Source organism: Paracoccus laeviglucosivorans, from assembly GCF_900182695.1.
GTDB lineage: Bacteria > Pseudomonadota > Alphaproteobacteria > Rhodobacterales > Rhodobacteraceae > Paracoccus > Paracoccus laeviglucosivorans.
This window is the reverse complement of record NZ_FXTK01000016.1, coordinates 56,143-97,300: the sequence shown is the minus strand read 5'-3', so window position 1 is coordinate 97,300 and position 41,158 is coordinate 56,143. Positions and strand designations below refer to the sequence as shown.

The window sequence follows — 41,158 nt, the reverse complement described above, 5'->3', positions numbered from 1 at the left end:
TCCTGCACGTTGCCGCTGACGGGGCAGGGCGTGGTGAACCGCATCGTGACCAATCTGGGCGTGCTGGACGTGGTCGAGGGCGGCCTGAAGATCGTTGAGACCGCCGAAGGCGTCACCGAGGCCGAACTGCGCGCCGCCACCGAGGCAACCATCGTCGGTTGAGATTTCGGCAATCTGGCATTAGGGGGCTGTCAGTCCCCTGATGCGGTTTTGCCGCAATTCATCAGGCATCTGCCCAAGAAGAAAGCGCCCCTGCCGTGTTCGACGCCGATCAGATCGCACAGATGTTCACGCGCGACGGGCGTTATCTTTGCGCGCGCTGGGGTCGTCCGGTCGCGCCGGTGATCTTTGGTCTGGCCGATGAGACCCTGGACATATTTCGCGGCGTGACCCGTGCAGCCCTTGCCCATGCCCGCCATCCCATCGCCGAAACCGACCCCGAAATGGGCGCCAACATGATGAGCTTTTTCGTCCGCGACTGGGACGAGCTGGCGGGCGTGCCGGATCTTGGCCACCTGACCGGGCAGGACGATCTGCCCGCGCGGCTGGCCGGGCAAGGGGCCGACCAGTATCGCATCTTTCGCTTCGACGCAGATGGCGGTATCCGCGCCTGTCTTAGCTTTGTCAGGATCGGGGGCGCGCTGGCCGATGCCCATCCCGCAGAACTGGCCGAGGGGTTGGTGATGCGCGGCTTGCTGACATTTGCGCAAGACGTCCCGCCCTCGGCCGGGCTGGCGGCGCTGATCCGCGCGGCCTATGATCCGGTGATGCCGATCGCAGCCACCGATCCATCCCATGCGCTGCGCCTGAGCGCGCGGCTGACTGCCGCAGGAGCGCGCTGATGCACCATTTTCCGATCCGCGTTTACTACGAAGACACCGATCTGGCGGGCATCGTCTATTACGCGAATTACCTGAAATTCATCGAACGCGCCCGTAGCGAATGGCTGCGCGACATGGGCATCGACCAATCGGCGCTGAAACGGGATGCGGGGCTGGTCTTTGTCGTGCGCCGCGTCGAGGCGGATTATCTGGCCCCCGCCCGGTTCGACGACCTGCTGACCGTCCAATCGCGCCTGCACGAACTGGGCAATGCCCGCATCACAATGTGTCAGAAAGTCATGCGGCAGGACCGCGTGCTGTTTTCGGCGGTGGTCACGCTGGTCTGCATCAACGATGCCGGGCGGCCCGTGCGCCTGCCTGCGGAACTGGTCCGGCTGATGGGCGATGCGTCCCCTGCGTGCAACTGACGCAGAATTGACACGCGAATGGCTTTGTAGCCGCGCGGCATTCTGGTAAGCGGCAGGCCAGAAGCCGCAGTCCAGCGGCCGTAAGCACAGGCCTTTTTTCGATGGAACAACTCGCGGGTGCCGGGCAGCCGGTCGATTTCTCAGTTCTCGCGCTTTTCGTGCGCGCGTCGCTGACCGTCCAGATCGTCATGGTGATCCTGCTGGCGGCCTCGTTCTGGGGCTGGGCGATCATCATCCAGAAGATCATCAGCTTCCGCGCCGCCAAGCTTGATGCCGCGCGTTTCGACCGCGCATTCTGGTCGGGCCAGCCGCTGGACGACCTTTACGACCGTATCGGCGACACGCCCAAGGGCGCATCCGAGCGGATCTTTTCGGCGGGAATGACCGAATGGCGGCGCAGCCACCGCGACGATGGCGGGCTGATCGCGGGCGCAACCTCGCGCATCGACCGGGCAATGAATGTCGCTATCAACCGCGAAACCGACCGGCTGAACCGTGGGCTGTCCTTCCTTGCGACGGTGGGTTCGACCGCACCCTTCATCGGGCTGTTCGGCACGGTCTGGGGCATCAAGATCGCCTTCGAGGACATTGCGATTTCGCAAAACACCTCGTTGGCCGTCGTGGCACCGGGGATCGCCGAGGCGCTGGTTGCCACCGCGCTGGGTCTGCTGGCCGCAATCCCGGCAGTCATCCTGTATAACAAACTGTCCAACGACAGCGACCGTCTGGTCGGCAGCTACGAAAGCTTTGCCGACGAATTCTCGACCATCCTGTCGCGCCAGCTGGACGACGAATAAATGGGCGCCGGGGTCATGAAAAAGGGCCGCGGGGGCAGGGGGCGCAGAAAGTCCCAGCCCATGGCCGAAATCAACGTCACGCCCTTTGTGGATGTGATGCTGGTGCTGCTGATCATCTTTATGGTTTCGGCGCCGATGCTGACGGTGGGTGTGCCGCTGGAACTGCCCAAGACCGCAGCGCAATCCGTGCCCTCGGAACCCGAGGAGCCGCTGGCCGTGTCCGTGACGCCCGAAGGGCCGATCATGGTGATGAACAGCGAAGTCCCCGAGGATGAGCTGGTCACCCGCCTGCGCGCCGTGGCCGAGGAACGTCAAAGCGACAAGATCTATCTGCGCGCCGATGGCAGCATCCCCTATGCGCGGATCATGGAAGTGATGGGCGCGCTGAATGCGGCGGGCTTCAGCAATATCGTTCTGGTGACCGATGCGGGTGGCCCCCGCATGGACGCCCAGCTTTCGGAAGGCTAAGCCATGGATCGGGCCGACCGCATCGGCTACTGGGTCTCGGGTGCCGCACATGCCGGGCTTCTGGGCTTTGCCGTCGTGGGCGGCGTGTTCCGCCCCGAGCCGGTCGAGGCCGTCCGCATGGCCGAGGTATCGACCATGAGCGAGGCCGAGTTTCAGGCATTGGCCGCTGCCGCCGAAGGCCGCGCGCCGATTTCGGACGTGTCCGAGACGACGCCCGCCCAGCCGCAGGCCCCTGCCGATGAAGATGTCGCGGGTATGCCCGAGGCGCAAAGCCCGCCCGCGCCGCAAGCCAATCCATCGCAATTGCGCCCCGCCTCGCGTCCCGAGGCGCAGCCGGACCTGTCCGATGTGCAGGAACGCCCGCAGCCGGTGGACGTGGCGACCTTGGCCCCGCAGCCGAACCAGCCGTCATCCGACGAACAGGCCGCGCGTCCTGCCGATGCCTCGCGGCCCAATCCGGCGCGTGAACCGGCCCAGCCGGAATCGCCCGCGCCCGTGCCGCAGCGTTCGGCGCAGGCTCCGATCTCATCCGTGCGGCCGACGGGCCGTCCCGAAGGGCTGGCCGAAGCCGCCCGCGCCCGTGCCGCCGCAGCCGAAGCCGCGCGCCAGCGCGAGCTGACCTTGGCCCGCGAGGCAGATGAGGCCGCAGCCGAACAAGCCGCCACCGACAAGCGCGAAGCCGACGCCGCCAGGCGCGCCGCCGAAGAACGCGCCCGCGAAGAACGCCGCGAGACCGAGCGCCGCGAGGAAGCCGCCACCGCCCGCAAGGCCGATGAAGCACGTGAACGCGCGCGCCGTCAGGCAGCTGCCGAAGCCGCCGAACGAGAAGCCGCCGCCGATAAGGCCGCTGAGGAAAAGGCCGCCGCCGATAAGCGCGCGGCCGAGAAAAAGGCTGCTGCCGCAGCCGCTGCCGCTGCCGAAAAGCAAGCCGCCGAGGAGGCGGCCCGCGCCGAAGCCGCCGCCGCAAAGAAGGCAGCCGAAGAAAAGGCCGCAGCCGAGAAGAAAGCCGCTGCCGAAGCTGCTGCCGCCGCCAAGGCCAAGGAAGAAGCCGCCGAACGCAAGGCCGCCGAAGCCGCCAAGGCAAAAGCTGCGCAGCAGGCCGCCGAAAAGGAAAAGGCCGGTGCGGGCGGCACGGGCGGGGGCGGTGCTGCCGCCAGCGGCCCGCCGCTGAGCCAAGGCGAAAAGGACGGCTTCCGCGTCGCGGTCGAAGCGTGCTGGAACCGCGGATCGCTTTCGACCGAGGCATCGCGAACCACGGTCTCGGTCGGCTTTTCGTTGTCGCCGGACGGCCAGCCCAGCGGGCTGCGCATGGTCGGCAGCAACGGCGGGTCGGACGCGGCGGCCAAGCAGGCCTATGAGGCCGCGCGGCGGGCGATCCTGATGTGCGCGGCCCGCAGCGGCGGCTACAAGCTGCCGCCCGAGAAATACAATCGCTGGAAAGATGTCATCATCGACTTCAACCCCAGCGGCAAAGCCACGGTCAAGTGAGCGGCATGGTATCCGCCGCCTTGACCCGATAACCTGCAACCAGACCTTACGAGGGCGATTCATGTTGCGTAAAATTCTTCTGACTTCCGTGATGGCCCTTGCGGGTCTGGGCATGGCTGCGCCTGTGATGGCGCAGGACGGCCCGCTGCGTATCGAAATCACCGATGGCGTGATCGAGCCGATGCCCTTTGCCATCGCGGCCTTCCATGACGAAGGCGGTGCAGGCCAGTATCTGCAACAGGTCCAGCAGCTTATCGCCGCCGACCTGACCGGCACGGGCCTGTTCCGCGAAATCCCGGCCAGCGCCCATATCGCGCGGCCCGCCAGCTTTGACGCGCCCGTGTCCTATGAGGACTGGAAGGCGATCAACGCACAGGCGCTGATCACCGGCGCCGTCAGCGTTCAGGGCGGCAAGGTCGTGGTCAAATTCCGGCTGTTCGACGTGTTTTCCGGCCAGCCCTTGGGCGACGGGATGCAGTTCGACGCCTCGACCGGCAACTGGCGCCGTGCGGCGCATAAGGCCGCCGATCAGGTCTATGCCCGTCTGACCGGCGAAAGCCCGTATTTCGACAGCCGCGTGACCTTTGTGCAGGAAACCGGGCCCAAGGATGCCCGCATGAAGCGCATCGGGATCATGGATTACGACGGCGCAAACGTGAAATACCTGACCGACGATTCCGCGCTGGTGCTGAAGCCGCGCTTTTCGCCCGATGGTTCGCGCATCCTTTTCACCAGCTACGCCTCGGGCTTTCCCAAGGCGATGATGATGGACGTGAATTCGCTGGGAACCCGTTCGCTGGGCGAACAGCCGGGGATGAGCTTTTCGCCCCGCTTTTCGCCGGATGGGCGCTGGATCGTCTATTCGCTGGAACAGAACGGCAATACCGACATCTATCAGATGGACGCGGCTTCGGGTGCGCAGCGCCCGTTGACCAATGCGCCGTCGATCGAAACCTCGCCCAGCTACAGCCCGGACGGACGCCAGATCGTCTTTGAAAGCGACCGCTCGGGTTCGCCGCAGCTTTATATCATGGGCGCGAATGGCGGAGAGCCGAAGCGCATCAGCTTTGGTGACGGGCGTTACGGCACGCCGGTCTGGTCACCGCGCGGGGACATGATCGCCTTTACCCGTCAGGTGGGCGGCAAGTTCCATATCGGCGTCATGCGGACCGACGGTTCCGAAGAAAAAATGCTGACAGAATCGTTCCTTGACGAGGGCCCGTCATGGGCCCCCAATGGGCGCGTCGTGATGTTCACGCGCGTGACGCCGGGCGGCGACGGCCAGCCGCGTCTGCATTCGGTGGACATCACGGGGCGGAACATGCGCCCGGTGCAGTTTAATGGTGCGGCCTCGGACCCCGATTGGGGCCCCTTGCTGCCGTAATTCGCGGGAATTGGACAGGATATGAAAACAATCGTCAAACTTGCCGCGATCGGTGCGCTTCTGACCATCGCCGCCTGTTCGCGGCCCGGCTCGCAAGGTGGCCCTTTGGTCAACGACCCCTATGCCGGGATGAACGGCGCGGGCGCGGGCGCGGTGGGGACCGGCACGCTGCCCGGCACGGCCGAGTATTTCAAGGCAAATGTCGGTGACACCGTGTTGTTCCAGCTGGACCAGTCCACCCTGACGCCCGAAGCCCGCACGACGCTGGCCAATCAGGCCGGCTGGCTGAACCAGAACCAGGGCTTTTCCGCAGTGATCGAAGGTCACGCGGATGAACAGGGCACGCGGGAATACAACCTTGCCCTGGGCGCGCGGCGTGCAAGCTCGGTCCAGGAATACCTGATCTCGCAGGGGGTGCAGGCGGGTCGGCTGCGCACCGTCAGCTATGGCAAGGAACGTCCGCTGGAAATCTGTTCGACCGAAGACTGCTTCATGAAGAACCGCCGCGCCGTGACCGCGCTTAGATCCGGGGCGGGCATGTGATGCGCGGACTGGGCCTGAAAGGGCTGATCCTTGCCGCAGGGGTGGCGCTTGGCGCGCTGCCCGTCGCGGCTCAGGATGGCCAGTCGCTGGCGGATATTCGCAACGAACTGAACCAGCTTTCGTCCGATCTGCAAACCCTGCGCAGCCAGCTTGTGGCCTCGGGTCCGGCGGGCTTCGCGGCAGCGGGTGGCGACAGCGCCATCGACCGCATGAACTCGATGGAGGCGCGGCTGGCGCAGCTGACCGGCCAGACCGAGCAGTTGCAAAACCGCATCGACCGTATCGTCAAGGACGGCACGACCCGCATCGGCGACATCGAATTCCGCCTGTGCGAGATGGAGGAGGGTTGCGATCTTGGCAGCCTGACCACGCCGACGCTGGGCGAACAGAATGGCGCATCGTCGCCCATGCCGTCGTCGGACCAGCGTGGCGATCTGACGAAATCCCCTGCGACCGGGGCCGCGACTGCTGCGGAAAAGGCCGATTTCGACCGGGCTCGGGAGGTGCTCGGTCAAGGTGACTTTCGTCGTGCTGCGGACCTCTTTGCGGCCGTTGCCGAAACCCATGCGGGCGGTCCACTGACCGCCGAGGCGCTGTTTCTTCGCGGGGCGGCGCTTGATTCGGCGGGCGATCTGTCTGCCGCCGGGATTGCGTGGCTGGAAAGCTTTGCCGCCAATCCCAACGGCCCGCAGGCACCCGATGCGCTGCTGGGCCTGTCCCGCGCCATGTCCGCCAAGGGCGGCCCCGCGCAGGGATGCTTCTATCTTCAGGAAATTCTGGCGCGTTTTCCCGACAGTCCCCAGGCTGTCGAGGCGGAAAAGCGTGTCACCGACGCGCAATGTGGCGCGATGGACCCCGAAGTGCCCGAGGGGATGGACCCCGCGCTGACGGATCCCGAAGCGGCTGCGGACATGCTTGATGCGCAGTGATCCGGTTGCGGATCGGCTTTCGCTGAAAATCAACGCTGCATTGGACCGTCTGGCGGGCGACATGCCGCGTGTGGGCATCGCGCTGTCGGGCGGTGGCGATTCGACGGCGCTGCTGCATCTGGCGCATGGCTGGGCTGCCGGGCGCAAGCTGATGGCCGCGACCGTCGATCACGGTCTGCGCGCAGAATCGGCGTCCGAGGCGCGGCTGGCCCATGCTGCCGCCACCGCGCTTGGCATTGCGCATGAAACGCTGGCGTGGCGGCGGCAGGGGCAGGGCGGCAACCTGATGGCGCAGGCCCGCGATGCGCGGCTGCGGCTGCTGGCCGAATGGGCGCATCGGCACGGGCTTTCCGCCGTGCTGCTGGGCCATACGCAGGACGATCAGGCCGAAACGCTGCTGATGCGCTTGGCGCGCGGTGCGGGTGTCGATGGGTTGGCCGGCATGGCCGAGGCGCGGCGCGCGCAGGACATGATCTGGCTGCGGCCCATGCTGACGATTTCGCGCGCCGATCTGCGCGACTGGCTGCGTGTGCGGCGGATCGGCTGGATTGACGATCCCTCGAACGAGAATGAGGATTACGACCGCGTGCGCATCCGCAAGGCGCTGGCGGCTCTGGATCTGCCGCTGGCACAGTTGGCGCAATCGGCGACCAATCTGGCAACGGCGCGCGATGCGCTGCAGGACTTTGCCGATCAGGTTGCGCAGGGCACGTTCGCGCATCTGGGCAGCCTTGGCCTGCCACTGGCCGCCTTTCGCCGCGCCCCGCCAGAGATTCGCCGCCGCCTGCTGGTTGCGGGTCTGCGCTTTGTCACCGGCGCAGATTATCCGCCGCGGCGCGAAACTTTGCTGCGGGCGATCTCTGTGCTGAACACCGGGGGGCGCGTGACGTTGGACGGGGTCATTGCCCAAGCGGCCGACACGCATCTGCGCCTGATCCGCGAACCGGCTGCCGCCGCACGTCATGGGGCGAATGCTGACGGATCGCAGGTGCTGTGGGATAATCGTTGGCAAATTCAGGGGGTTGAGCCGGGACTTGATATCCGCGCCCTTGGATATGACGCGATGCCGGACTGGGATTGGCGCGCATCCGGCCTGTCACGGGACGAAGCTGCGGCGACGCCAGCGGTGCTGCGGGACGGCAAAATTCTGGCCGCGCCGGTGCTGAAACCCCATGCCCGCATCAGCGCAACCCCGCTGCGTGACCTGCATCACTTCCGCGCTTTCATCTATACGCATTGAACCTCGCGCCGGAATCCCTATTTTCAAGCAAAAGTCTGTCTACCCTTGGAGGACCCGCCTTTGGGCAACGCGCGCAATATCGCCTTCTGGGTGGTGCTGTTTCTGATGATTCTGGCGCTGTTCAACCTGTTCAGCGACGGCTCGTCGCAAATGAACAGCCGCCAGATCAGCTATTCCGACTTCATCCAACGGGTGGACAAGGATGAAGTGAACGCCGTCACGATCGACGGCGAGAATGTCGGCATCACCACGAAGGACGGCCAGAAATACTCGACCGTCCGCCCGATGGGCGAAGATATTGCCGGGAAACTGGTCGATAAGGGCGTCGATGTCCGCGTCGAACGCCAGCAGCAATCCGGCTTCATGTCGCTTCTGGGCGTCTGGTTGCCGTTCATCCTGCTGATCGGCGTCTGGATCTTCTTCATGAACCGTATGCAGGGCGGTGGCAAAGGCGGCGCGATGGGCTTTGGCAAATCGCGCGCCAAGCTGCTGACCGAAAAGCATGGCCGTGTTACCTTTGACGACGTGGCAGGCATCGACGAAGCCAAGGAAGAGCTTGAGGAGATTGTGGAATTCCTGCGCAACCCGCAGAAATTCAGCCGTCTGGGCGGCAAGATCCCGAAAGGCGCGCTGCTTGTCGGCCCGCCCGGCACGGGTAAGACCCTGCTGGCCCGCGCCATTGCAGGTGAGGCGGGCGTGCCCTTCTTTACCATCTCGGGCTCGGACTTTGTGGAGATGTTCGTCGGTGTGGGCGCATCCCGCGTCCGCGACATGTTCGAGCAGGCCAAGAAATCCGCCCCCTGCATCGTCTTTATCGACGAAATCGATGCCGTGGGCCGTGCGCGTGGCGTCGGCATCGGCGGCGGCAATGACGAACGCGAACAGACGCTGAACCAGCTGCTGGTCGAAATGGACGGCTTTGACGCCAACGAAGGCGTCATCATCATCGCCGCGACCAACCGCAAGGACGTGCTGGACCCCGCGCTGCTGCGTCCGGGCCGCTTTGACCGCCAGATTTATGTGCCGAACCCCGACATCAAGGGCCGCGAGAAAATCCTGACCGTACATTCGCGCAAGGTTCCGGTCGGTCCTGACGTTGACCTGCGCATCATTGCGCGCGGCACGCCCGGTTTCTCGGGTGCTGATCTGATGAACCTGGTGAACGAAGCCGCGCTGACCGCCGCGCGTCTGGGTCGCCGTTTCGTCACGATGGAAGATTTCGAGAATGCCAAGGACAAGGTCATGCTGGGCGTCGAACGCCGCAGCATGGTCCTGACGCCCGAGCAGAAGGAAAAGACCGCCTATCACGAAGCCGGTCACGCCATCGTCGGCCTGTCGCTGCCGAAATGCGATCCGGTTTACAAGGCCACGATCATCCCGCGCGGCGGCGCGCTGGGGATGGTGGTCAGCCTGCCCGAAATGGACCGCCTGAACTTCCACAAGGATGAGGCCAAGCAGAAGCTGGCCATGACCATGGCAGGCAAGGCAGCCGAGATCATCAAATATGGTGAGGAAGGCGTCTCGAACGGCCCGGCGGGCGACATTCAGCAGGCCAGCCAGTTGGCGCGCGCCATGGTGATGCGCTGGGGCATGTCGGACAAGGTCGGCAATATCGACTATGCCGAAGCGCATGAGGGGTATTCGGGCAATACCGGCGGCTTCTCGGTTTCAGCCGCGACCAAAGAGCTTATCGAGCAGGAAGTGCGCGACCTGATCGAACAGGGCTATCAGGACGCCTATCGCATCCTGACCGAGAAGACCGAGGAATTCGAACGTCTTGCCAAGGGTCTGCTGGAATATGAGACCCTGACCGGCGAGGACATCGGCAAGGTGATCCGCAACGAACCGCTGGGTGGCGACGATTCGACGCCGGGTTCTTCGATCCCCTCGGTGACATCGATCCCGCGCGCGGGCACATCCCCGACCCCGCCGGACGCGGCGCCGCAGCCGCAGGGCTAAGTCGGCACAGAAAAAAGAACCCCCGGTCGCACGACCGGGGGTTCTTTCATGTCACAGGGTCAGGCGGGATTACAGAACGAGCAAAGCCACCGCACCCAGCGCCAGCCCAAGACCGAACCCGACATTGATCACGAAACTTGCTGCATTCATACCTTTCACCCTTTGCTGACGAAGCGGCTTTCGCCTTTGCCTCAGTTGAGGGTAAAACCGCGATTCCCGCCATGAAGTTCCATGTTGGGCGGAATTTTGCCGATACGCTGCGATATAACGGCAACAATCCGCCCGTTGCCTAAGCCATGCATCGGGCTTAAACGGCTTGGTATGAACAAATACCCCGAGCTTTCGCCCGATTCCGCCATGCATGATCTGCGCGCCCGCATTGATGCGATGGATGCGCGGTTGATCGCCCTTTTGGCCGAGCGTTCGGCCCTGATCGACGAGGCGGCCAGCATCAAGCTGCGCGAAGGTTTGCCCGCCCGTATCGATACCCGTGTCGAGGAGGTGGCGATGAACGCCCGTCGGCTGGCCGGAGAAGCGGGCTTCGACCCCGATCTGGCGGAATCGCTGTGGCGCACGATGGTTGAACATTTCATCGCACAGGAAGACCGGATTCTGGCCAGCAAGGGCTAGACCGGGATCATCGTCCCTTGCAGCATGGCGACATGCTTGCGCGTATCGCCCGTCAACGCCCAGACATCGGCGGCGACGACCATGATGCGGCGGCCGGGGCGGATCACCCGACCTTCGGCCAGCAGCCCGTCGCCAAGCGCGGGCGAAAGCAGGTTGATCTTCATTTCCACCGTCATCACCTCGGCCCCCTCGGGCGTCAGCGTCAGTGCGGCATAGCCTGCGGCGCTGTCGCCGATGCTGAAGGCAAGTCCGGCATGGCCCGCGCCGTGCTGTTGCAGGGTGATGGGCAGGATGGGGGCCGCGATGGTGACGCGTCCGGCCTCGATCAGGTCCAGCTTTGCGCCCAGCGTCTGCATCATGGTCTGGCGAGCGAAGCTGTCGCGGATGCGGGTGGCGATGTCAGTCATCGAACAGGCTGTCCTGCTGGGTGCGGGGCGCGTCCAGCCCCAGATGCCGCCAGCCCAGTCGCGCCAGCATCCGACCGCGCGGGGTGCGGGCCACCAGCCCCTGCTGCATCAGGAAGGGCTCGATCACCTCCTCGATCGCATCGCGGCTTTCAGACAGCGCGGCGGACAGGGTTTCGACGCCGACCGGACCACCGCCGTAATGTTCGGCCATCAGCGTCAGGTAACGGCGGTCGGCGCTGTCCAGCCCGATGTGATCGACGCCCAGCCGCGTCAGGGCGTTGTCTGCAATCGCGCGGGTCAGGCGGCCATCACCTTCGACCAGCGCAAAATCGATCACCCGACGCAGCAAGCGGCCTGCGATGCGCGGCGTACCGCGGGCGCGTTTCGCAATCTCGCGCGTGCCTTCGGGGTCTGCGGGAATGCCCATAAGCCGCGCCCCACGGCTGACGATCAGGTCCAGTTCGTCGATGGTATAGAATTGCAGGCGGGTCGGAATGCCGAAACGGTCGCGCAGCGGCGTCGTCAGCAGGCCCAGCCGCGTTGTAGCCCCTACCAACGTAAAGGGCTGTAATTCGATGCGGACGGTGCGCGCGGCGGGGCCTTCGCCGATCACAAGGTCCAGCTCGAAATCCTCCATCGCGGGATACAGCACTTCCTCGACGGCGGGGTTCATGCGGTGGATTTCGTCAATGAACAGCACGTCCCGCGCTTCCAGATTGGTCAGGATCGCGGCCAGATCACCGGCGCGGGCCAGCACGGGGCCGCTGGTCATCTTGAAGTTCACCCCAAGCTCGCGGGCCATGATCTGCGCCAGCGTGGTCTTGCCCAGACCCGGAGGGCCGTGGAACAGCGTGTGGTCCATCGCCTTGCCACGCATCTTGGCGCTTTCGATAAAGACGCGCAGGTTGGCCCGCGCCTCGGCCTGACCGACGAAATCGGCCAGCATTTGCGGGCGTAGCGCGCGGTCTTCGCCGTCGCTCTCCAGTGGTTCGGGGCGCAGCATGGGGTCGGGCTGGATCATCGCGCGGCCCAAGGACCGCCATTGCGGCCACCTTGGGCCATGGCTTGCAGGCGCGCGATCCGCTCCTCGGTCGCGGGGTGGGTGGCGAACAGGCGGTCCATGCGCAGCGCATGCAGCGGGTTGATGATGAACATGCTGGCCGAGGCAGGGTTGCGTTCCGCCGGAATGTTCACGACCTGACCCGCCGCGCGCGAGATTTTGGCCAGCGCACCCGCCAGTGCCATCGGTTTGCCGCAGATTTCGGCGCCGATCCGGTCGGCCTCGTATTCGCGGGCCCGCGAGATCGCCATCTGCACCAGACCTGCCGCGATGGGGGCGAAGATCATCGCCAGAATCGCCGCGAATCCGCCGCCGCGATTGTCGTCCCGCCCGCCGAACATCGACGAAAACATCAGCATATTGCCCAGCATCGCAATGGCCCCGGCCATCGTCGCGGTCACGGTCATGATCAGCGTGTCGCGGTGCTTGATATGGGCCAGTTCATGCGCGATCACGCCCGCGAGTTCGTCGCGGTTCAGGACGCGCATGATGCCCTGCGTCACCGCCACGGCAGCGTTTTCGGGATTGCGGCCCGTCGCGAATGCATTGGGCTGTTCGGTTTCCAGGATATAGACCTTGGGCATGGGCATATTCGCCCGCTGCGCCAGTGCCGCGACCATATCGACCAGTTCGGGGGCTTGCTGGCGCGACACCTCATGCGCGCCCTGCTGGCGCAGCATCGCCTTGTCGCTGTTCCACCACGCCCAGACGTTTCCGGCGCCCGCAACGATCAGCGCAATGATCGCGCCGCCCTTGCCGCCGATCAGCGCGCCCATGGCCATGACCAGCGCGGTCAGCGCGGCCATCAGGACGAAGGTGCGGATATTTCCGGTCATTTGCCGTTCACTCCTTTGGTGCCAGCAGTCGCAGGGCTGCGCGGATCAAAGCCGCAGCGCCCGCGCCGGGTTCCGCGGCCTGGGCCTGTGCGACCGCGCCCGCCGCCTCGGACGGAGCATAGCCCAGATTGGCCAAGGCCGACAGCGCATCAGCCGTCGCTGCCGCTGAGGAAGGTGCGGCGGGTCTGGCCGGCGTGGCGGGCGCTTCGATCACTTCCGCGTCAGGGGCGGGCAGGGGGCCGGGATCGACGGTCAGCGCGCCGCCAAGCGCCATGACGGCGGGGGCCTTGTCCTTAAGCTCCATCGCGATGCGCTGCGCCAGTTTCGGTCCGACGCCCGGCGCTTTGCGCAGTGCCGACCAATCGCCAAGCGCCAGCGCGCGCGACAGCCCTTCGGGGCCAAGCGTGCCAAGGATCGCCTGCGCCACCTTGGCCCCCACCCCCTGAACCGAGGTCAGCAGCCGGTGCCATTCCTTTTCCAGCAGGGTCGGAAAGCCGAACAGCTGCAGCAAATCCTCGCGCACCAGCAGTTCGGTATAAAGCGCAGTCGCCTGACCGACGGGGGGCAGCCCCGCCGCCGTGCGTTCGCTGACATGGACGATATAGCCCACGCCGCGCACGTCGATCAGCACATGGTCCTGCGCCCGGTGCAGGATGATGCCCGCGATACGTCCAATCATGCTTGCGCCTTTATCTTCAGGGTCCGGCCCTGCACATGATGCGCATGACAGATGGCGACCGCCAGCGCATCTGCAGCGTCCGGGCCGGTCAGTTGCACGCCCGGCAGCATGAAGCGGACCATGTGCTGGATCTGTTCCTTGCCCGCATGGCCGACGCCCACCACGGTCTTTTTGATGGCGTTGGGGGCGTATTCGCCGATGCTCAGCCCCGCCTCGGCCACGGATAAAAGCGCGATGCCGCGCGCCTGTCCCAGTTTCAGCGTGCCCACGGCGTCCTTGTTCACGAAGGTCTGTTCCACCGCCGCCATGTCGGGCGCGTGCTCCGCGATGACTGCGCAAAGTCCGCGATACAGCACGGCCAGCCTTGGCCCCAGTTCATCGCCCGAGGAATGCACGATGCCGTTTGCCACATGTCTCAGGCGCGGGCCGTCCGTGATGACGATACCCCAGCCCATGTTTCGCAATCCGGGGTCGATCCCGATGATCTTCATGCCTGTCCCTTTTTGCCAAGGATTAGCACGAAAGGCGAACATCGGCCAGCGGCTTATTGCCTTATCGACTTGACATCAGCGCGACCCATCAAGGACATAGACGCAAACGACGGGGGGGATATGTCACCAGCACTGATCGCCGTTCTGCCCTTTCTAGGGGCACTTCTGCCGGCGCTGCTGATCCGATCTGGTCGTGATGTGGCAGCGGTTGCCAGCGCCACGGCGACAGGAATCGCACTGCTGGGACTGTGCCTGCATATCCCGGCGATCCTGTCGGGAGAGGTGATCCTTGCCCGCTTCGACTGGCTGCCAGCGCTGGGGTTGAACGCGAATTTTCGCATCGACGGGCTGGGGCTGCTGTTCGGCATCCTGATTCTTGGCATCGGTCTGCTGATCCAGCTTTATGCGCGTTTCTACCTGTCGGCGCGCGACGATGCGGGGGCGTTCTATACCTATCTGATGCTGTTCCAGGGCGCGATGATGGGCATCGTGCTGTCGGACAATATCCTGCTGCTGCTGGTGTTCTGGGAGCTGACCTCGCTGTCGTCCTTCCTGCTGATCGGCTTCTGGAGCCATCTGCCCGAAGGGCGGCAAGGCGCACGCATGGCCCTGACCGTGACCGGGATGGGCGGGCTTTCGATGATCGCGGGGATGCTGATCCTTGGCAATATCGCGGGCGGTTATGACCTGACGACGATCCTGGCCGCGCGCGAGGCCGTGCAGGCCAGCCCGCTATATCTGCCCGCGCTGTTGCTGATCCTGCTGGGCGCGTTCACCAAATCGGCACAGTTCCCGTTCCATTTCTGGCTGCCGCACGCCATGGCCGCACCGACGCCGGTTTCAGCCTATCTGCATTCTGCAACGATGGTAAAGGCCGGGATATTCCTGCTGGCGCGGCTGTGGCCGGTGCTGTCGGGCACGCCGGAATGGTTCTGGATCGTGACCCTGACGGGCCTTGCAACCATGGTCATGGGCGCTTGGATCGCAATTTTCCGCGACGATCTGAAATCGCTGCTGGCTTTCTCGACCGTCTCGCATCTGGGGCTGATCACCATGCTGCTGGGCATGGGGACCGAGGGCGCGGCGATTGCCGCGATGTTCCATATCGTGGCCCATGCGACGTTCAAGGCGGCGCTGTTCATGGTTGCGGGGATCGTGGACCATGAAACCGGCACGCGGTCGCTGGCCCGTCTGGGCGGTCTGCGTCGGGCGATGCCGCTGACATTCGCGATTGCGGCGGTGGCGGCGCTTTCGATGGCCGGCATTCCGCCGCTGAACGGGTTTCTGTCCAAGGAAATGATGCTGGAACAGGCCAGCCTGACCCCATGGCTGGCGGCACTGGCCACGCTGGGCGCGCTGTTTTCCGTCTGCTATTCGCTGCGGTTCGTCTGGGGCGTCTTCATGGGGCCGCCGCGCATCGACGGGCACGATCCGGGACCGGGGCTATGGCTTGCGCCTGCGTTTCTGGCAATGCTGGTCGTGCTGATCGGGCTGCTGCCCAATACGCTGGTGGGGTGGCTGGTCACGGCGGCATCGGGCACGGTCACGGCAGGCCATCCGCATCCCCATTTCGCACTGTGGCATGGACTGACCCCGGCGCTGGGGCTGTCGGTCATCGCCGTTCTGGGCGGGGCTGCGTTGCTGGCGCTGGGACCGCGCGGCTTTGCGCTGCCCGATGCCAAGCGCGTGTTCGACGCTTTGACGCGCGGGGCCGAAGCTGCGGCGCGCGTGGTGACCGACCGTTTCACCAACGGCTCGATGGCGCGGGCCTTCGTGGGCTTCACGCTAAGCGTGCTGCTTTGCGCCGCCTGGGCCTTTTCGACCGGAGATTACAGCGGGCCGACCCGCCCGATGCTGCCCATCCAGCCCGTGCCCCTGATCGGCTGGGCGGCGCTGATGATCGCGACGGGCGGCATGGTCGCCTTTCACCGCCACCGGATGCTGGCGCTGGTCATGGTGGGCGTGGTCGGGCTGATCGTGTCGGGAATGTTCCTGTATCTTTCGGCCCCCGATCTGGCGCTGACCCAGATCTCGGTCGAGGTGGTGACGGTGATCCTGCTGCTGCTGGCACTGAATTTCCTGCCCAAGCGGACCGCATTGGAAAGCCGCGACCGCAAGCGGGGCTTCGATGCTTTTGTCGCTGTGCTGGGGGGCGTGGGTTTTGGCGCGCTGGCCTATGTCGTCATGCGGGGAGGCTTCGCGTTTCCGCCGATTTCGGAATACATGCTGGCCAACAGCTACAAGCTGGGCGGCGGGGACAATGTGGTGAACGTGATCCTTGTCGATTTCCGCGGCTATGACACGTTCGGGGAAATCACCGTGTTGGGCATCGCCGCCCTTGCGATCTTTGCCCTGACGGAAACGCTGATGACCGGGGCCAGCGCCGCGCGTCTGGCGGCGTGGCAATACGACATGCCGCGTGCCGGCGCGCGCCACCCCTTGATGCTGGTGGTGGTGACGCGGCTGATCCTGCCGATGATGCTGGTCGTGGGGCTTTATATCTTTCTGCGCGGCCACAACATGCCGGGCGGCGGTTTCGTCGCGGGGCTGATCGTGTCGATCGCGCTGGTGTCGCAATATATGGCATCCGGTCACGCATGGGCCGAACAGCGCAACCGCTTTCCCTATCACGCGCTGATCGGGGCGGGGGTGATTGCCGCGGGCGTCACGGGGATCGGCGCCTGGTTCGCGGGGCTGCCGTTCCTGACCTCGACCTTTGGCTATGTCAAACTGCCTGGGATCGAGAAGTTTGAGCTGGCATCCGCCATGGGGTTCGACCTTGGCGTGTTCCTGTGCGTGGTCGGCGCGGTGATGCTGGCGCTGGATTCGCTGGCCCGCATCGCCCGTGCCGCGGGCGGGCAGGTCAGCCCCAGCCCGATGGACGTTGACCCAAGCAGGGGGAACGCCTGATGGAGGCACTTTTGGCCAGCGCCATCGGCGCCATGACCGCTGCCGCGATCTATCTGATCCTGCGCCGCCGCAGCTTTGCCGTGGTGCTGGGCACGACGATGCTGAGCTATGCGATCAACCTGTTTCTGTTCGCGACCGGCAGGCTGGTCGTGGACCGCCCGCCGATCCTGCGCGCCGGGGCCAGCTATACCGACCCGCTGCCGCAGGCGCTGGTGCTGACGGCCATCGTGATTTCATTCGGAATGACGGCGGTGACGGTGATGATGGCGCTTGGCGCGTTTCTGGAAGGTGGCGACGACCGCGTGGACATGCCCAAGGACGATCGGGAGCCGCCGCGATGAGCCATCTTATCATCACCCCCGTTCTGCTGCCCGCCGTGATCGGTGCGCTGATCATCCTGTGGATGCGGGGCGATCTGCTGCTGCAACGGGTATTTTCGATCGCCGGGACGGTGCTGCTGCTGGCGGTGTCTGTCTGGCTGCTGGGCCTGTCGCTGGACGGGCAGGTGCGGGTCTATCGGCTGGGCAACTGGGCCGCACCGTTCGGGATCGTGCTGATGCTTGACCGGCTGGCGGGGGTGATGCTGGTGCTGACCTCGGCCATGGCGCTGGCGGTGCAGATCTATGCCTTCGGCTCGGGCTGGGACCGCAAGGGCTGGCATTTCCACGCGCTTTGGCAGTTCCAGCTGATGGGCATCTGCGGTGCCTTCCTGACCGGAGACGCCTTTAACCTGTTCGTGTTCTTCGAGATTTTGCTGATCGCCAGCTATGGTCTGATGACGCATGGTGGCGGGGGGATGCGTCTGCGCGCAGGGGTGCAGTATATCGCCTTCAACCTTGCAGGTTCGGCGCTGTTTCTGGCGGCGCTGGGGGTGCTTTACGCGGTGACCGGCACGCTGAACATGGCCGATATGGCTGCGCGGGTCGCCGCGATGCCCGCGCAGGACACCGCGCTATTGCGCACGGGCGCGGTGATGCTGATGCTGGTCTTCGCGATCAAGGCCGCGCTGGTGCCGCTGCATTTCTGGCTGCCCTCGACCTATGCCAATGCGCCGGGCCCGGTGGCCGCGCTGTTTGCGATCATGACCAAGGTCGGGGTCTATGCCATCATCCGCTTTGGGATGCTGGTCTTTCCGCAGGATGCCGTGACCGAAGGGGTGATCAGGGATCTGCTGCTGCCCGCCGCGCTGTTCACGCTGATCGTGGGGCAGGTGGGCGTGCTGGGGTCGCGCAATCTGGGGCGGCTGGCGGCTTTTGCGGCAATCGGGTCCGTGGGCACGCTGGTCATCGCGGTGGCGCAGTTCACGCCGCAGGGCATTGCGGCAGGTATGTTCTATACCGTCCATTCGACGCTGGCGGCGGCGGCGCTGTTTCTGGTCGTAGACATGATCGGCGCAAGGCGCGGCGATCTGTGGCTGCGCGAAGGGCCGAAGCTGGGCGGCTTGGTCGCAGGGCTGTTCATGGCCATAGCCATTGCCGTCGTGGGAATGCCGCCCTTGTCGGGTTTTCTGGGCAAGCTGCTGGTGCTGGACGCCACGCGCGATGCGCCGGTGGTCTGGGCAGTGGTGCTGCTGACTTCGTTGATCGCGGTCTATGGCATGGCGCGGGCAGGCTCGCTGCTGTTCTGGAAATCCGCGGAACCGGCACGGGTTCTGGCGGGGGGCGTCTGGGCGGGGGGGCCGATCCCGACCAAGCTGGAAACCCATGAGCCGGTGCAGGATCTGGGCGATGCCGCATCGCCGGCGCTGGCGGCTGTCGCGGTCGGCGCGTTGTTGGCCGGGCTGGTCGCGCTGACGATATTTGCCGGGCCTGCGATGGATCTGGCGCAGGCGACGGCGGCGCAGCTTGCCGATCCCGACGCCTATATCCGCGCCGTGCTGTCCGGGCAGGAGGGGGCGAAATGATGCGCCGCCTGTTCCCGCACCCGCTGCTGTCGCTGACACTGGCGCTGGTCTGGATGCTGCTGGTCAACCGCTGGGCCGTGGGATCGCTGATCTTTGCGGCCATGGTGGGCACGATCGTGCCGCTGCTGACCGCGCCATACTGGCCCGATGCCGCCCGCATCCGTGCGCCGCATCGCATCCCCGGCTATGTCGCCGTGGTGCTGTGGGACATTCTGCGCGCCAATTTCAGCGTGGCCTGGATCGTGCTGTTCGTGCCGCGCAAAAGCCTGCGTCCGGCATGGATCACCATCCCCCTGGACCTGCGCCAGCCCGAGGCGATCACGACCCTTGCCGCTACCATCACCCTGACGCCCGGCACGCTGACCTGCGATCTGTCCCAAGACGGGCGGGCGCTGCTGGTGCATTGCCTGCACGCCCCCGATCCTCTGGCCGTCGTCGATGAAATCAAGACCCGCTACGAATCCCGGCTGAAAAGGATATTCGCATGATCGGATATGCGCTGGCCTTTGCCTATGGCTGCTTCGGAGTGGCAATGCTGTGCTGCCTTTACCGCGTGCTGCGCGGCCCGGCGATTGGTGACCGGGTGATTGCGCTGGACACGCTGACCGTCAACGCCATCGCGCTGCTGGCGCTGTTCGGCATCGATCGTGGCACGGGGATTTATTTCGAGGCGGCGCTGCTGTTTGCCATGCTGGGATTCGTCTCGACCGTGGCTTACGCGAAATTCGTGCTGCGCGGCGACATTATCGAATAGGGGGCGGGGATGGTTTGGGAAATCGCAGTCTCGGGCCTTTTGGTGATTGGTGGTCTGTTCGGGCTGATTGGGTCTTTCGGGCTGATCAAGCTGCCCGATCCGATGACGCGGCTGCACGCGCCGACAAAATCCGCGACGCTGGGCGTGGGGGCCGTGCTGATCGCATCGCTGGTCTGGTTCCCGTCGCAGGGTCAGGGTGTGAGCTGGCATGAACTGCTGATCACCCTGTTCCTGTTTCTGACCGCGCCGGTCGCAGGGAACCTTGTCGCCAAGGCGAATATGCATCTGCTGTGGCGCAAGCGGGACATCCCGCCGCCCGACAAAGGGGACTGGGCCACATTCGCCAAGCGGAAATGAAAAAACGCGGCCTCCGGGGCCGCGTTTCGCATGTCGGGCAGGGCTGCTGGCTTACAGCAGGCCCGCATGTTTCAGGGCAGTGTCGATCCGCGCCTTGGTGCCGTCCGTCAGCCCGACCAGCGGCAGGCGGACATGTTCGCCGCACAGGCCCAGCCGCGACATGGCGTATTTCGCGCCCGCCACGCCCGGCTCGATGAAGATCGCTTCGTGCAGCGGCATCAGCTTGTCCTGATATTCCAGCGCCTTGGCGTAATCACCCGCCAGCGTCGCATTCTGGAATTCGGCGCAAAGACGCGGCGCGACGTTCGCCGTGACCGAGATGCAACCGACGCCGCCATGCGCGTTGAAGCCAAGCGCGGTGGCGTCCTCACCCGAAAGCTGGATGAAATCAGGGCCGCAGGTAATGCGCTGCTGGCTGACACGCTCCAGCTTGCCGGTGGCGTCTTTCACGCCGACGATGCGCGGCAGTTTCGCCAGTTCGCCCATGGTGTCGGGCGACATGTCGATGACCGACCGGCCGGGGATGTTATAGATGATGATCGGCAGATCGCTGGCGTCATGCAGCGCGCGGTAATGCGCAATCAGGCCCGGCTGCGTCGGCTTGTTGTAATAGGGCGTGACGACCAGCGCGCCATCTGCACCTGCGGACTGCGCGTGCTGGACCAGACCGATCCCTTCGTGGGTCGAGTTCGAGCCTGCGCCCGCGATGACCGGAATGCGGCCCGCGACCAGTGTCACGACTTCCTCGACGACCTGACGGTGTTCGTCATGGGTCAAGGTGGGGCTTTCGCCGGTGGTGCCGACGGGGACCAGCCCATGGCTGCCCTCGGCGATATGCCATTCGACCAGCTTCTTCAGCGCGGGGATATCCAGATCCCCGTTGGGGGTGAATGGCGTGACCAGCGCGGGCAAGGAGCCTTTGAACATGACAGTATCCTGAAGTTGGGTTCTGAACGGCCTTACATGCCGAAGCATCGCTTGCCAAGGATGTGAGTTGCGCCGCCCGGCCATTCCCCGCAGAAATGGGGCCATGATGTATCCTTTGCGCGACAGGATTTTCACGACCGCTGCCGCCCTGATGCTGGCTTTCGGCCTGCGTCCGGCCATGGCCGAGGATACGCAGGCGTTGACCGGCGCCCTGGCCCATGCCTATCAGCGCGACTGGGTGCAGGCCCAGATGCTTGCGGCGCAATCCGGTCCCATCGCGCAAAGTCTGGTGCAATGGCAAAAGCTGCGGGCGGGGCAGGGGAACTTTCCCGAATATCTGGAATTCGCGCTGGCCCATCGCGACTGGCCGGGCATGGCGCTGCTGTATCGGCGCGGCGACGCGACGCTGAACCCCGATCTGCCGCCCGCGCAGATCATCGCGTGGTTCGGAGGCCGCCATCCCGACACGCTGAACGGCGCGCAATCGCTGATCACCGCGCTTTCCGCGCTGGACCCTGACGCCGCGCGTGCCGAAACCGCGCGGTTCTGGACCACACATCCGCTGACCAAATCCGAGGCCGAGGTCTTTGTCGCGGCCCATGGTCCCGACGTGCTGCCGCTGCATGATGCGCGGCTGATGAACCTGCTGGATCAGGGCGAATGGCAGTCGGCGCAGGACGTGCTGCCCTTGGCTACGCCTGCCGCGCAGGCCTTGGGCCGGGCGCGGATCGCCACGCAATCGGGGCAGGCGGGCGTCGATGCGTTGATCCTTGGCCTGTCGGATATGCAGCGCGGCGATGCGGGTCTGGCGCTGGACCGGTTCCGCTGGCGGGTGCGGGCGAAGATGACCGATCTGGCGCGCGATCTGATGCTTGAACGCTCGACCAGCGCCGAGGCGCTGCGCGACCCGGAAGCATGGGCCGGGCTGCGCGCCGATTATTCCCGCGCCGCGATGCGGGCCGGGAACTGGGGTCTGGCCGAGCGGCTGGCTGCCGCGCATTTCATGCCCGCAGGCAGCGATGAGTTCATCGATCTGGAATGGCTGGCGGGATTTGCCGCGCTGAAGCAGGGCGCGACCGACCGGGCGCTGGCGCATTTCCAGCGGCTTGAGGCGGGCGTGGCCAGCCCGATCCCGCGGTCCCGTGCGCATTACTGGCTGGCCCGCACGCATGACGCGGCGGGACAAGCAGCGCAGGCGCAGGATCAATACGCGCAGGCGGCGCAGTGGCAGACCGCCTATTACGGCCAGCTTGCGGCGGAAAAGCTGCGCCAGCCCATGCAGCCCGAACTGGCCGTGCCGGGGCTGGCATCCGACACGCTGCCCGACTGGCGGGGCAGCGAGCTGCGGCAGAATCCGGTCTGGCAGGCGGGCGTCTGGCTGCTGGCCGCGAACGAACCCGATCAGGCGGCGCGGTTCTTTCTGCATCTGGCCGAAACCGCCCCGCCCGAAGACATTGGCCGCATGTCCCGCCTGATGCTTGAGGTGCGCAGGCCATGGCACGCCCTGCGTCTGGCCAAGGCAGCGGCGGCCAAGGGCGTGATCTATCCCGCCGCCTATTTCCCGCTGACCGGGCTTGAGACGAAGCCCTTGGGCCTGCCGCCCGAACTGGTCATGTCGATTGCGCGGCGCGAAAGCGAATTCAACCACACGGTTTCATCGCATGTCGGCGCGCTGGGGCTGATGCAGGTCATGCCGGACACGGGCCGCGCCATGGCCCGCAAGCTGGGCGAGCCGTTCGACCAGCGCCGCATGACCCGCGATGCCGCCTATAACGCCCGCCTTGGCAGCGCCTATCTGGACGGGCTGCGCGAACGCTTTGGCACCTCGATCGCGCTGGTCTCGTCGGGTTATAACGCGGGGCCGGGGCGTCCGGCGCGTTGGCTGGGCGATTTCGGCGATCTGCGGCAAGGCGCGGATCCGGTGGAATGGGTCGAGATGATCCCCTTTGACGAAACCCGCAACTACGTGATGCGGGTGGCGGAATCGCTGCCGATCTATCGCGCGCGCATCATGGGCCATCCCGCGCCCATCGTGCCGACATTTGACCTGACCGGGGGTGGGCTGATGCCCGCACCGCCGCAACCGCCGATCCGGCTGGCCGTTTCGCCGCGCCCGCCCATGTCGGCGCGGGCGCTGGCGGATATGGCGGCGGGTGGCGTGCTGCGCGAAATCATCCGCCCCGTGCTGGTGATCGAGGAGGCAAGCGCCGCGGCAACCGCCCCGGTATCGGGGGCGGTCAGGCCGGTCCCTGCCTCTCGCGCTGCCGAGACCGCCACCAGGTGAACAGCCCCGCACCCACCACGATCACACCGCCGATGGCGACGTTCGGTGCCAGCGTCTCGCCAAAGATCACCACGCCAAAGATGCTGACCCAGACAAGCTGCGTATAGCTGAAGGGTTGCAGCGCGGATGCCTCGGCCAGTTCATAGGCCTTGATCAGCATGAAATGCGCCACAAAGGCGCAGACGCACAGCACCAGCAGCCACGGCATGTCCTTGGCTGCAATCGGTTCCCACGTCCGCAATCCGATGATCGTCATGGTGATGGCCCCGATGACCGAGGTCCAGAAAAAGCTGACCACCGCCGTATCGTCGCGTGCGACCAGCCGCGTCAGCAGGCCGTAGACCGCAAACATCACCGCGCCCAGAAATGGCAGCGCGGCCGAGGATGAAAACACCCCGCTGCCGGGTTTCAGCACGATCAGGATGCCGCAGAAACCGACCGCAACGGCCAGCCAGCGGCGCCAGCCGACCTTTTCGCCCAGAACCGGCCCGGACAGGACCGAGATCAGCAACGGATAACAGGCGAATATCGCGTGGGTGTTGATCAGGCCAAGCCGGACGAACGCCTCGATCGTGACCACGATTTCCAGCGCCAGAATGATGCCGCGCGCCACCTGCGTCCATGGCCGCTTGCTGTGGATCGCGGCCCGAAAGCCGCCGGGCTGCCGCAGGACGATCGCCATGACGAAGATCGTAAAGAACCAATAGCGCAGCATCGTGATGAACACGGGCGAGTAATTCGCGCCCAGAAACCGCGAAATCCCGTCCTGCGTGGCAAAAATGAACGCAGCCACGCAGATCAGGATCGTGGCCTTGCCCAACTGATCCGAACCCGGTGCCGATTTCGGGGGAACGGCGGGGGCCTGAATGGCGGGCTGGGGCAGGGTAGGTTCGTTCTGTGTCATGGCAGGCCTGCGCTTGGTATGGAAGCCATGCGCCCGGCCTGCCCAAACGTCAACGGGCCTTTAGTCGCGGCTGCGGATGATTTCCGCAAAGCCTTCGAACAATTGCGCATTGGCGGCGATGATGTTGCCGGATTCGATGACGCTTTCCTCGGACCGGATCGGCTCGACGAAACCGCCGGCTTCCTTGACCAGCAGGATGCCCGCCGCCACGTCCCACGAATTGATGCCGCGTTCCCAGTAGCCGTCGAAACGACCGCAGGCGACATAGGCCAGATCCAGCGCGGCAGCGCCCCAGCGGCGCACGCCCGCCGTCACCGGCATCAGGCGCGACAGGTCGCGGATGGTGGCGGGCAGGGTGCCACGACCGCCAAAGGGCACGCCGGTCGCAAAGATCGATTCGATCATCTGGCGACGGCCAGAAACGCGGATGCGGCGGTCGTTCAGGAACGCGCCATCGCCACGCTCGGCGGTGAACATTTCGTCTTTGGCGGCGTCAAAGACCACGGCGGCGACGATCTCGCCCTTGTGTTCCAGCGCGATCGACACGGCCCAATGCGGCAGGCCGTGCAGAAAGTTAGTGGTGCCGTCCAGCGGGTCCACGATCCAGCGGCGGGTGGGGTCTTCGCCCGCTTCCTCGCCGGTTTCCTCGCCGATCCAGCCATAGTTCGGGCGGGCGGTGCGCAGTTCTTCCTTGATGATCCGCTCGGCCTCGCGGTCGGCGCGGCTGACGAAATCGCCCGCGCCCTTGACGCTGACCTGAAGGTTTTCCACCTCGCGGAAGTCCTTGACGAGGCTGCGGCCCGCCTTGCGCGCGGCCTTGATCATGATGTTGAGATTGGCGCTGGCCATGGCTTTTCCTTTTTGGGATTGGCAAGCGTCTTAGGCGATACACCGCGAAAAGTGAAGCTAGGGCGAGGCGATCAGGCAATAGCCCGGATGAAAGGCCAGCCGGACCGAGGTGATGGCCCCAAGATCGTTCCATGTCGTGCGTTGCAGGATCAAAAGCGCGGTCCCCTGCCGCGTGCCCAGCAGCCGCGCGTCGCGGGCATCGGCGTTCTCGGCGGAAAACACCATGTCGCCGCGCAGCCACGGGAAATTGCGCACCAGCCATTCGTTCGGATTGATGCGGTGAAAGTCGATCAGGTCCACACCGGGTGCTGCGACCGGGTTGATCCAACGGTCTTCGGCCTGAAACGGATTGCCGTCGCCGTAATGGACGGTGCGCAGGTGGATCAGCTCGGCGCCTTCGGGCAGTTCCATGCGGGCGGCGATGTCGGCAGGGATCGGGCTGCGGCGTTGGGCGATGACGCGGTGGCTATAGGTCATGCCCGCCTGTTCGATCTGTTCGCGCACGATGGGAATGGTCAGCGTGGCGCGGCGGGCAGGGTTCACGGTGACATGCGTGCCCGCGCGTCGCTTGCGGTCCAACAGCCCTTCGTCCGCCAGCATTTGCAGGGCTTTGTTCACCGTGGCGCGGGCCACGCCAAAGGTCACGGCCAGCTCGGCCTCATCCGGGATGCGGTCGCCCTGCCGCCATTCGCGGTCCACGATGCGGCGGCGCACTTCGCTGGCGATGGCTTGCGCCTTGTTGGCAAGGGGGCGGTCGTTCACATGCGCTCCTGCAGGCGGTGGATGGTCGTCAGATAGTCGGCCACGATGGCGTCGCGGGCAATGTGGCGGCCGTCCTGCACGACATGCCGCCCCGCCGACCAGACATCGCGGATCAGACCGTCGTGACCTGCAAAGACCAGACTGTCCAGCATCTGATCGCCCTTGCGGCCCGCCATCACGGTATTGTCCAGATCCACGGCGCAAAGATCGGCCCACAGCCCCGTCCGTATCGCGCCCGTGTCGCGGCCCGCCGCCGTCGCGCTGGCATCCAGCCCGGCATCATAGATCACCCGCGCGGTCGAACGGTCGGGCGTGGCCAGGATCGCCCGCCCCCGGTCGCGCAGGCGCTGGCTGTATTCCAGCGTCCGCATCTCCTCGGTCAGCGAGATGCGGATGTTGCTGTCCGAGCCGAAACCCATCCGCCCCTGCGCCCCCGCCCAGATCGTGCCGTTGAAGATGCCGTCGCCCAGAGACGATTCGGTGATCGGGCACAGTCCCGCGACCGCGCCCGTTGCGGCAAGGCGTACGGTTTCGTCGGGCGTCATATGGGTCAGGTGGATCAGCGTCCAGCGGCGGTCCGGGGCGTGATGGGCCAGCAGCCATTCGACGGGACGCAGGCCATAGGCGGCGTTGATCTCCTCGATCTCGGGGGTCTGTTCGGCAAGGTGCATGTGCAGGGGGCGGTCGGGGCGCAGGGTGGTGCATAGCGCCAGACCTTCCGGGCTGACGGCCCGCAGGGAATGCGGCGCGACACCGATGCCCGCATCGCGGGGCAGGTCACGCATCGCCGCCTGTGCGCCGTCCAGCAGGCGCAGGAATTCGTCAGGCGTCGTGCCGAACCGTTGCTGGCCGGGACCAAGCGGGCGACGGTCCACGCCGCCGAACTGGTAATGCACCGGCAGCAGCGTCAGTCCGATGCCGGTCTGTGCGGTGGCCGCGACGATCCGCGCCGACATTTCCGCGATGTCGTCATAATGGCCGCCGCCCGGACGGTGATGCAGATAATGGAATTCGACATTGGTGGCATAGCCCGCCTCCAGCATCTCGATCTGGACCAGGGCCGCGATGGCCTGCACGTCATCGGGCGTCAGGTGGTCCAGAAAGCGATACATGATCTGGCGCCATGTCCAGAAGGTGTCGCGGGGTTCGGGGCCCTTCGCCTCGGATAGGCCCGCCATGGCACGCTGAAAGGCGTGGCTGTGCAGGTTGGCCTGCGCGGGCAGCAACAGCCCCACGCGATGCCCGGCGGGGGCGGCGTCCGGCGTCACCGAATCGATCCGGCCATCCGCCAGCCCGACCAGCACGTTTTCGGCCCAGCCATTGGGCAGCAAGGCCCGTTCTGCCCAGATATGCACCATCGGTCTGCCCTTCTTTGTGCCAAAATAAGTTTAGACATAGAGTTTCATTAAGCCTAGACATAGAAACATCACAGATCAATGCAGGAGCTGTCCGGTGATTACCCTGACGAACGCCTGTCTTGCCCGGATGACGGACGGCTATGACCTGATCCCGCAAGGCGCCATCGTGATCGACAAGGGGCGCATCCTTTGGGTCGGCCCACAGTCGCAGATACCCGCCGAATATGCGGCCAGTATGCACGATCTGGGCGGGCGACTGGTCACGCCGGGTCTGATCGACTGCCACACCCATATTGTTTTCGGCGGCGACCGTGCACGCGAATTCGAAATGCGGCTGGAGGGCGCAAGCTATGCCGACATCGCGCGGGCTGGTGGCGGCATCGTCTCCAGCGTGCGGGCCACCCGCGCCGAGGATGAGGAGACGCTGCTGGCCAGCGCGCTGAAGCGCGTCGATCACCTGCTGGCCGAGGGCGTGACCACGCTGGAGATCAAATCGGGCTATGGTCTGGATGTCCAGACCGAGCTGAAGATGCTGCGCGTCGCCCGACATATTGCGCAGATGCGCCCGGTGACGGTGCGGACGTCTTGGTTGGCGGCCCATGCATTGCCGCCCGAATGCACCGACCGGGCCGCCTATATCCGCGATGTGGTGCTGGCGGGCATGGACCAAGGCCACGCGCTGGGGCTGATCGACGCGGTGGACGGGTTTTGCGAAGGCATCGCCTTTTCGCGCGATGAAATGGCGGCGATCTTTGATCACGCCGCCAATCTTGAGCTGCCGGTGAAACTGCATGCCGAACAGTTGTCCGATCTTGGCGGTGCGGCCATGGCGGCGCGGCATCACGCACTGTCGGCGGATCATCTGGAATATCTGGGACCGGACGGCATCGGCGCGATGGCCGCATCGGGCACGGTGGCGGTGATGTTGCCCGGTGCGTTCTATACCCTGCGCGAAACGCAACTGCCGCCCGTCGCCGCGCTGCGTCAGGCGGGTGTACCGATGGCGCTGGCCACGGATTGCAATCCCGGCACCTCGCCCATGACCTCGATCCTTTTGGCGATGAACATGGGGGCCACGCTGTTTCGCATGACGCCCGCCGAATGCCTGGCGGGGGTGACGCATCATGCCGCCCGCGCGCTGGGGCTGGCCGATCGCGGCCAGATCGCCCCCGGACTGCGCGCCGATCTGGCGGTCTGGGACGCGGGCCACCCGGCAGAGCTGACCTATCGCATCGGCTTCAATCCCCTTCATGCCCGCATCGTCGGAGGCGAATTTGTCTGAACTGATCCTGACCCCCGGCGACGCCACGCTGGCGCAACTGGAAAACGTCTGGCGCAACGGGCTGGTGGTGCGGCTGGCCGACAGCGCCCGTCCGGGCATCAATGCCTCGGCTGCGCGGATCGCGGCGGCGGCAAACGGGGATGATCCGGTCTACGGGGTGAATACGGGCTTTGGCAAACTCGCCTCGATCAAGATCGCGGCGGGCGATACGGCCACGCTGCAACGCAACCTGATCCTGTCGCATTGCTGCGGCGTGGGCGAGGCGGTCGAACCCGCGACCGTGCGGCTGATCATGGTGCTGAAGCTGTTGTCGCTGGGCCGCGGCGCTTCGGGCGTGCGCCCCGAGGTCGTGGCGCTGATCGAAGAGATGCTGGCCCGCGGCGTGCTGCCGGTGATCCCGGCCCAGGGCTCGGTCGGGGCGTCGGGCGATCTGGCACCGCTGGCGCATATGGCTGCCGTCCTGCTGGGCGAAGGCCGCGCGGTCCATCAGGGACATGAGATGTCGGGGGCCGACGCCTTGGCCGCCGCTGGCCTGACGCCGGTGGTGTTGGCCGCCAAGGAAGGGCTGGCGCTGATCAACGGCACGCAGGTTTCGACCGCATTCGCGCTGGCGGGGCTGTTCGATGCCTTCGCCTCGGCCCGTGCGGCGCTGGTGGTGTCGGCGCTGTCCACGGATGCGATCATGGGATCGACCGCGCCGTTTCTGGACGAAATTCACACCCTGCGCGGCCATCGCGGCCAGATCGTCGCGGCCCGCGCCATTCGCGGGCTGATGGAGGGCAGCGCCATCCGCGAAAGCCACCGCACCGGCGACAGCCGCGTGCAGGACCCCTATTGCATCCGCTGCCAGCCGCAGGTCACGGGTGCCTGCATCGATCTGCTGTGGCAGGCAGGCCGCACGCTGGAGATCGAGGCGAATGCCGCCACCGACAACCCGCTGGTGCTGGTGGGGGCGGACCGGATCGTGTCGGGCGGGAATTTCCATGCCGAGCCGGTGGCCTTTGCCGCCGACCAGATCGCGCTGGCCGTGGCCGAGATCGGGGCGATTTCCCAGCGCCGCATCGCGCTGATGGTGGATCCCACGCTGTCGCATGACCTGCCGCCCTTTCTGACGCCCGATCCGGGGTTGAACAGCGGGCTGATGATCGCAGAAGTCACCAGCGCCGCACTGATGAGCGAAAACAAGCATCTGGCCAATCCCTGCAGCACGGATTCCACGCCGACCAGCGCCAATCAGGAGGATCACGTCAGCATGGCCGCGCATGGTGCGCGGCGGCTGGGCCGCATGAACGCGAACCTTGCCCAGATCATCGGGATCGAGGCGCTTTGCGCTGCTGCGGGGGTCGAGTTTCGCGCGCCGCTGGCGACCTCGGGGCCGTTGCAGGCGGTGATGGGGGCACTGCGGCGCACAGTGCAGCCGCTGGATCAGGACCGCTATCTGGCCCCCGATCTGGTGCAGGCCGCGCGGCTGGTTCGCGACGGTGTGCTGGTCGCCGCCGTTCCCACGGGCCTTTTGGCCGAGGTGCACCCATGATCCCCGTTCAGGTCGCCCAGGGCGACAGCCCGGTCATCCTTGGCCTGCCGCATACCGGCACATGGCTGCCGCGCCATATTCACGCGGCGCTGAATGCGCGGGGGCAGCTGCTGGCCGATACCGACTGGCATATCGAGCAGCTTTATGATGGGCTGCTGCCCGGCGTGACGACGGTGCGGGCGACGTTTCACCGCTATGTCATCGACGCGAATCGCGGGCCGGACGATGCCAGCCTGTATCCCGGCCAGAACACCACGGGCCTTGTGCCGCTGACCGATTTCGACGGCGAACCGATCTGGGACGTGTCGCCCACGCCCGATGACATCGCCGCGCGGCGCGAACAGTTCCATGCGCCCTATCATGCGGCGCTGGCCTCGGAAATTGCGCGGGTCCGGGCGCGGCATGGGGTGGCGGTGCTTTACGACTGCCACTCGATCCGCAGCCATATCCCGTTCCTGTTTCCCGGCACGCTGCCCGATTTCAACATCGGCACCAATAGCGGGGCGTCATGCGCGCCGGCCATCGAGGCCGCCGTGCATGAGGTCGCAGCCGCGACCGGCCGCCCCTGCGTCTTGAACGGGCGCTTCAAGGGCGGCTGGACGACGCGGCATTACGGACAGCCGGGCACGGGCGTCCACGCGATCCAGATGGAGCTGGCCCAATCGACCCATCTGACGCATGAGGCCCCGCCCTTTGCCTATGACCCGGACAAGTCGCGCGAATTGCGTGTCACGCTGGGCGCGATCCTGACGAAACTTGCGGCGCTGGCCGCCGAACTGAAGGCGTAAGACATGGACAATCCCCGGCACAACATCCGCGACGTTTTCCCCGCGACGGGCGACCAGATCACCGCGAAAAGCTGGCTGACCGAGGCGCCGATGCGGATGCTGATGAACAACCTGCATCCCGACGTGGCCGAAAACCCGCATGAGCTGGTGGTCTATGGCGGCATCGGGCGCGCGGCGCGGACATGGCAGGATTTCGACCTGATCGTGGGCACCCTGCGCACGCTGGAAACGGACGAGACGCTGCTGGTCCAGTCGGGCAAGCCCGTGGGCGTGTTCCGCACCCATAAGGACGCGCCGCGCGTGCTGATCGCGAATTCGAACCTTGTGCCGCATTGGGCGAATTGGGACCATTTCAACGAATTGGATAAGCGCGGCCTTGCGATGTATGGGCAGATGACCGCCGGGTCCTGGATCTATATTGGCACGCAGGGCATCGTTCAGGGAACGTATGAGACGTTTGTCGAGGCGGGCCGCCAGCATTACGGCGGCAACCTGACGGGGCGCTGGGTGCTGACCGGCGGCCTTGGCGGCATGGGCGGCGCGCAGCCCTTGGCTGCCGTGATGGCCGGGGCCTGCTGTCTGGCGGTAGAATGCGATGAGACGCGCGCCGATTTCCGGCTGCGCACCCGCTATGTCGATGAAAAGACCCATTCGCTGGACGAGGCGCTGGCGATGATCGACCGCTGGACCAAGGCCGGTCAGGCGAAATCCGTGGCGCTGATCGGCAATGCCGCCGAGATGTTTCCCGAAATCCTGCGCCGTGGCGTGCGGCCCGACATCGTGACCGACCAGACCAGCGCCCATGATCCCGTCCACGGCTATCTGCCCGAAGGGTGGAGCGTCGCGGAATGGCGCGCGCGTCAGGAGAGCGACCCCAAGGGTGTCGCCCGCGCTGCCCGCGCCTCTATGCGCAAGCAGGTCGAGGCGATGGTGGCATTCCACGACGCGGGTGTGCCGACGGTCGATTACGGCAACAACATCCGCCAGATGGCGCTGGAGGAAGGGTTCGACCGCGCTTTCGCCTTTCCCGGCTTCGTGCCCGCCTATATCCGGCCGCTGTTCTGCCGGGGCGTCGGGCCGTTTCGCTGGGCCGCGCTGTCGGGCGACCCCGAGGACATCTACAAGACCGATGCCAAGGTCAAGGAACTGGTCGATGATCCGCACCTGCACAATTGGCTGGACATGGCCCGCGACCGCATCAGCTTCCAGGGTCTTCCCGCCCGCATCTGCTGGGTGGGTCTGGGCATCCGTGACAAGCTGGGGCTGGCATTCAACGAAATGGTGCGGAACGGAGAGCTGAAGGCTCCGGTCGTTATCGGGCGCGATCACCTTGATTCGGGATCGGTCGCCAGTCCCAACCGCGAAACCGAGGCGATGCGCGACGGATCCGATGCCGTATCGGACTGGCCGCTGCTGAATGCGCTGCTTAATACGGCATCAGGCGCGACCTGGGTCAGCCTGCATCACGGCGGCGGCGTCGGCATGGGCTTTTCGCAGCATTCGGGCATGGTCATCTGCTGCGACGGCACGGAAGATGCCGACAGGCGGATTGCCCGTGTGCTTTGGAACGATCCCGCGACCGGCGTGATGCGTCACGCGGATGCGGGATATGACATCGCGCTGGACTGCGCGCGGGAGCATGGGTTGAATCTTCCCGCAATTCTTTGATGAAAGGGCGCGACGGCGCAACGCACCGTTGTCGCGCCCATACCACGTCCAACAACGGAGAGAGAAATGACCTTTCAAACAAGCCTCAGGGCCGCGCTGCTTGGCCTTGCCGCGATGGCGGCTGCGCCTGCCGCGATGGCCGACCAGCTGGCCGATGTGAAGGCCGCGGGCAAGATCGTCACCGCGACCGACATGCACTATGCGCCCTTCGACATGCTGACCAACGGCACTTACGAAGGCATGACCAAGGACCTGTTCGACGAAGTGTCCAAGGAAATCGGCGCTGAGCCGGTCTATCAGGATATCCCCTGGACCGCCGAGCTGCCGGGGCTTGAGGTCAAGAAGTTCGACATCGTGATCGCCCCCGTCACCATCACGCCCGAACGGCTGGAGCGTTACACCTTCACGCTGCCGATCGCGGATGCGACCGTCGCGCTGGTCAAATCGGCCAATAGCGACATGAAGGAGCCCAAGGATATTGCGGGCAAAACCGTCGGCGTCCAGCAGGGCACGGCGCAGTTCCGCGCGCTTGAGGCGTTTGGCAAGGAACTGGGCGGCGTCACCATCAAGGAATACGGCACCACGGACGAAGCTTATGCCGATCTGGCGACGGGCCGTCTGGACGCGGTGGCGGGTTCGCTGCCCAACCTGACCTATCTGGTCAAGAACCGCCCCGAAAGCTTTGCCATGTTCGAGCCCGCGAATTTCGGTCCGCCGACCTATTTCGCATGGGTGCTGCGCAAGGGTGACGACAGTGCCAGCTTTGCCACCGCCATCAATGACGCGCTGCTGAAGATGACCGATGACGGCCGCGTCAAGGCAATTCAGGAAAAATGGCTGGGCGCCTATACCGAGCTTCCCCGCGAAGTCCCGACCAACTAAAGCCATCGCGGGCGGGTCCATCCCGCCCGTCTTCAACACAAGGGCGCGCATGTTTTCGATCCCCGTCTTTCTTCAGGCTTTCGAGCCGCTCATCTGGGCGGCGCGCTATACGCTGCTGATTTCGGGACTGGGCATCGCGCTGGGTCTGGTGATCGGCACGCTGATCTGCGCGGCGCGCCTGTCGCCCTATGCCGCACTGCGCGGCTTTGCCGCCGTCTGGGTCAGCTTTCTGCGCGGCGTGCCGCTGTTGGTGCAACTGCTGGTCTTTTATTACACGCTGCCCGTCATCGGCATTGATGTGCCCGCCATCGTCGCTGCCGTGGTGACCGTAGGTATCTGCGCCAGCGCCTATATCAGCGAAATCTGGCGCGGGGCCATTGCCGCGCTGCCCAAGGGTCAGGCCGAGGCCGCCGCGGCGATCGGCATGGCCCCGCATCATATCTGGGGCCGCGTGATCCTGCCGCAAGCCGTCACCATGTCGCTGCCCGCGCTGATCAATGAGCTGATCCTGCTGGTAAAGGCGTCCTCGCTGGTATCGGTCGTGGGCATTCTGGAAATCACCCGCGCCAGTCAGGCGCAGGCCGCGACGACATTCCGCCCGCTTGAGGTCTATATCGCTGCCGCCTGCATCTATCTGGCGATCAACCTGTGCCTTTCGGCGCTGGGCCGCTATCTTGAACACAGGACGGCGATCTGATGGATTTCGGCATCCTGCAACAATACGGCCCCATGCTGCTGCGGGGCTTTGGCAACACCGTTCTGTGCTGGGCGCTTGGCACGATATTCGCCATGGCGCTGGGGCTGCTGATCGCACTGGTGCAACGCTACGCCGCGCGCTGGGTCCGTTGGATCATTCAGGCCTATATCGAGATCATCCGCGGCACCCCATTTCTGGTGCAGCTGTTCGTGCTGTATTACGGCGGGCCGCTGATCGGGCTGCGGCTGGATGCGGTTCCTGCGGGCCTGCTTGGCCTGACGATTTATGGCAGTCCCTATTTTGCGGAAATCTTCCGCTCGGGCTTTCGCGCGGTTCCAGTGGGCCAGATCGAGGCGGCGCGGGCCATCGGCATGGCCGAACTGACGATCGTCCGGCGCATCCTGCTGCCGCTTGGGTTGGTGTCGGCCTTGCCTGCACTGGTCAACTTCTCGATCATCCTGACCAAGGAAACGGTGATCCTGTCGATCATCACTGTCCCCGAATTGATGTATCAGGTTCAGCGCATGTCCACGGAAACCTTCCGCTATCTGGAAGCCAATCTTGTGCTTGCCCTGTTCTTCTGGGCGCTGGTCGAAACCATCTCGCGTCTGGGCCGCCGTCTGGAGCGGCGCATCACCCGCCATCTGCTAACCGAAAGGACCTGACCGATGCAGGCATCCCAAGTCGAGATCCGCAAGGTCAACAAGTTCTACGGCCCGTTTCAGGCGTTGAAGAATGTGGACCTTACCATTCCGCCGGGCAAGGTGACCTGCCTGATCGGACCGTCCGGCTCGGGCAAGTCCACGCTTTTGCGCTGCATCAATTTCCTTGAGGAATATGACGCGGGCGAGGTGCGGATCGACGGCCAGCTGATCGGCTATGACGCGCCGGGCCGCAAGATGTCCGGTCGCAAGCTGCGCGAGATGCGGCGTTCCATCGGCATGGTGTTCCAGCAGTTCAATCTGTGGCCGCACATGACCGCGCTGGAAAACGTGGCCGAGGGGCTGATCCGCGTCCGTGGCCTGTCCAAACGCGATGCGCAGGCGCGGGCCGAAGATGCGCTGCGCAAGGTGGGTCTGGGCGACAAGATGGCCAACCACCCGTCGCGCCTTTCTGGCGGTCAGCAGCAGCGCGTGGCGATTGCCCGCGCCATCGCGATGGAACCGCGGCTGATGCTGTTTGACGAACCGACCAGCGCCTTGGACCCCGAACTGGTGGGCGAGGTGCTGACCGTGATGAAGACCCTTGCCGCCGAGGGCATGACCATGGTCGTGGTCACGCATGAAATGGGCTTTGCCGCCCATGTCGCGGATCAGGTGGCCTTCATGGACGCGGGAGAGTTGATTGCGGCGGGTGATCCCGCCAGCATCCTGCACCAGCCGCAGGACGCGCGCATTCAGTCCTTTCTGCGCACCTATCACGAACGAAACAGTTTCTAGGGGCTTGCCTCCTGCCGTTCATCGCCTAACTGACATGGGCAAGAACAGCAGGAGGGCAGCATGTCCCAACCCAAGCTATTTCAGCCGATCCAGATCGGCGGCTCGACTCTTTCCAACCGCATCGTGATCGCGCCCATGTGCCAGTATTCCGCGGTGGATGGGCAGATGACTGATTGGCACCTGATGCATCTGGGCACGCTGGCCCAATCGGGCGCGGCGATCCTGACGATCGAGGCGACGGCCGTCGAACCCGAAGGTCGCATCAGCTATGCCGATGTGGGCCTGTGGGACGATGCGACCGAAGACGCCATGGGGCGCGTGCTGAAAGGCATCCGTGCGTGGTCCGACATGCCCATCGCGATTCAGCTGGCCCATGCCGGGCGCAAGGCATCCACCGCGCGGCCTTGGGACGGCGGTGGGCAGATCGCGCCGGATGCCGAGAACGGCTGGCAGACCGTCTCATCCTCGGACCTGCCGTTCCGCGATGCGGACAATCCGCCAGTGGCGCTGGACCAGGCGGGTCTGGACCGCGTGCGCGACGCCTTTGCCGCAGCCGCCCGCCGCGCCGTTCGGCTGGGCATCGACGCGATTCAGATCCATGCCGCGCATGGCTATCTGCTGCATCAGTTCCTGTCGCCTTTGTCGAATATGCGTCGCGACGAATATGGCGGCAGTCTGGAAAATCGCCTGCGCTTCCCGTTGGAGGTGTTCGATGCCGTGCGCGCTGCCGTGCCTGCGGGCTATCCGGTGACAATCCGCGTGTCAGGCACCGACTGGGCACCCGGCGGCTGGGATGTCGAAGGTAACATCGCCTTTGCCCGCGCGCTTGAAGAACGCGGCTGCGACGCGATCCATGTTTCCAGCGGCGGGCTGGACGCAGGACAACAGATCCCCATCGGCCCAAGCTATCAGGTTCCGCTGGCCCGTGCGATCAGGCAGGCGGTCTCGATGCCCGTGGTCGCTGTCGGGCTGATCACCGCGCCAGAACAGGCCGAGGCGATCGTTGCCACGGGCGAAGCGGATATGATCGCGCTTGGCCGAACCGTTCTTTACGACCCGCGCTGGCCCTGGCACGCCGCGGCAGCCCTGGGCGCACAGGTCAAAACCGGGCCGCAGTTTCTTGCAGCCGCACCGCGAAGCGCACCCAAGCTGTTCATCCGTTAGGATATGCGACTGCGGTGGCTGGCGCAGGCCGCCGCAGGTTTTGGCAGACAAATCGCCCCATGCACCGCATGAGCGGTTGTCCTTGCGAAATCCGTTGATAGAATAAGGGCGTTCTGAAACGGAAAAAGCCGCCGACCTAGATGATCGACGACAGTTCCGACAAGTCCGAGCCTTCGCGAAGACGCGGGCTGGGCGAGGTCGATCCAGTCATCCCCATAGCGGATGAACCCGAGCCGGAGCCCGGCCAACCAAGACGCCAAGCGCGGAAAAGCCTTTCGCAGCGCCTGACGCAGCTTGCCAATGACGAAACCCGCGAACGCATTGCCATGGCCGACTTGCTGACATTGATGCCCGGTCAGGCGCTGGCGGCACTGGTTTTGATATTTGCCGCGCCCAATGTCGTGCCGGGGCCGCCCGGACTTTCCGCGATCCTTGGCCTGCCGATGGTCTATCTGACATTCCAGCTGATGCTGGGCCGCACGCCATGGCTGCCCCCGGTCATCGCGCAGCGGACCTTTGCGCGGGGCGATTTCGCGGCGCTGGTCCTGCGGATCGCGCCGCTGCTGGCGCGGCTGGAAAAACTGCTGCGTCCGCGCGTGCCTGCGCTGGTGAACTACAATGCCGAACGTGCCGTGGGCGCGTTCTGTTTTCTGCTTGCCATCATCATCCTGATGCCTGTTCCCTTGGGCAACATGCTGCCTGCGCTGGCGATCAGCCTGATGATGCTGGGCCTGCTGGAACGCGACGGGCTATGGGTCGGCATCGGGGCCGTCACCGGCGCATTGTCCCTGATCGTTGTCGCAGGCGTGATCTATGCCATGATCAAGGCTGTCATCTTTCTTTTCTCGCGCGTGTTTCTGGGATGAACCACGCGCATCCTGATTGGACCTGAAACCCCCTTATGTGGATTGAAATCTTAATCGTCGTCCTTCTGACCCTGCTCAACGGCCTTTTGGCCATGTCCGAGCTGGCCATCGTCTCGGCGCGCCCCGCGCGACTGAAGGTGCTGGCCGACAGGGGCGACGGCGGCGCCGAGACCGCGCTGCGGCTGGCCGAGGATCCGGGCCGCTTCCTGAGTTCGGTCCAGATCGGCATTACGCTGGTCGGCGTGCTGTCGGGCGCGTTTTCGGGTGCGACGCTGGGCGCGCGCCTTGCAAACGCGCTGCCGGGCTGGGGCGTGCCGGACACGCTGGCGCAGCCCCTTGGCATGGGGGGGGTGGTCGTTGCCATCACCTATATGTCGCTGATCTTTGGCGAACTGGTGCCCAAGCAGATCGCGCTGCGTTCGCCCGAAACGGTGGCTGCCAAGGTCGCGCCGCTGATGCGCGGCATTTCCCGCGTGGCCGCGCCGCTGGTCTGGCTGCTGGATCGTTCGGGCAAGCTGGTGCTGCGTTTGCTGGGCCAGACCGGGGCGGATGACCGCTCGATCTCGGATGAGGAAATCCGCCTTGTCATCGCCGAGGCCGAGACGGCAGGCGTGATCCACCGCGCCGAAACCGAGATGATCGCTGGTGTCATGCGCATCGCCGACCGCAGCGCGCGTGGTCTTATGACCCCGCGCCGCGACATTGCCGCGATCGACGTCAGCGACACCTATGCGACCGTGGCACGCAAGTTCCAGCAAAGCCACCGCACCCGTCTGCCGGTGCAGGATGGCGACGAGAACGAGATGATCGGCGTCGTTGCCAGTGCAGACCTGATCGCCGTGGATGCCAGCAAGTTCGACCTGCGCAAGCTGATGAAGGACGCGCCCATCATCCCCGAAACGCTGGACGCCCCCGAGGTCATCACACGGTTGCGCGCCTCGCCGGGTCAGATGCTGCTGGTCTATGACGAATACGGCCATTTCGAAGGCGTGGTGACGCCGATGGACGTGCTTGAGGCGATTACCGGCGAATTCGCGGGCATTGATGACGACGAACCCAAGCTGGTCCAGCGCGAAGATGGCTCGATGCTGGTCGCGGGCTGGATGCCGGTCGATGAATTTGCCGACCGCCTTTCGGTTTCGCTGGGCGAGGATCTTGATTTCTCGACCGTAGCCGGGCTGGTGCTGGATCTGGCGGGCGCGATCCCGCAGGTGGGCGACAGCGTGGCCTGGCACGGCTGGCGTATCGAGGTGGTGGACCTTGACGGTCGCCGAATCGACAAGCTGCTGGTGGCGCGCGAAAGATAATCGCCGCTTGTCATAACTGCGCGGGGTGATAGTTCAGCTTTATGAATTTCACCCTGCGCCAGATTTCCTATTTCCTTGCCGTGGCGCGGCTGCGCAATTTCGGACGCGCGGCCGAGGCGTCGCATATCTCGCAGCCGGGCCTGTCCAGCCAGATCGCGCAGTTGGAGGCGCGGCTGGGTGGTGCGCTGTTCGAACGCGGGGCAGGCAGCGGCCCGGTGCGGTTGACGGCATTGGGGGAACGGCTTCTGCCTGCCGCGCAGGATCTGATCGACGGCGCCCAGCGGCTTGATGCGCTGTCCCGCGCGGGGCGCGAGCCGTTGTCGGGGCGGCTGCGGCTGGCGATCATTCCGACCGTCGCGCCCTATCTGATCCCGCATCTTGTCCCGGCTTTGCGCGAAAGCCACCCGGCGCTGGAGCTGGAACTGCATGAGGTGGTGACGGACGATCTGGTCGCGGGCGTCGCCAGCCACCGTTTCGATGCGGGGCTGATGGCCTTGCCGACCGAACCCGCCTTGCAGGCCGAACCTGTGCTACGCGACGGCTTTCTGATTGCGATGTCCGAAGATGACACCACCTATCTTTCCGGTCCCGCGCGGCCCGAAAGTCTGGCCGTCGAGCGTCTGCTGCTGCTGGCCGAGGGGCATTGCCTGCGCGATCAGGCGCTGGAGGTCTGTGGACTGCGCAATGCGCGCCGCAAGCTGAACCTTGAGGCAGCTTCCATGGCCACGCTGATGCGGATGGTGGCCAGCGGCATGGGCATGACGCTGATCCCTGAACTGGCGCTGAAGGATGAAAACCGCGACGGTCGGCTGCGCATCGTGCCCTTCGCCGAACCCGCGCCATCGCGCGATCTGGCGGTGGTCTGGCGCGCCAAGGCCGAAGCTGAAACGGATGCGCGGGCGCTGGCCGGGGTGATCCGTGGCCTTGCGCCCGTTCTGGGGGTTGCGCCGATCAGTTCTTGATCAGCACGGGCAGGGTCATCGAGGTCGATTGCCCGGTCGGCGGTGCGGGCATCTTGGGCAGGCGCGCGGCCTGACGGCTGATCGCTGCATCCATGCGTGCATCTCCGGTGGAACTGGCAAGGCGCGCGCCCGCGACCGAGCCTGAGGGGGTGATCGTGAACACCACGGTAACCCGGACGCCTTCCGGTCTGCCTGTCAGGCGCGTGCGGGCCATATGTCGTGCTACTGCCGATTGCACCCGCGACTGCCAGCTTGCGACCTGCCGGGGCGATGCGGCACCCGCCTGCGTCCGGGGTGCAGCCGAACGCTCGGCTTTGGGGGCGCGGACCTGCGTGGTGGCCTGACGCGATTCCTGCCGCTCGGGCGCGCGTTCGCGGCGTTCCTCGCGCTTGGGTTCGGGTTCGCGCTGCGCGACTTCGGGTTCCGGCTCCTTGGGGCGTTCGGGACGCTGTTTGGGGCGGACGGATTTCTGCAGCACCACCGCATCGGCGGGCGGCGGAAACAGTGAATTCATGTCCGGCAGCGGCTCAAGCTCGGGCAGGGGCTCGGCCATGGCGAAATCTGGCGTGGGTTCCGGCTCGGGTTCGGGTTCCGGCTCCGGCTCGGGTTGGGGTTCCGGCGCGGTTTCTTCTTCCTGCTGCTGTTCGACCTCATCCTCGGGCGCGGCGGCTTGGGGCATGGGGGCCAGTTCGACGAAAACGGGTTCGGGCACGCCGGGCGGTGCGGCGGCCTCGGCACGATGCAGGATCCACAGCGCGCCGCCCAGATGGGCTGCAAGGACGACAGCAGCCGCCGATCCCCAAACTGCGCCGTCGCGCATTACGCTGAACCGGCTGTTGTTCATGGCGCGGGTGCCCCTGCGGTGGGCGCGGGCGCTGCCAAAGCGGGCGCGGCGGGTGCCGGAGCCGTCGGAGCGGTGGCCGCGCCCGTCACGGTGGGCGCGGTGCCGCCTGCGGATGCGGCCTCAAGGCCCACCAAAGCGATCTTCAGATAGCCGGTCTCGCGCAGCGTGTTCATCACGCCCATCAGGTCGCCATAGGTCACGGCCTTGTCGGCGCGTAGGAAGATGCGCTGTTCGCGGTCGTTGTTCGTGGCCTGCGCCAGCGTCGCGGCAAGCGCGCCCGGCGCGATGTCGTCATTGCCAAGCGCCAGCGTCAGGTCGGGTTTCACGGTGATATAGACCGGTTGATCGGGGCGCTGCGCCGGCACGGCGTTGGAAATCGGCAGGTCCACGTTCACATCGACCGTCGCCAGGGGCGCGGCCACCATGAAGATGATCAGCAGCACCAGCATCACGTCGATAAAGGGCGTGACGTTGATTTCATGGTTTTCGGGCAGGTCGTCGCCGCCACCTTCGCGGATACCTCCGGCCATGGATCAGACCTCCGAATGGGTGCCGCG

The 41,158-nt window shown here is 65.4% G+C and carries 43 protein-coding genes and 1 pseudogene (1 of these 44 cut by a window edge); 31 read left to right on the top strand and 13 right to left on the bottom strand.

All coding sequences use genetic code 11. The annotated features are described in order from the left end of the window. From FN835_RS15580 to FN835_RS15525, 12 genes and pseudogenes are all read left to right on the top strand, one after another. Positions 1 to 162: pseudogene (locus FN835_RS15580) on the top strand (succinyl-CoA--3-ketoacid-CoA transferase); the annotation flags it as partial. Between the two features lie 95 nt (positions 163 to 257). Then, entirely contained in the window at positions 258 to 842 is a 585-nt protein-coding gene (locus FN835_RS15575; protein ID WP_142664153.1) for a hypothetical protein, read from the top strand. Further along, a complete protein-coding gene (gene ybgC / locus FN835_RS15570; RefSeq protein WP_142664152.1) occupies positions 839 to 1,249 on the top strand; it encodes a tol-pal system-associated acyl-CoA thioesterase in 411 nt (136 codons plus the stop codon). The genes FN835_RS15575 and ybgC overlap by 4 nt, the downstream gene beginning before the upstream one ends. 101 nt (positions 1,250 to 1,350) lie before the next feature. After that, entirely contained in the window at positions 1,351 to 2,046 is a 696-nt protein-coding gene (gene tolQ / locus FN835_RS15565; RefSeq protein WP_142664151.1) for a protein TolQ, read from the top strand. Continuing rightward, complete coding sequence (locus FN835_RS15560; RefSeq protein ID WP_142664150.1) at positions 2,047 to 2,514, top strand: ExbD/TolR family protein; 468 nt, start codon at positions 2,047 to 2,049, stop codon at positions 2,512 to 2,514. A 3-nt stretch (positions 2,515 to 2,517) separates the two neighbouring features. Continuing rightward, positions 2,518 to 4,002, top strand: coding sequence for a protein TolA (locus FN835_RS15555; protein WP_142664149.1), 1,485 nt, complete (start codon positions 2,518 to 2,520; stop codon positions 4,000 to 4,002). 61 nt (positions 4,003 to 4,063) lie between these two features. Beyond that, positions 4,064 to 5,386, top strand: coding sequence for a Tol-Pal system beta propeller repeat protein TolB (tolB, locus tag FN835_RS15550; protein ID WP_142664148.1), 1,323 nt, complete (start codon positions 4,064 to 4,066; stop codon positions 5,384 to 5,386). Between the two features lie 21 nt (positions 5,387 to 5,407). Continuing rightward, positions 5,408 to 5,929: a peptidoglycan-associated lipoprotein Pal gene (pal, locus tag FN835_RS15545; RefSeq protein ID WP_142664147.1), complete on the top strand. Its 522-nt coding sequence runs from the start codon at positions 5,408 to 5,410 to the stop codon at positions 5,927 to 5,929. Continuing rightward, a complete protein-coding gene (locus FN835_RS15540; protein ID WP_142664146.1) occupies positions 5,929 to 6,858 on the top strand; it encodes a tetratricopeptide repeat protein in 930 nt (309 codons plus the stop codon). The genes pal and FN835_RS15540 overlap by 1 nt, the downstream gene beginning before the upstream one ends. Continuing rightward, a complete protein-coding gene (gene tilS, locus FN835_RS15535) occupies positions 6,848 to 8,098 on the top strand; it encodes a tRNA lysidine(34) synthetase TilS (protein WP_142664145.1) in 1,251 nt (416 codons plus the stop codon). The genes FN835_RS15540 and tilS overlap by 11 nt, the downstream gene beginning before the upstream one ends. A 60-nt stretch (positions 8,099 to 8,158) precedes the next feature. Next, a complete protein-coding gene (gene ftsH / locus FN835_RS15530) occupies positions 8,159 to 10,057 on the top strand; it encodes an ATP-dependent zinc metalloprotease FtsH (RefSeq protein ID WP_142664144.1) in 1,899 nt (632 codons plus the stop codon). A 321-nt stretch (positions 10,058 to 10,378) separates the two neighbouring features. Further along, positions 10,379 to 10,687 carry a chorismate mutase gene (locus tag FN835_RS15525; protein WP_142664143.1) on the top strand — a complete coding sequence of 103 codons (309 nt, stop codon included), beginning with the start codon at positions 10,379 to 10,381 and terminating at the stop codon, positions 10,685 to 10,687. Here FN835_RS15525 and FN835_RS15520 read toward each other — a convergent pair. Genes FN835_RS15520 through ruvC form a run of 5 tightly spaced genes read right to left on the bottom strand, consistent with a single transcriptional unit; the run spans position 10,684 to position 14,160 of the window. Next, positions 10,684 to 11,094, bottom strand: a complete 411-nt coding sequence (locus FN835_RS15520) for a PaaI family thioesterase (RefSeq protein WP_142664142.1) — start codon at positions 11,092 to 11,094, stop codon at positions 10,684 to 10,686. The genes FN835_RS15525 and FN835_RS15520 overlap by 4 nt on opposite strands. After that, positions 11,087 to 12,115 (bottom strand): Holliday junction branch migration DNA helicase RuvB, encoded by a 1,029-nt coding sequence (gene ruvB, locus FN835_RS15515; protein ID WP_142664141.1) that lies wholly within the window; start codon positions 12,113 to 12,115, stop codon positions 11,087 to 11,089. Before ruvB ends, FN835_RS15520 begins: the two co-directional genes overlap by 8 nt. Then, a complete protein-coding gene (gene htpX / locus FN835_RS15510; RefSeq protein ID WP_142664140.1) occupies positions 12,112 to 12,990 on the bottom strand; it encodes a zinc metalloprotease HtpX in 879 nt (292 codons plus the stop codon). Before htpX ends, ruvB begins: the two co-directional genes overlap by 4 nt. 7 nt (positions 12,991 to 12,997) lie before the next feature. Beyond that, complete coding sequence (ruvA, locus tag FN835_RS15505; protein ID WP_142664139.1) at positions 12,998 to 13,669, bottom strand: Holliday junction branch migration protein RuvA; 672 nt, start codon at positions 13,667 to 13,669, stop codon at positions 12,998 to 13,000. Next, positions 13,666 to 14,160, bottom strand: a complete 495-nt coding sequence (gene ruvC / locus FN835_RS15500) for a crossover junction endodeoxyribonuclease RuvC (protein ID WP_142664138.1) — start codon at positions 14,158 to 14,160, stop codon at positions 13,666 to 13,668. The genes ruvA and ruvC overlap by 4 nt, the downstream gene beginning before the upstream one ends. Positions 14,161 to 14,280: 120 nt before the next feature. On the opposite strand from ruvC, the gene FN835_RS15495 reads away from it, so the two are divergent. Genes FN835_RS15495 through FN835_RS15470 form a run of 6 tightly spaced genes read left to right on the top strand, consistent with a single transcriptional unit; the run spans position 14,281 to position 20,084 of the window. Further along, positions 14,281 to 17,070 (top strand): monovalent cation/H+ antiporter subunit A, encoded by a 2,790-nt coding sequence (locus FN835_RS15495; protein WP_142664137.1) that lies wholly within the window; start codon positions 14,281 to 14,283, stop codon positions 17,068 to 17,070. Then, on the top strand, positions 17,070 to 17,411 hold the full coding sequence (locus FN835_RS15490; RefSeq protein ID WP_142664136.1) for a Na+/H+ antiporter subunit C: 342 nt from the start codon (positions 17,070 to 17,072) through the stop codon (positions 17,409 to 17,411). The genes FN835_RS15495 and FN835_RS15490 overlap by 1 nt, the downstream gene beginning before the upstream one ends. Further along, positions 17,408 to 18,973 (top strand): monovalent cation/H+ antiporter subunit D, encoded by a 1,566-nt coding sequence (locus FN835_RS15485; protein WP_142664135.1) that lies wholly within the window; start codon positions 17,408 to 17,410, stop codon positions 18,971 to 18,973. The genes FN835_RS15490 and FN835_RS15485 overlap by 4 nt, the downstream gene beginning before the upstream one ends. Then, positions 18,970 to 19,461: a Na+/H+ antiporter subunit E gene (locus tag FN835_RS15480; RefSeq protein WP_142664134.1), complete on the top strand. Its 492-nt coding sequence runs from the start codon at positions 18,970 to 18,972 to the stop codon at positions 19,459 to 19,461. The genes FN835_RS15485 and FN835_RS15480 overlap by 4 nt, the downstream gene beginning before the upstream one ends. After that, positions 19,458 to 19,727: a K+/H+ antiporter subunit F gene (locus FN835_RS15475; protein WP_142664133.1), complete on the top strand. Its 270-nt coding sequence runs from the start codon at positions 19,458 to 19,460 to the stop codon at positions 19,725 to 19,727. Before FN835_RS15480 ends, FN835_RS15475 begins: the two co-directional genes overlap by 4 nt. A 9-nt stretch (positions 19,728 to 19,736) precedes the next feature. Next, a complete protein-coding gene (locus FN835_RS15470) occupies positions 19,737 to 20,084 on the top strand; it encodes a Na+/H+ antiporter subunit G (protein ID WP_142664132.1) in 348 nt (115 codons plus the stop codon). A gap of 51 nt (positions 20,085 to 20,135) precedes the next feature. Here FN835_RS15470 and dapA read toward each other — a convergent pair whose 3' ends face one another. Then, entirely contained in the window at positions 20,136 to 21,011 is an 876-nt protein-coding gene (dapA, locus tag FN835_RS15465) for a 4-hydroxy-tetrahydrodipicolinate synthase (protein ID WP_142664131.1), read from the bottom strand. A 103-nt stretch (positions 21,012 to 21,114) separates the two neighbouring features. On the opposite strand from dapA, the gene FN835_RS15460 reads away from it, so the two are divergent. After that, the gene (locus FN835_RS15460) at positions 21,115 to 23,295 is read left to right on the top strand and encodes a lytic transglycosylase domain-containing protein (RefSeq protein WP_246098764.1); all 2,181 of its coding nucleotides are present in this window, start codon (positions 21,115 to 21,117) and stop codon (positions 23,293 to 23,295) included. Here FN835_RS15460 and FN835_RS15455 read toward each other — a convergent pair. The 4 genes from FN835_RS15455 to FN835_RS15440 are packed head-to-tail and all read right to left on the bottom strand — an operon-like array spanning position 23,249 to position 27,168. After that, entirely contained in the window at positions 23,249 to 24,199 is a 951-nt protein-coding gene (locus tag FN835_RS15455; protein WP_142664130.1) for a DMT family transporter, read from the bottom strand. The genes FN835_RS15460 and FN835_RS15455 overlap by 47 nt on opposite strands. A gap of 60 nt (positions 24,200 to 24,259) precedes the next feature. Beyond that, positions 24,260 to 25,048 carry an inositol monophosphatase family protein gene (locus FN835_RS15450; protein ID WP_142664129.1) on the bottom strand — a complete coding sequence of 263 codons (789 nt, stop codon included), beginning with the start codon at positions 25,046 to 25,048 and terminating at the stop codon, positions 24,260 to 24,262. A 57-nt stretch (positions 25,049 to 25,105) separates the two neighbouring features. Then, positions 25,106 to 25,810, bottom strand: coding sequence for a histidine utilization transcriptional repressor HutC (locus FN835_RS15445; protein WP_142664128.1), 705 nt, complete (start codon positions 25,808 to 25,810; stop codon positions 25,106 to 25,108). After that, entirely contained in the window at positions 25,807 to 27,168 is a 1,362-nt protein-coding gene (locus FN835_RS15440) for a formimidoylglutamate deiminase (protein WP_142664127.1), read from the bottom strand. Before FN835_RS15440 ends, FN835_RS15445 begins: the two co-directional genes overlap by 4 nt. Before the next feature lie 94 nt (positions 27,169 to 27,262). On the opposite strand from FN835_RS15440, the gene hutI reads away from it, so the two are divergent. The 12 genes from hutI to FN835_RS15380 all read left to right on the top strand — a co-directional run bounded on the left by hutI (position 27,263) and on the right by FN835_RS15380 (position 39,757). After that, entirely contained in the window at positions 27,263 to 28,450 is a 1,188-nt protein-coding gene (hutI, locus tag FN835_RS15435; protein ID WP_185958712.1) for an imidazolonepropionase, read from the top strand. Further along, positions 28,419 to 29,984 (top strand): histidine ammonia-lyase, encoded by a 1,566-nt coding sequence (gene hutH / locus FN835_RS15430; RefSeq protein ID WP_185958711.1) that lies wholly within the window; start codon positions 28,419 to 28,421, stop codon positions 29,982 to 29,984. Before hutI ends, hutH begins: the two co-directional genes overlap by 32 nt. Continuing rightward, positions 29,981 to 30,772: an N-formylglutamate deformylase gene (gene hutG, locus FN835_RS15425; protein ID WP_142664125.1), complete on the top strand. Its 792-nt coding sequence runs from the start codon at positions 29,981 to 29,983 to the stop codon at positions 30,770 to 30,772. The genes hutH and hutG overlap by 4 nt, the downstream gene beginning before the upstream one ends. A gap of 3 nt (positions 30,773 to 30,775) precedes the next feature. Next, positions 30,776 to 32,440 carry a urocanate hydratase gene (gene hutU, locus FN835_RS15420; protein ID WP_142664124.1) on the top strand — a complete coding sequence of 555 codons (1,665 nt, stop codon included), beginning with the start codon at positions 30,776 to 30,778 and terminating at the stop codon, positions 32,438 to 32,440. Between the two features lie 66 nt (positions 32,441 to 32,506). Further along, positions 32,507 to 33,322 carry a transporter substrate-binding domain-containing protein gene (locus FN835_RS15415; RefSeq protein WP_142664123.1) on the top strand — a complete coding sequence of 272 codons (816 nt, stop codon included), beginning with the start codon at positions 32,507 to 32,509 and terminating at the stop codon, positions 33,320 to 33,322. Positions 33,323 to 33,371: 49 nt separating this feature from the next. Beyond that, complete coding sequence (locus tag FN835_RS15410) at positions 33,372 to 34,019, top strand: amino acid ABC transporter permease (RefSeq protein ID WP_142664122.1); 648 nt, start codon at positions 33,372 to 33,374, stop codon at positions 34,017 to 34,019. Beyond that, positions 34,019 to 34,684 carry an amino acid ABC transporter permease gene (locus tag FN835_RS15405; protein ID WP_142664121.1) on the top strand — a complete coding sequence of 222 codons (666 nt, stop codon included), beginning with the start codon at positions 34,019 to 34,021 and terminating at the stop codon, positions 34,682 to 34,684. The genes FN835_RS15410 and FN835_RS15405 overlap by 1 nt, the downstream gene beginning before the upstream one ends. 3 nt (positions 34,685 to 34,687) lie before the next feature. Continuing rightward, a complete protein-coding gene (locus FN835_RS15400; RefSeq protein ID WP_142664120.1) occupies positions 34,688 to 35,458 on the top strand; it encodes an amino acid ABC transporter ATP-binding protein in 771 nt (256 codons plus the stop codon). Positions 35,459 to 35,518: 60 nt separating this feature from the next. After that, positions 35,519 to 36,622, top strand: a complete 1,104-nt coding sequence (locus FN835_RS15395) for an NADH:flavin oxidoreductase/NADH oxidase (protein WP_142664119.1) — start codon at positions 35,519 to 35,521, stop codon at positions 36,620 to 36,622. A 140-nt stretch (positions 36,623 to 36,762) separates the two neighbouring features. Further along, the gene (locus FN835_RS15390) at positions 36,763 to 37,488 is read left to right on the top strand and encodes an exopolysaccharide biosynthesis protein (protein WP_142664118.1); all 726 of its coding nucleotides are present in this window, start codon (positions 36,763 to 36,765) and stop codon (positions 37,486 to 37,488) included. Positions 37,489 to 37,523: 35 nt separating this feature from the next. After that, positions 37,524 to 38,795, top strand: a complete 1,272-nt coding sequence (locus tag FN835_RS15385) for a hemolysin family protein (RefSeq protein WP_142664117.1) — start codon at positions 37,524 to 37,526, stop codon at positions 38,793 to 38,795. Positions 38,796 to 38,836: 41 nt separating this feature from the next. Then, positions 38,837 to 39,757, top strand: a complete 921-nt coding sequence (locus FN835_RS15380; RefSeq protein ID WP_142664116.1) for a hydrogen peroxide-inducible genes activator — start codon at positions 38,837 to 38,839, stop codon at positions 39,755 to 39,757. On the opposite strand, the gene FN835_RS15375 is transcribed toward FN835_RS15380, so the two are convergent. The 3 genes in view from FN835_RS15375 to exbB are tightly spaced (at most 3 nt apart) and all read right to left on the bottom strand, a layout consistent with a single transcriptional unit that may run on beyond the window. After that, the gene (locus FN835_RS15375; protein WP_142664115.1) at positions 39,747 to 40,601 is read right to left on the bottom strand and encodes a TonB family protein; all 855 of its coding nucleotides are present in this window, start codon (positions 40,599 to 40,601) and stop codon (positions 39,747 to 39,749) included. The genes FN835_RS15380 and FN835_RS15375 overlap by 11 nt on opposite strands. After that, a complete protein-coding gene (exbD, locus tag FN835_RS15370) occupies positions 40,598 to 41,131 on the bottom strand; it encodes a TonB system transport protein ExbD (protein ID WP_142664114.1) in 534 nt (177 codons plus the stop codon). Before exbD ends, FN835_RS15375 begins: the two co-directional genes overlap by 4 nt. A 3-nt stretch (positions 41,132 to 41,134) precedes the next feature. Continuing rightward, a protein-coding gene (gene exbB / locus FN835_RS15365) for a tonB-system energizer ExbB (RefSeq protein WP_142664113.1) crosses the window boundary here: on the bottom strand, positions 41,135 to 41,158 show its end. It continues 1,185 nt past the right edge of the window; the window shows 24 of its 1,209 coding nt (coding positions 1,186-1,209); its start codon lies off the right edge, out of view — the gene reads right to left on this strand; its stop codon occupies positions 41,135 to 41,137.

What these genes read in the sequence shown, in the direction of transcription:
- tolQ (WP_142664151.1), top strand. Translation starts at nt 1,351, where the DNA reads ATGGAACAACTCGCGGGTGCCGGGCAGCCGGTCGATTTCTCAGTTCTC.
- FN835_RS15560 (WP_142664150.1), top strand. Translation starts at nt 2,047, where the DNA reads ATGGGCGCCGGGGTCATGAAAAAGGGCCGCGGGGGCAGGGGGCGCAGA.
- FN835_RS15555 (WP_142664149.1), top strand. Translation starts at nt 2,518, where the DNA reads ATGGATCGGGCCGACCGCATCGGCTACTGGGTCTCGGGTGCCGCACAT.
- tolB (WP_142664148.1), top strand. Translation starts at nt 4,064, where the DNA reads ATGTTGCGTAAAATTCTTCTGACTTCCGTGATGGCCCTTGCGGGTCTG.
- pal (WP_142664147.1), top strand. Translation starts at nt 5,408, where the DNA reads ATGAAAACAATCGTCAAACTTGCCGCGATCGGTGCGCTTCTGACCATC.
- FN835_RS15540 (WP_142664146.1), top strand. Translation starts at nt 5,929, where the DNA reads ATGCGCGGACTGGGCCTGAAAGGGCTGATCCTTGCCGCAGGGGTGGCG.
- tilS (WP_142664145.1), top strand. Translation starts at nt 6,848, where the DNA reads ATGCGCAGTGATCCGGTTGCGGATCGGCTTTCGCTGAAAATCAACGCT.
- FN835_RS15525 (WP_142664143.1), top strand. Translation starts at nt 10,379, where the DNA reads ATGAACAAATACCCCGAGCTTTCGCCCGATTCCGCCATGCATGATCTG.
- FN835_RS15520 (WP_142664142.1), bottom strand. Translation starts at nt 11,094, where the DNA reads ATGACTGACATCGCCACCCGCATCCGCGACAGCTTCGCTCGCCAGACC.
- ruvB (WP_142664141.1), bottom strand. Translation starts at nt 12,115, where the DNA reads ATGATCCAGCCCGACCCCATGCTGCGCCCCGAACCACTGGAGAGCGAC.
- htpX (WP_142664140.1), bottom strand. Translation starts at nt 12,990, where the DNA reads ATGACCGGAAATATCCGCACCTTCGTCCTGATGGCCGCGCTGACCGCG.
- ruvA (WP_142664139.1), bottom strand. Translation starts at nt 13,669, where the DNA reads ATGATTGGACGTATCGCGGGCATCATCCTGCACCGGGCGCAGGACCAT.
- ruvC (WP_142664138.1), bottom strand. Translation starts at nt 14,160, where the DNA reads ATGAAGATCATCGGGATCGACCCCGGATTGCGAAACATGGGCTGGGGT.
- FN835_RS15495 (WP_142664137.1), top strand. Translation starts at nt 14,281, where the DNA reads ATGTCACCAGCACTGATCGCCGTTCTGCCCTTTCTAGGGGCACTTCTG.
- FN835_RS15490 (WP_142664136.1), top strand. Translation starts at nt 17,070, where the DNA reads ATGGAGGCACTTTTGGCCAGCGCCATCGGCGCCATGACCGCTGCCGCG.
- FN835_RS15485 (WP_142664135.1), top strand. Translation starts at nt 17,408, where the DNA reads ATGAGCCATCTTATCATCACCCCCGTTCTGCTGCCCGCCGTGATCGGT.
- FN835_RS15480 (WP_142664134.1), top strand. Translation starts at nt 18,970, where the DNA reads ATGATGCGCCGCCTGTTCCCGCACCCGCTGCTGTCGCTGACACTGGCG.
- FN835_RS15475 (WP_142664133.1), top strand. Translation starts at nt 19,458, where the DNA reads ATGATCGGATATGCGCTGGCCTTTGCCTATGGCTGCTTCGGAGTGGCA.
- FN835_RS15470 (WP_142664132.1), top strand. Translation starts at nt 19,737, where the DNA reads ATGGTTTGGGAAATCGCAGTCTCGGGCCTTTTGGTGATTGGTGGTCTG.
- dapA (WP_142664131.1), bottom strand. Translation starts at nt 21,011, where the DNA reads ATGTTCAAAGGCTCCTTGCCCGCGCTGGTCACGCCATTCACCCCCAAC.
- FN835_RS15460 (WP_246098764.1), top strand. Translation starts at nt 21,115, where the DNA reads ATGATGTATCCTTTGCGCGACAGGATTTTCACGACCGCTGCCGCCCTG.
- FN835_RS15455 (WP_142664130.1), bottom strand. Translation starts at nt 24,199, where the DNA reads ATGACACAGAACGAACCTACCCTGCCCCAGCCCGCCATTCAGGCCCCC.
- FN835_RS15450 (WP_142664129.1), bottom strand. Translation starts at nt 25,048, where the DNA reads ATGGCCAGCGCCAATCTCAACATCATGATCAAGGCCGCGCGCAAGGCG.
- FN835_RS15440 (WP_142664127.1), bottom strand. Translation starts at nt 27,168, where the DNA reads ATGGTGCATATCTGGGCAGAACGGGCCTTGCTGCCCAATGGCTGGGCC.
- hutH (WP_185958711.1), top strand. Translation starts at nt 28,419, where the DNA reads ATGCCCGCATCGTCGGAGGCGAATTTGTCTGAACTGATCCTGACCCCC.
- hutG (WP_142664125.1), top strand. Translation starts at nt 29,981, where the DNA reads ATGATCCCCGTTCAGGTCGCCCAGGGCGACAGCCCGGTCATCCTTGGC.
- hutU (WP_142664124.1), top strand. Translation starts at nt 30,776, where the DNA reads ATGGACAATCCCCGGCACAACATCCGCGACGTTTTCCCCGCGACGGGC.
- FN835_RS15415 (WP_142664123.1), top strand. Translation starts at nt 32,507, where the DNA reads ATGACCTTTCAAACAAGCCTCAGGGCCGCGCTGCTTGGCCTTGCCGCG.
- FN835_RS15410 (WP_142664122.1), top strand. Translation starts at nt 33,372, where the DNA reads ATGTTTTCGATCCCCGTCTTTCTTCAGGCTTTCGAGCCGCTCATCTGG.
- FN835_RS15405 (WP_142664121.1), top strand. Translation starts at nt 34,019, where the DNA reads ATGGATTTCGGCATCCTGCAACAATACGGCCCCATGCTGCTGCGGGGC.
- FN835_RS15400 (WP_142664120.1), top strand. Translation starts at nt 34,688, where the DNA reads ATGCAGGCATCCCAAGTCGAGATCCGCAAGGTCAACAAGTTCTACGGC.
- FN835_RS15395 (WP_142664119.1), top strand. Translation starts at nt 35,519, where the DNA reads ATGTCCCAACCCAAGCTATTTCAGCCGATCCAGATCGGCGGCTCGACT.
- FN835_RS15390 (WP_142664118.1), top strand. Translation starts at nt 36,763, where the DNA reads ATGATCGACGACAGTTCCGACAAGTCCGAGCCTTCGCGAAGACGCGGG.
- FN835_RS15385 (WP_142664117.1), top strand. Translation starts at nt 37,524, where the DNA reads ATGTGGATTGAAATCTTAATCGTCGTCCTTCTGACCCTGCTCAACGGC.
- FN835_RS15380 (WP_142664116.1), top strand. Translation starts at nt 38,837, where the DNA reads ATGAATTTCACCCTGCGCCAGATTTCCTATTTCCTTGCCGTGGCGCGG.
- FN835_RS15375 (WP_142664115.1), bottom strand. Translation starts at nt 40,601, where the DNA reads ATGAACAACAGCCGGTTCAGCGTAATGCGCGACGGCGCAGTTTGGGGA.
- exbD (WP_142664114.1), bottom strand. Translation starts at nt 41,131, where the DNA reads ATGGCCGGAGGTATCCGCGAAGGTGGCGGCGACGACCTGCCCGAAAAC.